Below are 57,671 nucleotides of genomic sequence, written 5' to 3' on the forward strand. Positions count from 1 at the left end.
CAACAACATAAACGCGATGGGTAAGTAGAGTGCCTGTAAGATAATCGAATGTGCAGTAGGAAATGCGATTAATGCAAGACCAACAGCCAGTACCAGCCAGGTTTCATTGGCATCCCAGAAAGGGCCAATAGAAGCTATCATAGTATCTGCTGCAGACTTATTGTTACCTGGCAGCAAAATACCGACCCCCAAGTCATAGCCGTCCAGTACAGCATAAACGATAATCGCCAGAGCCATCAGGGCGCTGTAGAGCAAAGCAAGATATTCAGCGCTAAACATATTGGCCTCCCTGAACCTGTGTTGTCTGATACTCTTCAACTTGAACGGCATTGCGCGCGGTGTAGAACAGCGTTTTTATGTAAGCTGCCAGCAAAACTGCATATAAAGTCAGGTAACCAATCAAGGTCAGCAAGACGTGTTCACTGGGTACATTCGTAACCAGCTCCTCAATTTTTACCAGACCACTGACCATAAACGGCTGGCGACCAATTTCTGTGACATACCAGCCAGCCAGCGTGGCTATCCAACCTGAAAATGTCATGGCGACTAAAGCTTTCAGCTGCCAGGTCGGTAGGGTCGAGCGTTTCCATAAGGTATAACGGGTCACTAAGGCGACGAGTATCATTAAAACGCCTATCCCAACCATGATTCTAAAACCAAAAAATACAGGTTTAACCGGCGGGTGTTCCCCTTTAAATTCATTAAGTCCCTTAATTTCGCCTTCGGCCTCGTGCGTCAGGATCAGACTAGCCAGCTTGGGAATAGCGATTTCAAAGTGATTGGTTCTGGTTTGCTCATCCGGTATGGCAAAGAGCAACAACGGCGCACCTCGTTCGGTTTCCCATACACCTTCCATCGCGGCTACTTTTTGTGGTTGGTGCTCAAAGGTGTTCAGACCGTGCAAATCACCGACAAACATTTGCATCGGGGCGAGCAGGGCTGCGACCGTCAGCGATATTTTTAAGGTAAGTTTAGGGGCGTGCTTGTGATCCTCTTTAAGCAGTCGATACGCGCTTATTCCAGCCATCAGAAAAGATGCGGTGAGCCCGCTTGCCAGCAACATATGAAAAAAGCGATAACCAAATGACGGATTAAAGATGATCTCAAACCAGTCTTTGGGATAGAACACCCCATCTACAAGCGTGTAGCCAGTCGGAGTTTGCAACCAGCTGTTCAAGGATAATATCCAAAAAGCCGACAGGGTAGTGCCTATAGCGACTATGAGTGTTGCAAAGGTATGCAGTCGCGGACTGACACGCTTCATGCCAAACAGCATAATGCCCAAAAAGGTGGCTTCCATAAAAAAGGCGGTGAGCACTTCGTAACCAAGTAAGGGTCCTGCGATATTGCCAATACGCTCCATAAATCCGGGCCAATTGGTGCCAAATTGAAAAGACATGGTGATACCACTAACGACGCCGAGCGCAAAAGTGAGGGCAAATATTTTTACCCAAAATCGATAGGCTCTGAGCCATACCGCCTCGCCGGTTCGGTCGTAACGGAACTTGAAGAACACCAGAAACCAGGCCAGAGCAATGGTGATGGTAGGAAAAAGAATATGAAAGCTTATATTTGCCGCAAATTGAATACGCGACAACATTAGGGTATCAAGCATGACGCACCTCGCATATTATATCAGCCTGGCCGAGTCCAGATCAGGTAAAACGGTTTCGCTGATACGACTGTAGCGCGCGGGCACGAACCGCGCACAATGAAGAAGTCCTTTTCATCAGCCACTCGTTTAGGACTTTCTGAGTAGCTTGTCCTTTAAATCGATGACCTTGCTTACTGAAGAGCCCAGTTTCATCAAGGATTGCAACTGCTCGGGTGTGAGCCGTTGCAGTTCAGCAGACCATTTAGTGACTGTTTCCAGTAAGTCGTGGATGGATTGCATTTGTTCTTGCGCGTACTTTTCTTCTGGAGAATTCGCGCTGTCTAGAATTTGGTCTCTTAACAGGGTCAGGGTTGGGTCAATTTCGCGTTTACGACGCTCTTCAAAAACACGGTTTGCCAGATCCCAGATACTGCCATTTGGCGAGTAGTATTCTTTTCTGTCGCCGGGAATATGATGAACCTTAACCAGTTGCCATGATTGCAGCTCTTTGATGCCCATGCTGACATTGCCTCTTGAGATTTTGAGAGCTTCAGCAATCTCGTTGGCCGTTAGAGGCTTCTCATTGATGACAAGCAGGCCAACCATTTGACCAATGGTGCGGTTGAAGCCCCAGCGGCTTCCCATCTCTCCGCAGTGGAGAACGAAGTTTTCGATTTTTGGTGATAGCTGCATTTTGAAAGTTTCAGTAATTATTGAAACTTTAATATATAGTGCTGATTGATTTGGATCAAGCCATAAATCAAACTAATTTAATGAGTAAGAGAAGATAAAAATGGGAAAGCATGGATGTCTACTTTCCCATCGGTTGAAGGATGTTCTTATCTTGGGGTTTAAGCATTTACTAAGCGTGTTTGCCTGTTTCCCAGCGTTCATTCAGCAAAGTCTCGCCTGCGTCTATGGCGCCCGGCTCCAAAGTGGTTGCCATAGAGTCATTCCAGCGGTTCAAATAGCCAAATAAGGCGATGACGCCAAGGATCTCTACAATTTCGCCATCATCCCAGTGTGCCTGCATAGCGGTTTCAATGTGTGCATCCACTGCATTGGGTACACTTGATGCCGCAAGAGCAAATTCAAAAGCTGCTTTTTCTGCGTCGGTGTAAACTTCACTGTCACGGAACTGCCAGATTTGCTCCAATCTTTCGTCAGTACCGCCATAACGCTGTGCTGCAAGTATAGTATGTGCTTCACAGTAACGGCATCCAGTGTTTGCACTGGTTATGTAACCTATCAGTCTTTTAAGCTCTGAAGTGACACGACCATGGTTTTCCATAACTGCTTTGTTCAGGTTTATGAAAGCGCGAGCTATGGCTGGTCGAATTTGCATGGTGAGTACACTGTTAGGGCAAAAACCAAGTGTCTCATTAAAAAACTTTGCTAATTCTGCGACTTCCTGATCATGTTCTTGTGACAATGGGTTAACTAAGGGCATACTGTTTTCCTGTTAATGTTTATATGTTGCATATGCAACAACTATATGTGTAGAGGTACAAATTGTCCAGTGACAATGAAATGAAAATTGCTATTGCCAACAGAAAACATGCTTTGGCGGTAACAAACCCAAAAAAAGATGCACTCGATCTGGCTGCCCACGTGCCTTTTCAGGTTGCTGTTGTAAGTAACCTTTTATCACTTGACCGTGATCCGGTTATTCGCTCTTTGACTGAGCTTAATACCCGGGAATTGAGGGTGTTGCTCAACGTGGGGTCATACGGGCCAATTACAGCTGCTGAAGTAAGTTATCAATCGCGGCTTGACCCCTATTCAGTTACACGGGCTGTAAATGCTTTACTTAAGCTTGGACTGGTCCAGTCAACAGAGATTACAGGCAAAAGTAAGCCTGTTGTACTAACCGCGGAAGGCGAAAATGTTTACTACGAAGTCACAGCACACGTGCGTAAAAGAGAGCAGATGCTGACAGCGCATATGACTGAAGATGAAAAGGCCTTACTTGAGACCCTGTTGATCAAACTGGAGCTAACAGCAGAAGAAATATTGGCAAACGAAGTGACTGAGATGGAAGCACAAGGGCAAGTGGTGACCCGCGACCACAAAGAAATGCTACGTTGGCATAAACGTAGCAGACACGGTTAATTAGAGCACGTCCATGCGGTCGATAACAACCTCCCGGCTGTCGAACAAGCAGCGAGCTGAGTCATAGCTAAAGGTGTCAAGATAACGACCGTTGATGATTTTTGTTGTAGCTGGTTGAGTCTTGTTCTTTAGTAGCAGGATGAAATGTGATTCTGCTTCAAGTTGGTCTTTATTAGGATAGAACCGGGATGAAGTCATCATATGAACGGTATTCGTGTTGTTACGTGCTTTATTAAAGCGCTCGACGATTTGAGCCTTACCATTGAGTGTTATATTGAGTTTCTCAACGTTAAAACGCGCGTTGTCAGTAAACAGTTCAGCGTACTGTTCGGATGTGCCATTGTCACGTATTTGCGGGTACGCATAGACAAGTGCTTTGCAACTGCTTTCTTCGGCTGGGCGGTCGAGCGATGCACAACCACTCATAAAGAGTAGTGGCAGGAGTAGACGATACATATGTACAGCCTCTGTTAATTATGTGTGTGCGGATGATCGCACAAAACTAATCAGGGTCCAAGGCTGGAATGTGAGTCACTTCAGTGCTTTTTATGCGCTTGTTTGCTCTCATTTCTGAAAGCTTCTCGAGCGGCAATCATACGGTATCCAAGGGCGCAAGCAATGTACACTAACACTAATGCGCTGCCTGCGAGTAAGGTCTCTTTATCCTGAACGAACATCCATAACATTGCCAACGCAATACTCGCGAAAGTAAAGTGTGTAACGAGTGGGTTCATTCTGGCTTTCTTTTTCATTTTGGTAAAACTGACTTGGCTAAATATCGAACATATTATAAATCACATTATTCAAATGTGATAGTAATTTCTGTTTTTTATTATTTTGGGTGGTTCTAAAGTACTGCCTATTTAGTTCTTCCTCATCCTTTTCTTAATGTCATTTGTATTTTTACGAAAGTTGGATTCCAAGATAGAATTGGAAAAGAATTAGGCACAGAGAATTTGACCCAGAATAAGTTCTTTATCCTGCAATATTTTACAATACTATAGGTCGCAACGACCGTGCTTGAGATAGGGAGGATATAGTGAAAGTAACAGTACGCAGAAAGCTAGACCTTAAGCAGCTTATCTTATTGTTGGTAAGTGCCGGAATTGTGTTGTCCGTTTTTAGTGCACTTATGGCAAGCTATCGTGTACACGAGCGTGCTTTTATTAAAGACACTTTGGCATCGAATCAGGCTTATGCTGAAAAGCTTGCAGAAGTTACAGAGCTGTTCTTAGAATCCTTGAATAGTCAGTTGCGAGTCAGTGCAGGTCATATTGCAAATCACTTTGAGGACCGCGATGCGATAGATGCAGAGTTAGCACGTCTACTGGCTCAAACCAATAGCTTTGACTCTTTGGTTGTCATAAATGCACAACGCAAAGTGATCTCAGCTCAGCCTTCTAGCCTGGAGCTAACGGGACATACCCTAGACTCGTCTTTGGCAATACCCATTGAATTAAAAGCGCCCTATATCCTCGATCCATTCGTATCACCGGCGGGCAATCTTATGGTGAGTCCGACATTTCCAATTTTCGCCAGCGACGGCGCCTATCTTGGGTTTATTGCGGGAGGAATTTACCTGCAGGGCGACACCATCCTGAACCAGCTTCTGGGTACGCATCATGTATCTGAACATTCATATGTGTATGTAATAGATAAGGATAAGCGACTTATCTACCACAAAGATAATCAGCGAGTAGGCGAACGAATAGTCGGAAACCTTGCGGTGAATAAGGTACTTAAAGGCGAGTCAGGTGCGGCAGAAGCCTTAAACAGTCAAGATGTAAATATGCTCGCTGGGTTTGCCCCAGTATCCAGTACAGGCTGGGGAATTGTGAGTCAACGTTCGCTGAGTAGTATCGTTGCTGAACTGGACGTGACACATAAAAATGTTCTCTATTCGACCTTGCCATTCGCGCTGGCCATCTTATGCGTCACTTTAATTGCAGGGTTTGTCATTGCCAGACCTCTTGCTCAGTTAGCGCAAAACGTTAGCTCTCTCAGCCCCGGCAACCTGCGTTGTATTGATCAGACGCCGGCCTGGTTTTTTGAGGCTGAAAACTTAAAATCGGCGATCCTCAATAGTTCTGAGCTGCTAGGTCAGGAGATAAAGGAACTTGAGCAAGACAGAAAAATGGATCCATTGACTAAACTCAATAACCGCTTCGCCATGCAACTTTGGCTCGATAATGTGAAAACAATGCAATATCAGTTTTCAGTGCTTGCTTTAGATGTGGATCACTTTAAATCCATTAATGACGAGTTTGGTCATGCGGTAGGCGACGATGTGTTATGTGCACTTGCAGGTGTTATGAAGAAAAATGCGAGATGCCATGACTTTGTCTGTCGCAGCGGAGGTGAAGAGTTTCTGGTTTTTATGCCGTTTGTTGACGAAAAGCGAGCTTATAGTATTGCTGAGCGTTTACGTATTGCAATAAGTGAACAGCCGATGTCGATTCCGAGGCAAGTCACGGTTTCAATTGGCATAGCCAGTTGGGTGGTAAATCGCCAAAGTATTAAAGAAACGCTTGAGATGGCTGACAGGGCTCTCTATCAGGCCAAGCGCAGCGGCCGTAACAGAACATGCCGTGCACAAGTCCACTGTGACGCCGCTAATAATGATGTTGCGCAACATGCTGTTTAAAGGAAGTATGTAAAAAACATTGTACTGTTTTATAAAGGAGTGTTTGAACCTGATACTGTGTTGTGATATGAATAATATCATATTACTGGTCAGACGTTATAATTAACGCACTAATCTGATCACAACATGCACAGGGATTGACGATGCTAAGAAAAAAGTTCGATTTATTGATCTGTATCGAGAATAAGACTTGCTTTTAATTCTATCATTGCAATTTATTAAAATACCTGTTGATATTGAAAACAATAAAATATAAGAACTTAGCCGAAAAATGACTTTTTCATTCAGTACTTTTTACAATTTGTGCAGCAGCGAGGCGCGCTATGAACTGGCGCTCGATTTGATCTATGAGAAATTCAAACCGGCGCATTGCTTGATTGGCAAATTTATTGATGCCGACACTCGAGTTAAAACGGTTGCTTATTCTGTAGATGGGAAAAGGTCAAATGATATCATCTATGATCTCGAGGGAACGCCCTGTAATGATGCTAAAACCAGCCAAGGCGTGTGCTCTATTAGCTGTAATCTTCAGCAGATGTATGCGGAAGATGAAATCCTAAAAATATTTGATATCGATGGTTATCTTGGCGTCACGTTACGTGCGCTTGATCATAAGCCCATCGGTATTATGGTCTGTCTATTTGATGAAAAAGTAGAGGTAAGTGATGAGGACCGTCATTGGTTTAGGGAGTTAAGTTTACTCGTCGGGGCAGAGCTGAATCATAATCTAGAAATTGCAGCACAGCAGATACTGGTTAAACAATTAGCCAAAGGCGAACGAATTGCAAAGCTGAGCTCCTGGACCTGGAATATCAGCCGAGACAAGCATGTGTTCAGTCACGAAATGCGCCGCTTGCTACAGCACAGAGAAGAAACCCTGACGTTAGACGACTTTACGGATTGTTTAACAGAAGCGGACCAAAAACGGCTCAGAGTGATTATCCAAAAGCTTCGAACAGGTCATTTAGATTATATTGATGTTAATGTCACGCATAAAAAGCGCACTAACTTAAGGGGCTTATACAGGATCATAGGTCGTGTAGAACAGTGTGAGGAACAGCGTGATGAACGGGTATTTAGTGCTACGGTGCAGGACGTTACCTACATCTATTCTTTGAATAAGCAGCTGGAACTAACCAATGTTGTGTTCGAGCATGCTACTGAAGCTATTATGATCACCGATGGTGACAACAAGATCATTATGGTGAACAGGGCCTTTGAGCGCCTTACGGGTTATACAGGTCACGAGTTGATGGGACGAGATCCCTCCGTACTGTCTTCCGGTCAGCATAGTAACGATTTTTATCATCAAATGTGGAACAGTTTGATGAGTGCAGGCTGCTGGAAAGGTGAAATATTTAACCGGCGGAAAAACGGTCAAATCTTTCCTGAAGAGTTAACACTTAGTCTGGTTAAAGATGAACAAGGCGAAATACTCAATTATGTTGCTATTTTCCGGGATATTACGGAGTGGAAGCGCAACGAGGCGCAGCTAACCTTTTACGCAAACCATGAACCTCTAACCGCATTGCTGAACCGGCGTTGTTTCATCGATATAGTCGAAGAAAAAATATCTGCCAGCCGCAGTCTGCATACACCCTGCTCTTTGTTGTTTATTGGCCTTGATCACTTCAAGGAAGTGAACGATATATACGGCCCCGAAATAGGTGACAAAGTCCTTGTTTCGGTTGCAAAAAGGCTTAGGAACGGGATCAGAGAGAACGATACGATATCCCGTTACGGTGGCGACGAATTTGCTATTTTGCTTGACAACACAGACGTGAAAAGTGCGTTGCAGGTTGCAAAAAAACTCAGTGATAAGATTAAACAGCCCTACGTTTTCAACGAATTGACCGTTGAACTCAGTGCAAGTACTGGGATCGCACAACTAGAAAATAGGGGCAGAATTACCGCTGCTAAATTTATACGCAATGCAGCGCATGCACTAGAAAGTGCGAAGAAAACTCATCGAGGACATGTTGCTCTACATAATGCAGCTATCCAAAATGCATATCTGAACAAGATCAAGCTTAAGGACAAGCTTAAAGCTGCATTGAAAGCAAATTTACTGACTGTTTACTATCAACCTATAGTTGATGTACAGCGCAGAAAAATAGTCAAATTTGAAGCGCTGGTAAGGTGGTTCGATGATGAACAGGGTATGGTGTCACCTGGTACCTTTATTCCCATCGCGGAGGAATTCGGCTTAATCCATATGATAGGCCAGTTCGTATTGGAAAAAGCCTGCCAGGACCTTAAAGTGTTACATCTTCACGGGTATGAGGATGTCAGTATTTCTATAAACCGCTCAGTTAATGAGTTTAAGACCAGCAATGATCAGTTCAAGCTGGTCACTGAGGCTATTTCCAACGCTGACGTCCCGTTTGAAAAAGTAACACTTGAAGTCACAGAGTCTATGGCGACAAATCGTTACACCTGGGAGCTACTTTCCAAATTAAGAGAGCAGGGTGTGAAAATTGCGCTTGATGACTTTTGTACTGGTTATTCTTCTCTCAGCCATCTGATAGAAAATCAGGTCGATTACTTAAAGATAGATAAATCGTTTGTGGATAGCCTGATGGCAGACAGAAACAAAAAGGTGATGATCAGCTGTTTGCTTAATCTTGCCGAAGAGCTGGGTATTAAAGTTATCGCTGAAGGTGTTGAGTCTCAGAGTCAGTTGACTATGCTTGAACAACTGGGTTGTCATCATATACAGGGTTTTTATTATAGCCCTGCACAGCCGTTATCTGCTTGCCTGAGGTTGTTACAAGAGTTTAATTCTGGGCAAGTGTTTAACGATGAACTTATGTATATCAGTAAGTCGTCACAGCAACATTAACGAGCAGGGGCCAAAGACGGCCCCTTTTCTTTACCTTAAATAAGGCTTTAGGATGTCTAACAGTGCATTGAGATGATCATCTCTGTCGTTTAATGCCGGGATATAATGATAAGTTTCACCACCGGCTTCCATGAAGTATTCGCGGTTTTCCTCTTCCAGCTCTTCGAGTGTTTCAAGACAGTCTGCACTAAAAGCCGGACTTAAGATAGCGACTTCTTTAACGCCTTTCGCTGCCAGTTCTTTTAGCGTGACGTCGGTATAGGGTTGTAGCCATTCTTCACGTCCGAATCGGCTTTGGAAAGTCGTCATGACTCTGTCTTTATCTAGCTTTAGATGCTCACAGACCAGACGCGTGGTCTGGTGACAAAAACAATGATACGGATCACCGCTATCTAAAAATCGTTTCGGTGTACCATGATAAGAAAAAAGCAGCTTCTCAGGTAAACCATGCTTATCAATGTGTTCCTGCACCGAATTAGCCAAAGCTGTAATATAACTCGGCTGTTTGTGATATCCGTTTATAAAACTGAGGCTTGGAACCCAACGCCATGTTTTGAGCACATTGGCAATTGCATCAAATGTTGAACCCGTCGTCGCACTTGAGTATTGCGGATAAAGGGGGAATACAACGATATTAGTGATCCCTTTTTCTCGAAGTGCTTCAAGACCACTTTTAATTGATGGATTGCCATAGCGCATTGCCATCACGATTTCGACATGCTTATAGTCTTGTTCTTTCAATAAGGCTTGAAGCTTATCACACTGATCTTGTGTTATCTGAACGAGCGGTGATCCGTTCTCTGTCCAAATACTGGAGTAGGCTTTCGCGGAACGACTTGGTCTGATCCTCAAAATGATGCCATGTAGTATCAACCACCAAAGCACTCTGGGAAGTTCAACAATACGCGGGTCTGACAAAAACTCTCTTAAGTAATTTCTTAATGCAGGGGCCGTTGGTGCGTCAGGGCTACCCAGGTTGGTTACCAGAACTCCGATTTTTTCATTAAATCTGTTCTCATGCGGGTTATCAGTTATTGCAGAAAGCTTTGGCACTCACGGCTCCTTTGGTGTGTTCTTCTAGCCCTGCTATTCTACATAAAAGGCTAGAGTGAAAAAACGATTTTTGTTTATACGTGTTTGGCATCACACTGGATCTAGTTATTTTGTCTTAAAAAATCGGCAAAATATAGATTTGTTGTTGCAAAAACAGCGCATTAGTCGTATTTTCTCGCTCCGCAACAGCAATTTACAGCAAAGAATTTGAGTTAACAATGCGATTAAACCACCCGGTCACGAATCAGGAAAAGCGCTTTTCCGCAGACACCCGACTTATTTCAGTGACAGATCTGAAAGGGACGATACTGGATTGTAACGAACATTTTGTTGAAGTCAGTGGCTACTCTAAAGATGAACTGATAGGACAACCACATAATCTCGTTCGCCACCCAGACATGCCAGAACTCGCATTTAAGACCATGTGGGACCAGCTCAAGGCCGGTAAACCATGGATGGGTTTAGTCAAGAACCGCTGTAAAAATGGTGACCATTATTGGGTAAATGCTTATGTCACTCCGATGACTCAGGATGGTAAAATTATCGGATATGAATCAGTTCGTAGTTGTCCTGATCGTGCGTCTGTTGAGCGAGCAGAAGTGTTGTACAAACGCGTTAAATCGGGACAGCGTGATGGAATTAAGTTACCAAAGCTACGCTCTATCTGGTCCTCGTTAGCTGTAGTTATTGCGATTTTACTCTATATGTCTGCTGGCGAAGCAATCGGGTTTACCTGGTTGGTTGTTAATACACTCGCATTATTTGCGTACAACACCTATCGAGATAACGAGCAGCTAAGTCGAATTGATAAGGTGATGTCTCATAGTTTTTGTGATGATATAGCGACTCAGGTTTACTCTCCCTGGACAGGTAAGATGGCCCAGTTGCATGTTAAGTTATTGAGCGAGCGCGCTCACCTGGACACCATAATCACTCGCATCGAATTTGCTGCAAAAGGGGTTGCCAGTGGCGCCACGATTAGCAATTCAAAAAGTATTGAAACGACGGAGTGTTTGAGTAGACAGCAGCTTGAAACTGAACAAGTTGCGACAGCTATGAATGAAATGGCCACCACAATTAACGAAGTGTCTCATAGCGTTCAGGCTAGTTCTGAAGATGCTAAAGGGGTACTGATACTTGCACAGGAAAGTGCCCGAAGTTCTGAAGAAACCCGTGCTTCAATCGAGAACCTTGGTGCGACAGTGGTTGATATCAAAGACTCGGTGCTAGGTGTCGCTAAACAAACTTCTAAAATAGCGGAAGCTGCGCAGATAATTGAGCAAATCGCTGAGCAAACTAATTTACTTGCTTTGAACGCGGCAATAGAAGCTGCTCGGGCAGGGGAGCAGGGGCGGGGCTTTGCGGTTGTGGCCGATGAAGTACGCCATCTGGCGCAAAGAACACAAGAGTCTACGAAAGAGATCCATGCAATAATTGAACAGTTGACTCAAAGTACCCAAAACGCTGAGTTTATAGCGCAGCGAGGAGAGGATGAATCTCGTCAGGGGATAGAGCAACTTTCTCAGTCTTCCATGAAACTGGAAGGTATCTATCAGCTGATAGAGAAAATAAGTGCCAGTAGTATGCAAATTGCCACTTCTGTAGAAGAGCAGGCTGCTGTTTCTGAAGATATTAACCAGCAAGTTGTCAACATTGCCACGTTAGCAAATACCAGTGTTAGCAGCTCTAATGAAATGCACGTGATCAGCGAGGAGCTGACCACAGTTGCAAATGATATGTATGAGCTGGTGGTACGCTTTAAACGCTAAGCTTTAATCAGGATCCTAAAGGGGGTGGGTTTTTGTGTTTCTAACTGTTGCAGTTTGGCAACAGTTGCTTCTGTGAAAATGTGCCCCTTAGGTAACAGCATGATCCCTTTGTGGCTATGAATAGCCAGCCCAAGCTCCATACCCGGTTCAAGAGCTTGAGCACTAATGATGTTCATTGACCCAACCTGGCTTGTAGTTGACGTGTCGGCTTTTATCGCTTGTTCAAGTGCTAAGACTACTTTGGGGTGGTAGAACGACCCGCTATACATTTTAATAATTTCAAGTGCATGTACACGCTTGGTCTCAATATCTCCCTGATTTTTTGTAAGATTTTCTACATAATCTCTTGCAGCAGCGAGTATTTGTGCACCAATAGGAATTTGTTTGCCTTTAAGCCCTTTTGGGATCCCCTGACCGTTATATTTTTCAAATTGATGATATATTGCTTCGCCAACATCACTCAGGTGCTGAGCAGGCATCAGCATAAGCTGTGCGGTCGCCGGATGTGTAAAAAATAACTTTCGTTGCTCTGAGCTGAGCTGTTCAAGTGGCTTATCGTACAATACAGGGTCCATAGCCAGTAGCCCGACCTGTGCCAGATAACCAGCCATTTTTGTCAGCTGTACCACTTTGTCTCCCAGGCCCAGCTTTTGTGCGACTAATCCACTCAGGGTAGCAATTTGTTTAGCCATGTTCGCGTCTATGTAAGGGTTGGCATTGATGAAGTTATAAAGTAGTTCTACCGTTGCTCTGTGTTCATCCTGCTCGCGTTTGTTGGCTGTTTCTAATTGGCGCAGTACAGTGCGGATCTGAGCGGTTCGCTTTTCGACTAATTCTTCGAGATTGCCGTTTAATATTTTTAACTGTGCATTTTGATTGCTTATAGCAGTCTGAAGCTCGGCATTGTATTGTTTGAGGCGATACTTCTCTGCCGCATCTTTGATAACATGAATGAGCGCTTCATTTTGCCAGGGTTTTTGAAGAAAGTTATGGATTCCACCTTCATTGATGGCTGCAATCGTAGAGTCCATATCTGCATAGCCAGATAATAATATACGCTGTGATTGCGGAGAAGCTTGCCTGGCTTTTGTCAAAAACTCCACGCCATCCATTTCGGGCATACGCATGTCCGAAATAATGACCTCATAGTCATGCTCAGCTAGTGCCTGTAACGCTTGCTCGCCACACTCAAACAAAGACACTTCCATGCCTGCAAAGCCGAGTGTTCTTCTGAGCACTTTTAGAACGCTAGGCTCATCATCAAGGCACAATACTCGAATAGGGCCTGTGGGAGGAGCAATCGTAACTTGCTGTGGATCGTGTTCAACCATATATCAATTAGCTAAAGCAATAGATAATATAAAAATTAGTCTAAACTTTGTTTTATAACAATTGCTGCAGCGAGTTTGCTGTTAAATCACCCCTGCTAAGGAGCAAACAATGAAAGGCATTATATTTCGTAGTTTAGAGGAGTTGGTTGTCAAAAATCTGGGTATGGGTGAATGGAATACGTTATTGGACAAGCATAGCCCGGCCCACCGTAGCTATGTTTCAGCTGTATCCTACCCCGATGAAGAGCTGTTTGCGTTGGCAAATGGTGTAGCAGAAAAAATGGCTTTGCCATTACCGGATGTGCTGGGCGTATTTGGACGGTTTTTGTTTGGCTCGTTGGCTGCCAAGCACCATGCTGTGCTTGAACCGTTGAATACATTTGAGAAATTAATTCTTGCCATCGATAGCGTGATCCATGTTGAGGTTGCAAAACTCTACGATGAACCCAACTTACCCAAAATTGATGCCAGGGTCATCGATGAAGGACAAATTCTCGTAGATTATCGTTCTCCAAGAAAATTGTGCTTTTGCGCAGAAGGGCTCATTTACGGAGCTGCGGACCATTACAACAAAAAAATTGAAATATCCCACGCCAGTTGCATGCATGAAGGGGACGAGCACTGTCGTTTTGTGATCAATATATTGTCTTGAGCAGCATAAAGTGCGAAGAGCCAGAATAAGTGACTACGTAAAGCAACTGAGAAGCTGATAACTATTTGTATATTTGCCTATGTGGGATCTGGAGGGTTAGTATGTCAAACGAAAGCAACGAGTACTACAAAGCATATCTTAGAGAGAAGCAAGCTCGCGATGAGCTTGAAACCTTGCTGGAAGACAAAACCCGTTCTTTGTACCTCGCAAATCAAGAGTTGGAAGCAAATCTTGCCCAGCTAAAGCGTCAACACGCCGCAATTTTGCAAAGTGAAAAAATGGCAACCCTTGGCGTAATGTCTGCCGGCGTCGCCCATGAAATCAATAACCCGCTAGCTTACATAAACGGTAACATAGGCACACTTGGACAAGTTGCAAAAGGGGTTGCTGATTTAATCAAGGCCAGCGAGTCTTTCTCGATGAATGCTTCAGATCAGGACGAATTTAAAGAAACATTTACGCGACTGGAATCGCAGTATCAGCTGTGTTTTTTTGCCGAAGATGCACAAGATTTAATTGATGATTGTCGGGATGGTTGCCAGCGAATAGCAACTATCGTTGCCAGCTTGCTTGATTTTGCCAGACCTAAAAACAACGAATTTGTCATGGCTGATATGACTGAGGCCATCGACAGCGCTCTGGGTTTGCTTGCAAATCAGCTTAAACATATAGAGTTGAATGTAAAGAAATCCGATATTCCAATGAGCTACTGCAATTTGGCCGCGCTTAATCAGGTCTTCATTAACCTATTAATGAATGCCAAATATGCCTGTGAGCAGGCTAAATCAGATGGCGTGTGTGCTTCCCCTGCGATTGAGCTTCATATCAAAAAGGTTGGTAAGCAAATTGTTGTAGAAGTGAAGGACAACGGTGTCGGTATAGCCCAAGACACAATCGCGCATATTTTCGAACCATTCTTTACAACCAAACCTGTGGGGCAGGGAACGGGTATGGGGCTGGCCGTCGCCTATGGTATTGTTTCTGAACACAATGGCACGATCAAAGTTGAAAGCTCAGAGGGTAAGGGTACTACAGTGACCGTTGCTATCCCCGTAAACCATGTCAAATAATCAAATTCTTGTTCCCGCAATCTAAACGACGACTTTATTGGAACGTTAGTTTGTCCCTAAAAAGTGCATGCTTATTCGGCATCTTAAACTGTTAACCTTTACGTTAACTAGATGTATACATACTGATCTTGGTTGATTTGCATATAACTAATACATATAAGATATTCCTTTTACTTTTTCTGTTTCAGTCTTGTTTTGGATTAGATAAATTTATCCGAAACCATAAGTTTTTCTTTTCAATGTTTCTATTTTGCACTTAACTGATTGTTCTTATAGCAATAGAAGTAAGTATATGAACTGTCATATATGAATTTAACTCACTTAATAAAGAGAAGGGGCGAGTAACAAAAAGTCCATTCATTTGAATAATTGCTAGTTAAAAAGGATGGTTTTTATCTTTTTTCAGATTAAAAAGTAGTCATGCTTACGTTGACGTACTCAAATTCTATGTTAGCTTTACTTTAAAAATGTTAATCACTAAAACAGTAAAGGTTGAAGAAAGTATGAAAACGAGAAACAAATTCAAGATGGCAATGCAGCTCAGTGCAATCGCCATTGCGATCGGCTCAACACAGGCTAACGCATATGATTGTACCGGGCTAAACCCTTGGGAATCAGGTAAAGCATATACAGGCGGTCAGCAAGTTGAGCAGAATAACAACGCCTATGAAGCTAACTGGTGGACTCGCTCCGAACCTGCGGCTAATTCAGGTGACTGGCAGGAATGGACTTGGTTGGGCCAGTGTGACAGCGTTGTCGAAAATAACCCACCTGTGGCCAGTAACTTACAGCCAGTTTCGGGTTCTGAGTTCGTAGAAAATGACAGCGTTGCCATAAGCGTAAAAGCAGTCGACTCTGATGGCACTGTGAGCAAAGTTGAGTTCTTTGTCGATGGCGCTTTGATTGCCACTGACGTAAACGGCACCGCAGATATGTTTGATGCACAGTGGAGTGCCAGTGTCGGTACCCACGACATTAGCGCAACGGCATATGATGACAAAGGAGCAGCGTCTAATGTATTGACTAGTCAAATCCTTGTGAAGCCAGTTGATACAGGTAACAAGGCTCCAGAAGCACAGTTACTTATAAAGAGCCAGCCTGCTGAACTCGTTGTAGGTTCACAAGTTGTTTTTGGTCTGTCCGGAAGCGATGTAGACGGTCAGGTGACTAAGTTGACGTTTACGGTAGATGGTGTCGATGTTGTTACTACAAATGGTACCGCGACCGATCACACATGGACCGCACAACAACTGGGTCCGGTCAGCTTTACGTTAACTGTTACAGATGACAAAGGGGCAACTTCTAGTGTGTCTCAGACATTGACTGTTGTAGAGCAGGGGCAAGGTGGACGTGATGACTGTAAACCTGAAGGCTTGTTCCAGACTCCCGGAGTGAATACGCCTTACTGTACTATTTACGACGTAAACGGACGAGAAAAAATGGGCAATGACCATCCTCGTCGCGTGATCGGCTACTTTACCAGTTGGAGAAATGGCGCAAATGGCCAACCATCCTATTTGGTTAATGACATTCCATGGGACAAAATAACGCATATTAACTACGCCTTTGCGCACGTTGACGCAAACAACAAGGTATCCATTGGCGACCCAACGGCTGCTGGTAATCCGGCAACGAATATGGAATGGCCTGGAGAGGCTGGCGCAGAAATGGATCCTGCACTGCCATACAAAGGTCACTTTAACCTGCTGAACAAGTACAAAAAACAACATCCTGACGTAAAAACACTGATCTCTGTTGGCGGCTGGGCTGAAACGGGTGGCTACTTCGGCAGCGACGGTAAGCGAGTCAACAGCGGTGGCTTTTACACTATGACCACTAATGCCGATGGCAGCGTGAATCAGGCTGGCATAGATGCATTTGCGGCCAGTGCTGTGGAGTTTATTCGTACTTATGGTTTTGATGGTGTTGATATTGACTATGAATATCCAACCTCAATGAACGACGCAGGTCACCCGGATGACTTCCCAATCTCAAACGCATTACGTGCCGGGTTGAATGCCTCTTATCAGGTGCTGATGAAACGTTTACGTGAAGAGCTTGATAAAGCGGGTCAACAGGATGGTAAGCACTACATGCTAACTATTGCGTCACCTTCTTCTGGCTACTTGCTACGTGGTATGGAGACATTCCAGGTCACTAAATATCTGGATTACGTCAATATCATGTCTTACGACTTACATGGGGCGTGGAACCAGCATGTAGGCCACAATGCTTCTTTGTTTGACACAGGTGAAGATTCTGAACTCAAAGCATGGAATGTCTATGGTACCGCTGAATTTGAAGGTATTGGTTATCTGAACACGGACTGGGCAGTTAAATATTTCCGTGGCGCTTTGTCCGGTGGTCGTATCAATATCGGTATTCCTTACTACACCCGTGGTTTCCAGAATGTACAAGGCGGTACAAACGGGCTTTGGGGCCAGGCGGCATTCCCGGACCAAGCGAACTGTCCACCAGGTACCGGAAAAGGTGAAAAGAATAAATGTGGTAACGGTGCCGTAGGTATTGACAACCTTTGGCATGACAAAAATGACGTGGGCCTTGAAGTACCAGCGGGTTCTAACCCATTGTGGCATGTGAAAAACCTGCAATCAGGCATCGTTGCCAGTTACCTGGCGGATTACGGCTTGACGCCGGACACAGATCCCGCAGACAGATTGACCGGAACATACGCTCGTCATTATGACTCTGTGGCTGTTGCCCCCTGGCTGTGGAATGCTGAGAAGAAAGTATTCTTGTCGATTGAAGATGAAGAGTCGATGGGTACCAAGGTTGATTATGTTATTAACAATGGACTTGGCGGCATCATGTTCTGGGAGCTGGCCGGAGATTTCGATTACGACGCTACAAAGGGCGAGTACTTTATGGGCTCAAGCCTGACCACGTTAGCTTATAACAAGTTTAACCAGTCCGGCGCGCCATACGATATCCATCCTGGTGATGTGAGCTTCCAGGTACCTGCGGAATCAGTAGACGTCAGCTTTACAGCAAAAGACTTCCCGTTAGGCGATGATAACTATCCAATCGCGCCAACGTTCTCATTTACCAATAACTCAGCCATTGACTTGTCAGGGGCTAAGATAACCTTCGATGTGCCAGTAGCGACTTCTGCGATTTTCAAGTCTAACTGGAACGCCCAGGAAAAACTCGGTATGGCGGTTGAAGTGAATCGCTCTAACGCTGCCGGCAACAATATCGGTGGATTTGAGAACGAATTCCATCGCTTTTCAATCACTCTGGTCGATGAGTGGGGAAATATTCCTAAGTCTTTCGCACCAGGAGAAACTGTTAACGCCCAGGTGATGTACTACATGCCAATTACAGGTCCGGTTAACTTCGTCGCAGAAAAAGATGGCAAACGTTACGCGTTTAAGTTTGAGTACCCGAAACTGCCGGATGCGAAACCGGGTGATGGTAATGGGGGACCTATCACAAGTTGTGAAGGCGTGCCTATATCACAAATCAGTGTTTATCCTGAGTTTCCAAAGGGAAGCCACGCAGCCCAGGGAGATCTCATCATCGACGGCAACGGTGTATATAAAGCGAAGTGGTGGAGCAATAAGCAACCATCAGTGAGCTCTGATTATACCAAGGTTTGTAGTTTGTAACCGATTAACTAACTAGGTTCAGGGGCTTCGGCCCCTATGAAAGAGGCAAGTTATGAAGACATATACATCTTTTTCGAAACAGACTGCGATGGGTGCACTTGTGTTTAGCGCTTTGAGTTACAGTGAACTAGCTGTAAGTCATGGCTATATGGATTTTCCTATGGCAAGACAGGCTATCTGTGAAGACCAGGGGGGTATTGGTGGCCAGAAGATGGTTCCAATATTCCCAATGCAGCATGTCGCGCAGCTTACCTGGAGTCTGGTTATGTCCAGTTTATTCAGGAGCATGAGTTTGCGGTTAATACACCCGATTATAACAACCAACAAGCGGTTGAAAAAAACATTCCAGATGGCACCTTGTGTGCAGCAGGTTCGCACGAAAAACGCGGTATGAACTTACCTTCTGCAGATTGGCAGACAACTCAAGTCAGACCAAACGCTGCAGGAGAGTTAGCAATACGATTCCATGCTACAACCCCACACAACCCTAGCTTCTGGAAATTTTATCTGACCAAGCCAGAATTCAACCCTGCAACAGATGTGATGACCTGGGGTAGCCTGGATCTTATCACAGAAGTCGGCAACGTTGATTTTGTTAAAGACCCTGATGGAAAACGCATATATGAAATGACCATTCAGATCCCGCAGGGCCGAAGTGGTGATGCGATTCTCTATACTCGCTGGCAGAGAAATGACGTCGTTGGTGAGGGGTTCTATAACTGTAGTGACATTAATATCGTGACTGATACTCAGCCAAATGACTGGTTCTCAGCTGGCTATTTTATCACCAGAGGCCAGACAGCTAATGTTGGTGACCTGATCTGGGCAAGAGTATTCGACCAAAATGGTCAGGAGATAGTGAAACATTCTTTAGCTGTAACCGCACAAAACCAGTCGAGTTGGACAAGTGTTTTGGCAGGCCAACTCAATACCACTTATGCCAGTGATGTCCAGGTTGGTGTAAAACAATCAAACGGTGATGTGGTATTTGATGAAGCTAACTTGCTAAGTAACGAAGTATTCGTAACGGATGCCGCCTTTACCTATAACCTGACAATCGTACCCAAAGCTCCGAATACGCCGCCGACAGTCCATCAACCGGACCCGGTTGTAATGGATGAAAATAGCCAAGTCCAGGTTCATGTGCACGCGTTTGACGACGAGCAAACTGAACTGACCTACAACTGGTCACTGCCATCCGGGCTTACGATGACAGGAAGCGGGGCTACCGTCACACTGCAAAGCGCTGAGATATCGGCAGACACTCAGTACACGGTTTCAATCGCCGTATCAGATGGCGAGCTAACCACATCCAGAGACCTAAGCGTAACGGTTAAAGATATTCCTGTGTCTACGCATCCAAAGTGGCAGGCTTCTGACACGTATGTCGGTGGAGATAAAGTCTCTCACAATGGCAAAAACTATGAAGCTAAGTGGTGGACCCGCGGCGAAGAGCCAGGTAAAGCCCAGGTATGGAAAGCACTTTAGCCTGGCAAATCAGTTTTAAGCAGTACCAATAAATCACCCCTTGGGGTTTGGATATAACATGTAAATAAGGTTGAGAAAGTAATGAAGATTAAACAGATCAGTACGGCAATAGGCCTTGCGCTAATGAGCGGCTCAGTTCTAGCGGCGCCTTCAACACCTAGCTTGAGCTGGGAACCTCAGGTCTATTCTTTTGTAGATGTTCTACTCGATGGCAATGGGTCATATAAAGACCTGGTAACCGCTAAAGACAAGGTAGATATACAGATTAAGTGGAATGCATGGAGTGGCACAGGTGGTGACAGCTATAAAGTGTATTTCGACAATCAGCTCGTCAACGAAGGCACACTAACGGCAGGTACCAAAAGCGGCACTATCACTTTCCCTTACATGCAATCTGGCCGCCATACGCTATATGTAGAGCTGTGTGATAGCACTGGCTGTGCGAGAAGTGCTGGTAAAGAGATTGTCATAGCAGATACAGACGGTGGTCACTTAGAGCCATTACCTATGGATGTCAATCCTAACAACCGTAATAACGGTACTATCCCGGGCAAGGTAACTGGTGCGTATTTTGTAGAGTGGGGTATTTATGGCCGTGACTTTGACGTGACTAACATCCCGGCACAGAATCTAAGCCACCTGTTATATGGCTTTATACCGATTTGTGGTGCCAATGAATCACTGAAAGAAATTGAGAATGGCAACAGCTGGCGTGCATTGCAAAAAGCATGTGCCGGAACACCTGATTATGAAGTGGTGATCCATGACCCCTGGGCTGCTATTCAGAAAACATTGCCTGGCGTAAGCCAAAACGACCCGATCCGTGGTACTTACGCGCAGCTAATGGCACTTAAACAGCGTTATCCTGACCTGAAAATCTTACCGTCAGTGGGTGGCTGGACGCTCTCTGACCCATTCCATGGGTTTACTAACAAAGCAAATCGTGATGTGTTTGTCGCATCGATGAAAAAGTTCCTGAAAACCTGGAAGTTTTATGACGGGGTAGATATCGACTGGGAATTCCCGGGTGGTGACGGCCCGAACCCAGACTTGGGCGACCCTGTCAATGACGGTCCGGCTTATATCGCCCTGATGGCTGAGCTACGTGCCATGTTAGACGAGCTAGAAGCCGAAACGGGTCGTACATATGAGCTGACGTCTGCTATTGGCTCTGGTTACGATAAAATTGAAGACGTAGATTACCAGGCTGCGCAGCAGTACATGGACTACATCTTCGCAATGACTTATGACTTTTACGGCGGCTGGAACAATGTAACAGGTCACCAGACAGGTTTATATTGTGGCTCTCACTTAAGTCAGGATGAGTGTAACGGCACCGGTGTTGATGACAATGGGGAACCACGTAAAGGCCCGGCTTACACGGCGCATAACGCGGTCCAGTTGTTATTACAGCAAGGCGTAAACTCGAAGAAAATCGTCATGGGCGCAGCTATGTATGGTCGTGGCTGGGAAGGTGTGATGGATCAGAACACCACGATTCCGGGCAATCCAATGACAGCGCCAGGTAATGGTAAATACTCAGGCTCTACCTCGGAAGGCGTATGGGAGCCGGGTATCATGGATTACAAGGCCATCGCTGCTAATTTGGTGGGACCAAATGGCACAGGCCTCAATGGGTTTGAGGTTGGCTACGACGAGCAGGCTGAAGCAGCATACGTCTGGAACCGCAGCAATGGTAAGTTGTTGACGTTCGATAGTGCACGCTCTGTTGAAGCAAAAGGGCGTTACGTAAACTTGCACGATCTGGGTGGCTTGTTTGCCTGGGAAATCGATGCTGATAACGGCGATATTCTGAATGCCATGTACGATGGTTTGACTGGCGGTGTTCCAGTTAACAAACCGCCAGTTGTATCCGTTGAGAGCAATGTGACCGTTCAGTCGGGTGGCTCTGTCAATGTAACTGCAACAGCGTCAGATCCCGACAATCAACCACTGACGTTCGCCTGGAGTGCGTCAAATGCACTTACCCTGACGAACATAAGCAGTGCGACAGTGGGTGTAGCCGCGCCTGTAGTAACACAAGACACAGAGTACACATTAACCATTGCCGTATCAGATGGTGAAGCGACAACAACGCGAAATGTGAAGGTGTTGGTTAAAGCACCGTCGACTGGTAACGATGCGCCAATAGTAACGCCTATCTCAGCGGTTACACTTGTCGAAAACACCAGCACATCGGTGCAGGTTAATGCCACAGACCCTAATGGTGATGCATTAACTTACAGCTGGTCAGCAAGCAACGGTTTGAGCGTTAGTGGACAAGGGGCTACTGCGACGATTACAGCACCAGAAGTTACTCAGAACACCACTTATCAGGTAACAGTTGCTGTGTCTGACGGTATTGCTACTACGACAGTGTCATTTGATGTTAACGTCACGGATTCTGCGGTAGGCGCTGATCCTTGGGACCGCAGTAAAGTGTATGTCGGAGGTGACCGCGTTAGCTATCAAGGCAAGTTATACGAAGCTAAGTGGTGGACACGCGGCGAAGAGCCTGGAAAAGCGATGGTGTGGAAGGCACTTTAAGGTATGTTGATATCAGAAGCGGGAGTTTTTGCTTCTGATTGACCAAGGGATTGGCCAACAATAACGAACAAAGGCGCTAGCGCGCCTTTGTTTTCTTGCCGATATACTTCATAATCTAGCTAATACCAATGATTGCTAGACGCTGTGCATTTAATATTTCTGTTACTTCTCCTACCTGTTTCGGTGTTTGCGAACACCCAATGTGATACACGCTACAAAGTTGGCGTGGGTACAAGCTGGCCACCTTATGTGATGTACCGAGAGACGGTTCCCTATGGTCTTGATATTGAAATAACCCGAAGGGTTTTCAGTAAGGCAAAGTTGTGTATAGATTTTGTTCAGCTACCTTCTTCGGCAAGAGGTATCACTGAGCTTTCTAAAGGCTTTATTGATATTCTTCCTTCAGCTAGTTTTAACACACAAAGAGCCAAACTGGCCTATTTCAGCCATGCTTATCGGCGGGAAAGAATGCGCTTATTTACAAGAAGTAAAGACCTAAACAATGTCAGAAGCCTGACTGAGCTATTTGCTGCAGAGCGCACATTTGTTGCTAATCCAGGCGCTTATTATGGTAAAGAGCTGGAGCAGATCCTCAAGATTGCCTGGTACAGAGAGCGCTTGCTTGAAGTGCCCAGCATCAGCCAGCGTATGCAGCTTGTGAATCGCGGACGAGTCGATTTTTTAATTGAAGACGAATTCTCCGGTTATCATTATATAGAGAAGCTTGGATTTAGGGAGATGAAAATACATCCCTATGTTGTCAATGACAACGCCATTCATTTTATGTTAAGTCGTAAATCCTTTAATAAACAAGAAATAGAAGAAATTAACTCAGCCATTAATTCGTTACGGGACGAGATAGCTGAGCTGGTGAGTCAATATGGCATTGAAACCAGTAGAGGCTAAAACTTTTGGTCTTGTGGTCTTTTTACGGAGTTTAAATTATGCGAAAAATGAGGTTAGCGATAGTTGCCTTGGTCATTGTTTCGGCATGTACAATAGCAAAGGAACAGAAGCCATATCGTTTTGACACCATGCAGATGACGTTGGATACATTTTTATTCGACCGAAACGATAGAGTAAGACCCGCAAAAAGCGACTTTAAAATTAATCGCAGTGTGGCGATGTCGAATGACGATGGTTACAGGGCGGTGCTACTAAGCCTTGAGAACCTTTCATCAGGTCGGCGAATATTGGAGCCTGAGCAACTTATGGTCATCTACGCCGATGGCACAGCACATCAAGTCAGCGCGTTACCTCATAAGATAATGTTAGAGGGCAATGAAAAGCGCAACTTCACATTAGAGCTTGGCGCGAATGACTACCCCGTTGTCGCAGTTGTAACTGCCAATAGCTCTGGGTATTAGGTAATGGGTATTAAGCAAATAAATCAGCTGAGTTCCATTGCGAACAAGCCCTCTCGTATAATTTTGGGATTGATGAGTGGCACCTCATTAGACGGTCTAGATATTGCCTTGTGTCAGGTGAGCGGGGCAGGTAAAACGACACGCTGTAAACTACTTAAGTTCACAACGGCTGCTTACGATAATGAGTTTAAAGAAAAGGTTCGTAAGGTCTTTGCTAAAGGTTACGTAGACTTTGAGTATTTAACGCTATTGCATCCCTGGGTCGGTTACTATCATGCGAAAATCATTAATCAAACGCTGACGCAATGGCAGCTAGAGCCTCAGGATATTGACCTGATAGCCAGCCACGGGCAGACTGTTTACCATTGCCCGCAGCATCAGCATTCATACACTGACTTTGGAAACGGCACGCTACAGCTAGGTGACGGCGATCACGTTGCGACTCACACTCAGATCATTACCATTTCGGATTTCAGACAAAAACACATAGCCAAAGGTGGTGAGGGTGCGCCGCTTGCACAATATGGTGACTATTTATTGTATCAAAACTCAGATATTCACCGTATTTTGCTGAATTTAGGCGGTATAGCAAATTTTACTGTTCTAAAAGCGGGTGGAGAAATAGAAGATATTCAATGCACCGATATTGGCCCCGGCAACACCCTAATGGATGCGTACTGCCAGCAGTATTTTAATATACCTTATGACGAGTCAGGGGCGATTGCTGCTCAGGGGAAAGTGTCGGAAGAACTCCTGGATTTGCTTAAGTCTGTTCCATTTTTTCATTACACCGTCCCGAAAACAACTGGGCCAGAAGTGTTTAGTTTGGCGATGCTGGAAGACAAGATAATGTGTCTTGGTTCCGTTTTGTCTCATTACGATGTGCTGGCTACACTGAATGAGTTAACGGCCTGGTGTGTTCTCGAGCAGATCAACTGTTTGGGGTTGCGCGGTCCTACAGAGTTGTTGCTAAGTGGCGGAGGTGCCCACAATACTCTGCTGCTATCTAAGTTAAAGTCCCGTTTATCTGAGGAGTTTGACGTATCCAAACTATCGAGTGACGGCGTCGGGGTAGATTCCAAAGAAGCTGCACTATTTGCGGTCCTGGCAAATGAGTGCGTAGCGGGGGATGGGTTATTTTCTTTCGGTAAGATAAGCCTGCCGGGATGATCCAAACAAGGTGTTGAATTCGCAGCGAATGTATTTCGCAATCGTGTGTAAAACACCTGCTGTAGAACCTGATGGCGCAACGTTTAACTTGCGCTGCATCTCGGTGCTGCTGATCTCACGAGGCAAATAAGCCATGTAGTCCATACTATTTTTAATGCGCTCTTTGTGGCCCAGTAAACTCAATTGTAAGTTGTACGAGCCGCATTGTCCTGCACCGCTCAGACGTAACTCTACTGAACCTTTGATAATGTCTTGTTCTTGCAATTGCAGCTGACCTATAAAGTCGACACTGCGATTATCTTGGTGGTTAGCTGTTGCTCGGATCTGATTTCCAGCTATAGCGTCCTTAGGGAGCTGACAAGAAACAATAAGCTCATCTTGTTCAATGTAAAATTCAAGCTGATCAAATGGTGAGCCATGCTCGAGAAAAAACAATTGCTGTGCCTGGTCCTTTATGTCAAAAGTCAAAGACCGTTTACGTGTATTCATGATTTTGCCGAAAAATTAAACTAGGCTAATTATGCAGGTTCAATATGTCAGAATTATTAAAAAGGGCTCTTAGCTGAGCCCTTTTTACCACATTCTGACGAGTTATAATGTCAGATTACTCTCATTACTTGATGGCTAGCATCAACAGTCCTGGCAGGACGAAGAAAGAGCCCAGCACGTAACCAAATGCCGCTGATTTATTACGTGTACCAATTTGAGCAAGCTTTTCAGCAAGTTGCAGAGGAATTTCGCGTAGCAGTGGTAGTCCGTATATCAGACCAACTGCAAATACGTTAAACATAACGTGCACTAATGCAATCGTCAGGGCAACTTCTGCGTTAGGGCCTGTGATTGAGGTAGCGGCAAGTAGTGCAGTGATAGTAGTACCAATGTTAGCGCCCAGTGTGAAAGGGTAAATCTGACGAGTGTTAAACACACCACTACCTGCAAGAGGGATCATCAAGCTGGTTGTGGTGGAAGAAGATTGAACCATGACAGTCACTACTGCACCTGAACTGATACCAGCGACAGGACCACGACCAATTGCACTGTGTAATAGTTCTTTCGCACGGCCAACTAGCGCTTTCTTAAGGAGTTTACCAAGAGTTGTAACTGCGAACAGGATCATGGCAATACCAACGATAACCATAGCGACACCCACAGCTTTGCCATCCAGGAAGCTCACCGCATCTTTTACCAATCCGACAGCTGGTTTTACAAGTGGCTTGATGAAGTTATAGCTCTTAAGAGAAAGGTCAGCGTCACCAACAAACAGGTGAGACAGCGCTGCTGAGAATTTTTCCAGCAGGCCAAACATAATCTCTAACGGCAGGAAAATTGCCACCGCAAGCAGGTTAAAGAAATCATGAACCGTTGACGCGGCAAAAGCGCGCTGGAATTCTTCTTTATTGCGGATGTGGCCAATCGATACCAAGGTATTAGTAATAGTAGTACCGATGTTTGCACCCATAATCATGGGAATCGCGATACCCAAGGGCAGGCCACCAGCGACAAGGCCGACAATAACTGAAGTAACTGTAGATGAAGATTGAACGAGAGCGGTTGCAAATGCACCAAGCATTAATGCGACGAATGGGTTAGTTGCAAATGCGAAAATTTCTTTTGCGCCTTCCGTGCCGCCTGAAGCCAGCTTAAAACCGCCGCTGACTGTACCAACAGCAACTAATACAAGGTAGACCAGTAAAGCAATTGCGGTCCAGTTTAAGATCTTTGCAAAAAGAGAGGTTTGATTTTGTTCACTCATGATTTTACTCAGTTATGTCTTGCCATGTTATGTGGCATTTTAATGACGTTTTTATTTCAGGGCGGATTAAAACAAAGTTATATGACAGAAATATTTCAAAGCGATTGTCATTTAACCAGGTACTCAAAGTTTAAGAGGTAAGTTTGGCATTTTGGCTATGAAGGAATTGTGGAAGTTTTTTTAAGTTTCTAATAAATAGTGCTATTTTGAAATTTGCAACAGTGTTACATTGGTTTACATTCTTGAGGCGCGAGAAAGTTATCTCGTCTGTAATCCACATTTCCTACACGATTTAGACCTATGATAGTTACAAATGGTTACCGAGTCTTGTTCATGCGTTTTATCTTATTGCTTTTAATGGGGTATTTTTTGTTCGCTGGTAAAGTTGTCAGCGCAAATCAACAGCAAAGTATTCTGCTTGGAGACAGCACAACGCAGCGCTCGCTGAACGATGCCGTTTTTTTCTTTGACTACGATAATCAAATTAACAAAGCTGACGATGTGCACAGACATTCAGAACAGTTTGTGTCTTTAGATGAGATAGAGAAACGTCCCCAGCATGCACTCTATTCAAAATGGGTAAGGTTGACGTTCGATAATAGAAGTAGCAACACAGACTGGGTATTATCTTTTGGCTTTGCAAGACTGCCTAAGCTCGCAGTTTATCAGCTGGAAGATGGTGTTCTTAGGCTGGTACACAGGCAGGGTGCACATTCGAGTTTTAACCAACGTCCTATTCAGGACCCTCAAATGTACCTGCCCCTGAACATTGAATCCGGCAAAAGTGAATTCCTGATTGAGTACCAGACGTTTGCAAATGCGCCCGCCAACTTACGCTTGCATTCGCACGCACATTATTTATCGACTTCGCAACTTAGTATTTTAACTAACGCCAGCCTGGCTGGGGTGGTTGCAGCCATTTTGCTCATTGTCATCGTGAACCTGGCTTTTAACCGCAATACTACCAATGTCTTCTACGCGTTATGGACCCTACTTTTCTTACTTATCGTAATCGACATGGCCGGTTTTTCTTTTCAGTACTTCTGGCCCAATCACGGCTTCTTTAGCGGTCAGTTCTCAATTGGCCTGATGGCAACGGTACCGATATTTCATTTGCTATTTGTTCGAGGCTTTTTGCAGCTCAAGCACTATCATCCGACGCTTAACTCTGTCTATATTGCAGCAACCTGGCTTTATATTAGCCTGGTCCCTACCGCTTTGTATCTCGAAAGTGTTTATTACAACTTGCTTGCCAGTACGTTTGTGATCCCGCTGTTTGTATACACTTGCGTGTGGAGTTTCAGACAACGGGGGCCGGGTATGAGAACGTTTACTTACAGCCTTATCAACCACCTTGTATTTCTAAATCTGTTCACCATAGTTGGTGCGAGTTATGGCAACCTGATAGATGTCTTTGATATTACATCATTTATCAAAGTCGGATACCTCATTGAAGTACTGTTGTTTACTGTCGCGCTGGCACTACAGCATAAGTCACTTCAAGGCCAGCTGGTGAAACACCTGGAACAGCAGGTAAATGCACTCAATCGCACTGTAGATAGCGAGCGTCAAGTTGTAAGTGAGCAGGTAAATCAGCTTAAAGCAAAAGAAGAGCAGCTATTTACTGATCTGTCCCACGAATTACGTACTCCGCTTACCGTGATGAAGATTCAGGTAGAGTCGTTGCAGTACAATATCGTTGAAAACGTCGAAGATTCCTATGCTAAGTTGATGGCTAAAATTGATGAGTTACACAAGTTCATCGATCAGTTGATGTTAGTTACTGGCGATAAAGAGGTTGCTAATATTCTGAAAAAAGAAGACGTTAAAGTCGCACATTTTATGAATGAAACATTTCAGACGTGCATGACTTATGTCGACCCTAAGAAGGCTAGGCTCGAAATCATCAATCGACTGGATCCACATTTTACCATGCAGTTTGACAAACGTTCTATTGGCAATGCTATTTTGGAAGTGGTGAAAAATGCGCTCAAATATGGTGGTGACGGCGTCGATATCAAAATGAGTGCGTTGGTGAGTGAGCGGCACTTAGTGTTGCGAATAGAAGATTCTGGTATGCCGCTGTCATACGATGCCCATCGACAATTGTTTCAACCGCTGTTTAGGGAGGAAGCTTCGCGCAGTTCACTCAGCGGCGGTAAAGGCATGGGACTGGCCGTGTGCAAGAAAATTATAGAATGTCATGGTGGGAAAATCGATTCACACAATAGTCTGTTGGGTGGACTGTGTATTGAAATTATTCTGCCTACATCTGAAGTCGATTTGGCATTGGCATAGAAAATAGTTGTAATCTGTTTGATGTCTGTCAGACTGCGCTCGAATTATTAAAGAGTAAGGTTACAGACATGATAAGAAAAACACTGGTCGCGCTCGTAGTCGGTTTAACATTGAGCGGATGCGAAATGACTGCCCAACAAGTCGACTCCCATCAGGTCAGCGCCGCAAAGGTGGATGCAAACGCACAAATGATGGAGCTTGCAGAGGCATACTTCAATGAGAGCGTTACATTGAGCCCTCTGTCAGCCACCTTCTTTGGCATGTCTGAGTACAACGATAAATTCGAATCGCCACTTGGGCCAGAAAGCCTGAAAAAACAACAAGCATTTACCGCCAAATACCTTGGTATGCTCGAAAAGATAGACAGGGAAGGGCTTTATGGTCAGGCTAAATTGTCTTTTGACATACTTCACTACGAATTAACACAACAGCAATCGGCTGAACAATTTGACGGCCACTTTCTGCCAATCGATCAAATGTATGGGTCTCACCATGTATTTGCCTCACTTGGCTCCGGAGAAAGTGCTCAGCCTTTTGAAACAGTAGAAGATTACGGAAACTTTCTTAAACGTGCCGATGGCTTTGTAGCTTGGTTAAGTTCAGCTCAGGAGATGATGTCTCAAGGTATCGCGCATCAGGTGGTGTTGCCAAAGGCAATTACGGTTAAAGTTATCCCTCAGTTTAAAACACACATCGTCGAACGTGCAGAGGACTCCATTTTCTGGGGACCTGTAAAGAATTTACCAGGGTCATTTTCTGCACAAGAAAAGCACCAGATAACTCAGTCCTACAAAAATTACATAGAACGTACCTTGATCCCCGCTTATCGTGACATGGTACAGTTTCTTGAAACTAAGTATTTACCTGCATCAAGAGAGACTGTGGGGTACAGTGCGTTACCAAATGGACAAGCCTGGTACCAATATTACATTAAAGAAAACACCACGCTGGATATGAGCGCAGAAGAGATCCATGCGCTTGGCCTGAGTGAAGTAAAGCGAATCCGCGATGAGATGGATAGAGTTAAGGAAACCGTCGGGTTTGAAGGTGACCTGCAGCAATTCTTCCAACACTTGCGCGATAGTGACGAATTTTATTTTGCATCAGAAGCTGAATTGATTAAAGCTTACGAAGAAGTGAAAAAGAAAATTGACGCGCGAGTGCCCTTGTTATTTGATATTCAGCCAAAGGCCGATTACGTTGTAAAACCCGTCGAGGCATTTCGAGCAGCATCAGCAGCTGGCGCATCATACGAGAGTCCTGCACCAGATGGCTCTCGTCCTGGTGTGTTCTATATCAACAGTCATAACCTGAAGGCACAGCCCAAGTTTATTGTTGAAACCTTGTCGATACATGAAGCTGCGCCCGGTCACCATTTTCAACTGGCATTGCAACAAGAAATAGAAGACTTACCAAAATTCAGAAAGTTTGGCGGTTCAACGGTGTTCGTTGAAGGTTGGGCCCTGTACGCTGAGAGTCTGGGTAAAGAACTGGGTTTGTTCACTGACCCTTATCAATGGTATGGCCGCCTGGCGGATGAACAATTAAGAGCGATGCGTCTGGTTGTTGATACTGGGCTACATGCTAAAGGCTGGAGCCGAGAGCAGGCCATAGAGTTTATGTTGAATAACTCCTCTATGGCGAAAAGTGATGTAGAAGCGGAAGTCGAGCGTTATATTGCATGGCCGGGTCAGGCTGTATCATATAAAGTTGGCCAGTTTAAAATTCGCCAGCTGCGCGAATATGCCGAGCAGGCGCTGGGTGAGCGGTTTGATATTCGTGCCTTTCACAACCAAGTGTTAATTGATGGCGCCGTCCCTATGCCGGTGTTACAAGATAAAATCGAGCATTGGGTTAAATCTCAGTTGTAGTCGCAAATTTTAAGGCCAGCTTTGCGCTGGTCTTGTTCTTTTAGTACAATCTGCGCCCCGTTAGTTTGTGGCAAGTGCGAAGTTATGAGTACAACTCCTTTTTGGATTGAGAAATCGTTGGAACAAATGAACCAGCAGGAGTGGGAAGCCATTTGTGATGGCTGCGGGAAATGCTGTTTGCATTCCTTTATTGACTCTGACGAAGAAGAGGGTGAACAATTTAGTAGTACAGATGTGCTTCGTGAAGGTGAAGAGCTACTATATACCGATGTCGTGTGTCAATACAGTGATCAACAGACTTGTGCATGTACTCGCTACACTGAAAGGCAAACATTAGTCCCCTCATGCGTCCAATTGACGAAGGACAATCTGAAAGATATTTTCTTTATGCCTCAGTCGTGTAGTTATCGCAGGCTCCATGAGGGTCGTGGCCTTGCCAGTTGGCATCCGCTGCACCATGATGGTTCGAAACAGGCCATGCATGATGCAGGGATCAGTATTTTGGGCAAAGCGATTAGCGAAAACGAGGTGGACCTGGAGCATGACTTTGAGGACCACATCGTCACTTGGCCTGAGCTGGATATCGGCTAGTCAACTTCACATCTAAAAGGTGACACTTTCTCCTTCATTGAGAATATAAACTGGGCGTTGTGGTGCAATCTCTTGCTTCACATGCAAGAGTCTGAACAAGGCTGAATGTGACGTCAGATCGCCCATCTTCCAGCTCATGTTACCGTACCCCCAAGGGATCACCTGCTTACAGTTGAGGTCGTTAGCTGCTGCAAGCATATCTTCAGGCGTTAAATGTACATTTCGGTACCACCTAGCATATTCTTCATGGTGATAAGACGCGATTGGTAACAGGCAAACATCAATGTCGCCGTAACGTTGCTGTATATCACCGAAGTGGGGTGAGTATCCGGTATCACCGGCATAGAATAGCGTTTTTCCCTCAAATTCAAAGAGCCAGCCTCCCCAAAGTGTCGCGTCGTTGTCTTCTGTAATGTAGGGGACAATGATCCTGTTGCTAAAGTGGTGTGCCGGCACGAAATTTACAGTAAGCCCCTGGCTTCGCGCACTCGCATACCAGGCCATTTCCTGAATTTTGTATCCGCCATCTGAGAAATAGTCTGCAAACCCCAGCGGGGTGTAATAAGTTGGTCCGGTTCCCAAAATGTCTATGTCTGATTTATTGAAATGATCATAATGTATGTGGGAGTATACAACCGCGCTTAATTGGTCCAGCTCAGGTTTTGAAGGCCAGTCTGGTTCAGTGCGATAAAAGCCTCCGGTCAGCTTGAATCCAACGTCTATGGGCCAGTCAAATTGTTTGCTTACTGGATCAACCAATACTTGCTGGCCATCGGGCATGGTAAGCAAAAAGCTCGCATGACCCAGCCATTTTACGTTAAAACCGAGTTCAGGTGCTACGTCAGGACGCTCGCCTATGTACTGACATTGCTCCATGTCGTCCTGACACTGAATAAGCGGCGTATCCGGATAACACCCTTCTTCACAGGTATAGGGATATGTTTCTGGTTGCTTGTAGAGGTTAGCAAATCGGTCAGTATAGCCCTCGGATGTCTTATATTTAACCACAGTTTGCTCTGACTGTTCTACAGCAACCTGATTGGCAGTACATGCACCAAGAAAAAGAGTAAAAGGAAAGAGTAAGTAGGCTTTGCTCATATAATAGGTCTTTTTTAGTTCTTCTAATATGTTAGGCTTGGGTTGCATAGTACAAGTGATGGGCATAATATCAAACACTCAGATGTAAACAGGTATGTATTTGGCTGAGTGTTGTTGTCAGAGGTAATGTGTGGATAGAGTAGCGCCTGAAACTTGGTATGCAGTAGGCTTTTTTTTCTCTCTTATTTTAGGGCCATTTATCATTGGCCTGTGCCTGATGAAGCTTTATCGGTTTTACCGCCCCAAGGATATTCCTGAGTCTGAAGAGAGTTCAGTGTCGGTGGTATCCCAGATAAGTGCCCAGCGAGATGGTTTTTTTAAGATTTACTTGCTTGGGTTGGCGGTGTGTTCACCCGGCTTTTACTACGTTTATATGCATTTTCTGGTGCACATTTAACCCTCAGGTATGTAATACCAATTTTACTTAATACCTGTTCAATTTGAAGGAGCAAATATGCCGCTAACGGTGTTAAAAATTTCTCATTTAGAGCAACTAAATAGCGAAGTTTTTGCCTAGTTATCGACGATATTTTCTCGCCTCAAAATAGAACACTTAATTAAGCAATTTGGTATAAAGGGACATCCTTGTACCTTCTCTCACAAAATATTATTTAACATCTTCGAAACCGGGTAAGGAATCAAATGCACCATAGCGTGTTACGGCAAACGCACCGCAGCGGCTGGCATAGGCAATGGCATTGCTCACTGCTGACTGGTTTGTCAAAAACGCGTCAATGCTTTGCTCATTCTGAGCTCGAATAATTGCAGCCAATAATCCGCCAACGAATGCATCTCCCGCAGCAGTGGTATCAACAGCATTTACGTCTGGGACGTTTATCGAGCTTTGATAAGACTGGCCATAAAAATGAATGGGGTTTTTCCCGTCTGTGACGATTAGTAACTTTACATTGGCAGCTATGATGGCTTCAATGGTATGGGACAGTGGTTGTTCAGGGTGGCTTTGTGCATTCAGAAATACCAGCTCTTCATGGGAGAGTTTAACGATATCTGAGAGCGAAATTACATGCCAGATGCGTTTGGTACAGTGGGTCAGAGATGTCCACAGATTTTCTCTCAGGTTCATATCGAAACTGGTGTGCATGCCGTGCTCTCGAGCCTGAGTTAACGCATAAATTGTCGTTTTATAGATGCTGTTTTCAGTCAGGCTGTTACTACAGACATGCAACAGCGAATGGGTGTTAAACATTGTCTCGACAAAATCGTCAGCCCGAAATAACAGATCGGCTGCGGGCGGACGGTAGAAACTAAAACTTCGCTCTCCCGTGTCGTCCAGTGAAACAAACGCCAATGCCGTTTTTGCTTTGTCTGTCACTTTTACGTAATCACAATTGACATTGTATCGCGCTAAAGCACTTTTGATAAAGTGGCCAAACATGTCATCGCCAACCATACCACAAAAGCTTGCATTGACGCCTTGACGTGCAGCTGCTACTGCCACGTTTGCAGGTGCGCCACCTGCATATTTTGTAAAAGATTCAGGCTCTTTGCCATCTGAAAGAAAGTCTATCAGGGCTTCGCCAAAACACACCAGGCTCATAGTGCCTCCTGCTTAAGTTGTTGGGCTCTTAGTACTTCGTAGCAGGCGCCCATTGTATGATAATCGGTTTTGCCGGCCGGGCTTTTTTCATTGCTGTAAGCTTGGTTATTACAATCCAGGATCCGATACCAGGCGCCGTGTTCATGATCAATCATGTGCTCCCAGCAATACTGCCATATTTTGTCATACCACTGCCAGTAGCGGGGTTCGCCTGTTGCATCGGCAAGTAGGGCCGCAGCTGCGAAGCTTTCAGCTTGCACCCAGAAATACTTGTCAGAATCACAAATGTCGCCATCAGGCGCAAAGCCATAAAATATCCCGCCGTTCTTTGCATCCCAGGCTACGTCTAACGCTTTGTCAAATAAGGCTCTTGCACGCTCCAGCATCCAATCTTGTGGACTATGGCGATACAGGATCAGGAGTAACTTACTCCATTCGGTTTGGTGCCCGGGCTGAAAGCCCCACGGACGGAAAAGGTGTTTAGGGTTATCCAGATTATATTGCCAATCAATTTGCCATGCGTTTGTGTAATGTTCCCAGATAAGTCCGTCAGCAAGCTCTGCTTGCTGTACCGTCATCGTAAAGGCAAGTGATTGAGCACGCTCTAAAAACTTACTATCTGTTGTTGCTTCAAAGCACATTAATAATGCTTCGCACATATGCATATTGGCATTTTGACCCCGATATGGCGCAGCGCTGCTAAAATCGCCGTTGTATTCATCTAAATACAGCTGAAATTCTGGTTGATAGTATTTTTCTTCCAGCAAAGTCCAGACGGACTCTATGGTCGCCGCAGCCGATGTTATACCCGCCTTGAACGCCACAGCATTAGCCAACAAAACAAATGCAAGTCCATAGCAATGGTTCGTGTCGTCTTCCACCTGATTTTTATTTAATACCCAAGCGTAACCGCCGCCAGGTTGCTTGTGCGATTGCTCCAGAAAGTCCAGACCGTGCTTTACTTGTGCCAAATAGTCCGGATCAGGTGTTTGTAAGTAAGCCATGGCATAGTTAAAAACAAAACGCGTACTCGAAACTAAATGGCGTACATGTGCGTTGTAAACCGTACCGTCATCGAGAAAGTGGTGAAAGAATCCGCCCTCGGGGTCTATACATCTTGGGTGGTAGAACGCCATTGTCCGTTCAATATGTTTAAGTAAAAAGTGATCGTTTCTGAAGTTTATTGACATAACCTTTCCAGTCAGTGGTTATTCCGCCAGGGCAAATTGTCCCAGCATTGCTTACTTTTAAATTCACTTTAGCATTATCAAAAATAAATTGGAACGGTCCAATAAAACATTTGTGATTTTTCTGTAACAGTGTGTAGAATCTCTAAATCCTTTAACACGGAGTATTCCAAGTGAGTGAAATCAACACTAATCAAAGTTATGTTGCCAGTGGAGATGCAAAAAACAACAACTATTTGTTGCCATTGACAGCAATGACGACCCTGTTTTTCTTGTGGGGATTTATTACTGTATTAAACGACGTACTTATCCCGCGTCTTAAAGCGGTGTTTGACCTGAGCTATACCGAAGCAATGCTGGTTCAGTTTTGTTTCTTCAGTGCTTATTTTATCGTGTCTTTACCTGCCGGTGCGTTTTTGAAGCGATTTGGCTATAAAAATGGTGTATTGACGGGTCTTGTGGTCGCAGCTGGCGGCTGTTTATTGTTTTACCCGGCCGTGGTGGTTCATGAATACTGGCTTTTCTTAACCGCATTGTTTGTGCTGGCGTCGGGCATTACTGTATTGCAGGTATCTGCAAACCCGTACGTGGCAGCCCTGGGGCCGGAAAAAACGGCCTCAAGTCGACTCAATCTCGCACAGGCGCTTAATTCACTGGGCACTACAGTAGGCCCGGCAGTGGGCGGCATGTTATTGTTTGGCGCAGGTGCCAGCATTGCAACCGATGCAGCCAGTGCTGACTCAGTGAAAGTACCTTATCTGATGCTCGCTGGTGCTTTGTTACTTATCGCAGCAGTGTTTGCATTTCTAAAACTACCGACCATTGAAGCACATACTGAAGAGGGTGACTGTAAGGCTCGCGGCCACAAGCTGACAGAAGCACCACACTTAGTGATGGGGGTTGCTGCCATTTTTTGCTATGTCGGTGCTGAAGTGGCAATTGGCAGCTTTTTAGTAAATTATTTCGCAGAGCCCTCAATTGCAGGGATGGAAGAGCACACTGCAGCAAAATACATCTCCTACTACTGGGGGGCGCTATGGTAGGACGCTTTATTGGTTCGGCTGCGCTTCAGAAGATATCCCCTTCGAAAGCCTTGATGTTTAATGCAATTGCAATTATTGCATTGTTACTGCTTACCATGTCAACCGATGGCAAGCTGGCTATGTTTGCTGTGCTGGCAGTGGGCCTGTTTAACTCCATTATGTTCCCGACTATTTTCTCCATCGCAATCGAAGGTCTTGGCTCTTTGACCAGCAAAGGATCAGGCTGGCTATGTCTGGCAATTGTAGGAGGCGCTTTGATCCCGTTAGTACAAGGCCTGGTTGCTGATAACGCCGGGATCCAGATCAGCTTCATAGTACCTATGGTGTGTTACGTCTTTATCGCCTGGTATGGCCTGAATGTTGTGTCGCTTTATAAGCAATGGCAACAAAAGGTCGAAAGTTAAAATTTATCACGTCAAGCCGGCGCCATAGCCGGCTTTTGTTATTCAGTCGTTAGCCATTGTCTTTTTCCTCCTGCTATACCTACGTAATTCGCTTTTATTTCTTATCTTGTTTCTATTGAATACGTATTCATTTGCAGTGTAAGATAGTGCGAGTTGGAACGGTCCAAATAATAACAAATTATAGATAGGAGAGGTGCATGCTTCGCATCATATCAGTAGCCAGCGCGGCTGCTTTGATATCTGTCTCATCGTTAGGGGTGGCGCAGGAGTCTAATACGCAGTGGGTAGATCCATTTATAGGTACTGGTGGGGACGGGCACACGTTTCCCGGGGCGGTTGTGCCTTTTGGCATGGTACAACTTAGTCCGGATACGGACAATCCAATGCGGGGTGTGTCACCGCAGCCTGAAATATACAAGCGCTGCGCCGGATATCATTACGATGACACTACGATAGTTGGTTTCTCTCATACCCACTTTTCAGGTACAGGTCACTCAGATCTTGGAGATCTGTTGGTAATGCCGATCAGTGGCGAGGTAAAAACTAATCCCGGTACGGCGGAAGATCCAGATTCAGGGTATCGTTCACGTTTTTCTCATCAGCAGGAATGGGCAGAAGCTGGTTACTATGGAGTTGAGTTGCAAGATTACAATATAAAGGCTGAGCTCACTGCGAGTCCCAGAGTAGGTATGCATCAGTATACCTTCAAAAATGGCGGTCAGGGCCATGTTTTGTTTGATCTCACCAGCGCTATATACAACTTCGAGAACAAGGTTATCTGGAGCGATATTCGTAAAATCAATGATACAACACTGGTCGCTTATCGAGCCACGAATGGCTGGGCCCGTAATCGTCAGATGTATTTTGCGATAGAGTTCTCTCAACCTATAGATAACTACCGTTTCATCAACGAAGACAACATGCGTTATCGCTGTATGGGATGTCTGGGAAAAGAGAAACATTCCACTATCGAAAATAAAGCGGTAAAAATGACCGCCGGTAAAGCTGTTAAGTTCGTTGCAAGCTTCGACGACGTCGAAAACAAGCCATTGAAGATTAAAGTAGCGCTTTCAGCGGTTAGCCGTAGTAATGCACTCGAAAACCTTAAAGCAGAGATCCCACACTGGGATTTTAATAAGGTTCGTGAGGACGCAAGTGCGCAGTGGGCTACCTATCTGGATAAGGTAGACGTAAAGGGTACAAGTTCGGAAAAGCGTCAGTTTTATACTGCCCTATACCATGCATTACAGGCACCAAGCCTATATCAGGACGTCAATGGTCAATATCGCGGCGTAGATGGCGAAATCCATGATGGCAAAGGTTTTGAGCATTACACCTTGTATTCGCTTTGGGATACTTACCGCGCATTGCACCCGCTGTTGACTTATATTGACCCGGACAGAGTGTCAGGCATGATACAGTCCATGCTGGTTCACTATCAGCAAAGCTATGAAAAGATGCTGCCTATCTGGTCATTCCATGCTCATGAAACCTGGACCATGATTGGCTATCATGCGGTGTCGGTCATCGCCGACGCCTATCTTAAGGGGATCCGGGATTACGATGTAGATTTAGCCGTTGAAGCTATTATCAATACGGCCAATAACCCGGTTTACGATGCAATTCCTGAATATAAGAAGTTTGGTTACGTGCCAATGGATGTATTGCCAGAATCCGTGTCCATTACACTGGAATATGCCTATGACGATTTTGCGATTGCCAGAATGTTTGAGGCGATGGGTAAAAGCGAGCTGGCGAAGCAATATTATGCACGTGCCATGAGCTACAAAAACGTATTCGACCCTCAAAGTGGTTTTATGCGCGGGCGTGACAGCCAGGGTCGTTGGGATCCTGAGTTTAATCCATTTAAAGCTAAGTATATGGGGCCCTTTACAGAAGGAAACGCCATGCAGTACAGCTTTTATGTACCCCAGGATGTTGCAGGTCTGATCGATTTGATGGGAGGAGATGACGCCTTTACTCAGCGTCTCGATGATTTGTTTGATACGCCGTTGTCTCAAGAGATGATAAAGGAACATGAAGACATTGCCGGTCTGATTGGTAACTACGCCCACGGTAACGAACCAAGCCATCATATTGCCTATTTATATAATTACGCCGGCAAACCCTGGAAAACCCAGGAACGAATTCGCCAGATCATGGACACGCTGAGTTCTGATAAGCCTGATGGTCTTGCCGGTAATGATGACGTTGGTCAGATGTCTGCATGGTATATTTTTTCCGCAATGGGCTTTTATCCTGTAGCGCCTGGCGATCTGGCTTACGCAATCGGTGCACCTCAAACACCGAAGGTAACGCTTAAACTGGCAAACGGTAAGCAGTTTACGACTATTGCCGTTGGGTTGAGTGAAACACATAAATACATCCAGTCGGTAACTTTAAATGGTAAAGCTCTGGAGCGTAGTTATTTAACTCATGATGACATTATGGCTGGTGGCGAACTTAAATATGTGATGAGCGATAAACCAAACAAGAATTGGGGTAGAAGCTTTACAGCAAGACCGCCAGCACTCTCTGATTATCAGTAGGCTTTATGTCGGACAATGATCAAAAAAGCCAAACTGAGTTACATCGCAGCAAAAATTATGCTGGGCCAGATACAGACAAGCTGGTCCTGGTCATTGTAAGTAATAAATAAGGTGGGATTTGTCCCACCTTTTTTCATTTCGTGCACAGAGACCTGAACAATTACTAATCAGTTGAAAAATAAATCGTGAAAACAAGTGTATAATTAGCTTTAGGCAACAAAAGTTTCGCCGATAAGGTAAGACAAACTCGTTAAGATTTGGTAAAACAAATTTGTATTAGTAGAATTAAGACAGGGCTTCCCATGTTCAGTGCGCTCAAATTTACAACTAAAATAACACTGGCCGCTTCATTGGTGCTGGTGATCGTACTTTCCCTTTTTACCGTGAACAACTTTATCCTGATGCGCTCACAAACGCAGGCCCAGTTAACCCTGGTGTTACAGGAGATCTCTGAGTCGGTTTCGCAAAATATTGCTAACTGGCTGAATGACAGGCTGGACATAGTCAGCGCTGTCGCCAGTGGGCACCGTAGTAACGATGTACACTCAGACATATTAAGGCGTGTTCAGACAGCACATGAGGCTGGTCACTTTAAGAATACTTTTATAGGCACACCTGATGGTCAGTTTGTATTAAATGATACAACAGTGGTATTGCCGAGCGATTTTGATGCCACGCAAAGGCCCTGGTACAAATTGGCGGAGCGCAAAAGAGATACTGCATTCACGACACCTTATATAGATGTGACGAGCAACGAGCTGACCATAACCGCGGTTGTGCCTATCATGAACAACGGACGATTCTCTGGTGTAGCTGGCGGCGATATTGATATGGCAACTATCACAGACATAGTTAATGAAATCGATTTTCTCGGCTACGGGTATGGTTTCTTATTAGATTCTGAAGGGCGGATCCTAAGCCATCCAGATACCCAACTTAACGATAAGCCAATGACAGATCTGTTCGGCACTAAGCTGCCATTATCGGAGGCGTTTGCTGATTTGACCATTGATGGAAAAGAAAAGCTGGTGTCATTTGTTAAAATGCGCGGTATTAAAAATGTCGACTGGTACCTGGGTGTGGTGATTGATAAAGAAATCGCCTACAGCTCAGTGGCGTCTTTTCGTAATATGGCGCTGATTTATATGCTGGTGGGGGTTGTGGTCATAGTTGTTATGCTGCAGCTGCTGCTTAAATATCTGATGAGACCTATGGTCCACTTAAATGAAGCCATCAAAGATATTGCGCAGGGAGAAGGTGACCTTACCCGCAGGCTTGATGTGGAAAACAACGACGAATTCGGAGAGTTGTCCAATTACTTCAACCTGTTTGTGGACAAAATCCACGAGAGTATCTCTAAAGTAAAAGAAACAACACTGGCACTTGAGCAAGTGATGGCGGGCCTGCAATCGCAAACACAAGGCGCACTTGATATCTACACAGAGCAAACCAAGCGCACTGATAGTGTCGCTACAGCCATCAATGAATTGTCATCCAGCGCGGTTGAGATTTCAAATAATGCTAAGCATGCCTCGGAGTTGGCAACGGAGGCAAACAGCCTATCCAGTCAGGGTCAGGTTGCATTGAATGCCAACATCGAAGAGATCGGCTCTTTGAGTGCTAAGATGCAGGAAGCCCAGTCGACAATAGATGGTCTGGATAAGCTGACCTCAAGTATAGGGCAGGTACTTGAGGTAATTAAAGGTGTCAGTGAGCAGACCAACTTGCTGGCGCTTAACGCGGCAATTGAAGCGGCGCGCGCCGGTGAGGCCGGGCGCGGATTCGCCGTGGTGGCCGATGAGGTCAGGCAGCTTGCTCAGCGTACACAGGAATCGACCCAGGAGATTGAAAACACCATTGGAGAATTGCAGCAGGGGTCTGCATCGGCTGTTGCAGTGATGAAGTCAAGTATCGATGACTCCAGTAACAGCGCCCAGCAGGCTCAGTCCGCCGGTACTAAAATGCAGGAAGTGACGCATGCAATCGACTCTATCGACGGTGTAAACCATGCCGTTGCCAGTGCAACGCAGGAACAAAATGCGGTGATCCAGTCGCTAGATAGCGATATCCATGGGATCAGTGATTTGTGTGTTGAGGGTAGTCACAGCTTGACGAAAACCCTGGAAGAATGCCAGACACTAAAATTGCAATTTGATGAACTAGAGCAGATGCTCGCAAAGTTCAAGGTCTAACCCTCTCTAAGGCTGCGTTCATGCAGCCTTTTTTATTTATTGCGCAAGATTAAATAAACTCCTTTCATGAATCATATATGACAGCTGTAACCTAAATGTATTTTTAGCGCAACATGGATGTCATTTAGGCACATTAGACTGCACGCAATTCCAATATAGCAACAAGCAAATATTAAAAGGTGTATGCGATGAAGTGCGTTAACCACTTGCTATTAGCAGGTATGGTCGCCGTTGCGGCTAATGCTCAGGCAAATGATCTGAACAAGGTCATTGAATCAAGTTCGGCTATTAACCAGTCAGCCCTCCAGTCTCAAAATAAAATCAATTCTATTGCAGATGACATGCAGTCAAGACTGCAAAAGTTCAGAACACTGAATAAAGAAATAGATGGCCTGGTTGTTTATAACAGCCAGTTAGACAAGCAGATCAAAAATCAATTAGAAGAAATGGCTGCGATTAACGAGTCTATGGATCAGGTATCCGTGATTGAACGTCAGATCACGCCACTGATGATGCGTATGATTACAGGTCTCGAGCAGTTCGTCGCGCTGGACGTTCCTTTTCTAAAAGAAGAGCGCGCAGAGCGCATTGCGAAGTTACAAGCAATGATGGACCGTGCTGATGTTTCTTCAAGTGAAAAGTTCCGTCGCGTACTCGAAGCTTATCAGGTGGAAGTTGAGTACGGCCGCACCATCGAAGCTTACTCTACTTTGCTAACGGTGGATGGTCAGGAACGTGAAGTTGATATGTTACGCATTGGTCGCCTTGAGCTGCTTTATGTGACTAAAGATGGCAGCAAAGCGGGTAGCTGGAATAAAGACAGCAAGTCATTTACTGCACTGCCAGACACCAATATCAGTCAAATAAACAAAGGTATCCGCATCGCGCGTAAGCAACTTGCACCGGATATGTTAACTCTGCCAATTCAGGCTGCAGAATAAGAGGTATATGATGAACTTTTTTAAATCTTTCAGCCTTAAAACAGTAATGGCAGCAACGCTTGCATTGTCTAGCTCAGCGTTTGCAGCAGAACAAGCAATGGATCTGGATACGCTGTTAAAGCAACTTGAACAGGGACAGAGCGCGCAAAATGCACAAAATGCACAGCGTGAAGCCCAGTTTAAAGCGCAGCAGAGCGAGCAGGTTAGAATGTTGCGCGAATTGACTGCTAATCGCGATGGCGAACTCAATCGCTCAGAGCGTCTCGAAACTCAGTTTGAAGAAAACGAAATCAAGCTAGGTAATTTGGGCGACACTCTATCAAAGCGTATGGGGTCATTGAAGGAGCTGTTCGGTGTACTTCAGCAAGTAGCTGGCGATTCAAGCAACAAGTTCCGTACCTCAGTTGTATCTGCAGAGATACCAAATCGTAGCGCGTTCATGGACGACATGGCTAAGCGCATGGGCTCAAGTACTAAACTGGCGTCTATCGAAGACATCGAAAAAGTATGGGTTGAGCTGCAACGTGAAATGACAGAGCAGGGTAAAGTATCTCGCTATACCACCGATGTGATTGTTGCAGGCGGTGCCAAGGAGCAAAAAGAAGTTTTGCGTGTTGGTGCGTTTAACCTGATTGCCGATGGTAAATACCTGTCTTACAACCCTGAAACCAATACACTGTCTGAGCTGACCCGTCAGCCGACAGCACGTTTCATGGAGAGTGCGGCTGAGCTTCAATCTGCACAATCTGGTACCGTTGACTTTGCACTAGACCCGACAGGCGGTTCAATCCTGGGTCTGTTGGTTCAGGCGCCAAATACCAAAGAACAAGTTGAGCAGGGCGGAGCCGTTGGTTACGTTATTCTTGGTGTGGGTCTGATTGCATTATTAATTGCCCTTGAGCGCTTTATCTCTTTGATGATTATGGGTGCTAAAATCAACCGTCAGCTTAAAGATTCTGTTGCACGCGAAGACAACCCGCTTGGCCGCGTAATGAAAGTCAAAGAGCAATATCCGGATGTTGCGTATGACACATTAGAGCTTAAGCTAAGTGAAGCTATTTTGCGTGAAATGCCGAAGATTACCCGTAACCTCACTCTGATTAAGATTATCTCTGTAGTAGCACCCCTATTGGGTCTGCTCGGTACTGTAACCGGTATGATTAATACCTTCCAGGCCATCACCCTGTTTGGTACAGGTGATCCGAAACTGATGGCCGGTGGTATCTCAACAGCGCTTGTTACAACCGTACTGGGTCTGGTTGTCGCGATTCCTACCGTATTCCTTTACACCTTACTTAACACGCGCTCTCGTAATTTGCTGCTTATCCTTCAGGAGCAAAGTGCAGGCATCATCGCCGAGCGTAGCGAGAAAGGAGCGTAATTGTGGTTCTTTTAGTAGATGCAATCAATGCGCTACGTGAGTTCCTAGACACAGGTGGCCAGGTTCTCCTGGTCATCGGTATGGTCACATTTGTGATGTGGTTGTTGATCCTCGAACGTTTTATGTTTGTGTTTGGCAAGTTCAGATCCTATCGCAAAGATCTGTTGAACAGCTGGACAAGTCGAAAGGAAAGAAACAGCTGGAATGCAGAGCAGATCCGTCAGGCCATGATCTCACGAGCCGGAATACAGCTTAACTCTAACTTACCATATATCAATGTCATGGTAGCCCTGTGTCCACTACTTGGGCTACTAGGTACAGTAACCGGCATGATTGAAGTATTTAATGTGATGGCAATCACAGGATCGGGAAGTGCCCGCTCTATGGCTGCCGGTGTTTCTAAAGCAACGATCCCAACCATGGCTGGTATGGTTGGCGCGCTGTCAGGGGTTTTTGCCTCTACCTTCTTACAACGTAAGGCAAAGCGCGAAGTAGAACTGTTAGAAGACAAGCTGTTGCTTGACCACTAGAAAAGAATTTGAGGAAACGTAATGAGAGCTCCATTAGCAAAGGTTTTTCAGGAAGAAGAAGCCGAAGAAATTAACATGACACCCATGCTGGATGTTGTATTCATCATGCTTATTTTCTTCATCGTAACTGCATCATTCGTCAAAGAAGCAGGTATCGATGTAAACCGTCCAGAAGCGGCGACCGCTGTTAAAAAGCAGCGTGCGAATATACTTGTTGCCATATCAGACAAAGGTGAAATCTGGATTAACAAACGTCAGGTCGATATCCGCGCTGTACAGGCAAATATCGAGCGTCTGAAAGCGGAAAACCCACAGGGTAGCGTGGTTATACAAGCGGATAAGAAAGCAACAACCGATACCTTAATCAAGGTAATGGATGCTTCTCGCGCTGCAGGCGCATTCGATGTATCAATTGCGGCCCAGGAATCATAGGAATAGAAAAGATGCGTTACTTACTAGCACTCGTTATTGCAGGTATTGTGACTTTTTTCTTGTTTCTTGGTATGCAGGCACTGATCACAGGTGGAGAAGGCAAGATGGACGAGCCTGTTAAGGGCAACGTGCTTGATTTTGTCCGCCTGAAAAAAGAAGAAACTGTTGAGAAAAAAGAACGCAAACCACAAAAACCACCTACACCCAAAGAGCCGCCTCCGCCAATGGATGCGCCTCAAATGCAAAGCAACAACCTGGATGCTGCTGGAGCCGATTTTAACTTCAGTGCAGACGTAGCAGCTGACGTTGATCTGGCTGGTGGTTTGGCTTTGGAATCCAGTGACGGTGAATATTTGCCTATTGTCAAAGTGGCGCCTGTCTATCCCAGACGCGCTCTTTCAAGGGGAATCGAAGGGTATGTCATCGTAGAGTTTGTCGTAACAAAGCAAGGCACAGTTAGAAACCCGGTTGTAGTGAAAGCCGAACCAGAGAATATCTTTGACCGGGCAGCAATGGACGCAGCATTGAAGTTCAAATACAAGCCGAGAGTTGTGAATGGTGAGGCCGTTGAGGTCGCTGGTGTTCAAAACAAGATCTCATTTCAGATTAACGGCTAGAGTAAAAAGGTGCGATTATGAAAACGTTTAAGAAGCTACTACTTGTCAGTGCATTGAGTTGTACTGGTCTGGTAGCCCCAAGTCTGTTGTCTATTTTGCCTGGCGTTGACCTTGCTGTTGCAAACGCTGAGACTAAAACTAAGCGAGTGCCGGCTTTGCGTGAAAAGGTATACAGTCAGCTTGCGAGAGCGCAAAAGCTTGCCGATGAAGGGGATGTTAAAGGCGGCCTCGAGGTACTTGATACCATCAAAAAACGCGCTGGCAGCATGAACTCTTATGAAGTGGCAATGATGTATAACTTTTATGGTTTCATCTATTACAACGAAAACCAGCTGGACAAAGCCATTGCCTCTTTTGAGCAGGTGGTTGCTGAAGAGGCCATACCGGAGTCATTACGATTATCTACTACATTTAGTCTTGCGCAGCTTGCAATGGCTAATGGTGATTATAAAGCAACTGTAGAATATCTGGATAGCTGGAAGAAGATAAATACACAGCCTGTTAAAAGTAATTATTATGTATTGAAGGCGCAAGCACTTTATCAGGATAAAAAATATCAGGAAGCTGTAGAAAATATTAATTTGGCAATATCGCTAACTGAAAGTGAGAATAAAGTTCCAAAAGAAAACTGGTTGGTTTTGCAAAGGGCTTTATACTACTCACTTAATCAGCCTGAAAAAGTTGCAGAAGTCCTTGAGAAAATGATAAAGCTGTTTGATAAACCAGAGTACTGGGTTCAACTAGCGGGTATGTTTGGAGAGCTTGGAGCTGAGAAAAAGCAACTTGCTATTCTTGAAACAGCTCAGCAGCGTGGTTTCATAAAAAAACGTAGCGATATAATCCAGCTAGCTCAGGTTTATCTTTTTAACGGTTTACCTTATAAGGCCGCTATTGCACTAGACGAAGGCATTAAAAGCGGAGTGGTTAAGGGTAATGCAAAAAACTATGCATTCATCGCAGAAGCTTATGTCCAGTCTAAAGACGAAGATAAGTCTATCGACTTTTTCGCTAAGGCTGATAAAGAAGTCGAGCATGGTAATTACCTGCAACGTATTGCCGAAGTCTATATCAATCTGGAGAAGTTTGATGAAGCCGCAGATGCTGCCAGGGCCGCATTGGACAAAGGCGCTTTAACGTTCGAGTCTAATGCGTATGTCGCACTCGGTATGGCTCAATATAACCTCAAAAACTTCGACGCTTCTATACTGGCGTTTGAACAGGCGGAAAAGCACAAAAAATCGGCTAATCTTGCGAAGCAATGGATTAAGTACGTAAAGCGAGAGAAAATTCACGCTGAAACATTAAAGCAAGCATTGTTATGATTTTATAATCGCAACACCAAAGCCGCCTTCGGGCGGTTTTTTTATTTTTAAAAGTCAGATGTCATCTTTATTTACCAAAACTGTAACCTTATCGTAATGAGGTGAATCTATTCTGTACCCAAGCTTTTTATTGCGCTTATAACTATTACTTTTTCGGAGATATAAAATGAAACTTGCTGGGTTATTTAAAGTAAGCCTTATCACTTCTGCTTTGGTTCTTGCTGGCTGTGGCGGTGATGTCAATATAACACCAACTACAAATGACAATCGCGTAGATAACTCTCAGGATGTCGTATCACCAGGTACGGGTGACAAAGTTGATAACGGCGACAAAGATTCGCCTACTGCAATCACTTGTGCTAGTTATACAATGGATGGCACCGAATATAAAGGTGAACCAGATTCAGATAATAAAAACTGTGTCTATACTCAAGCATTTGCTAGCTACGCAAAAGACATTACATCTTCATTCCTAATTAACGCACTTCCTAATGGCGGCGCGCACATCTTCGAAGGTGCTCTTTTCATCGGTAAGGACGTTGATACTTCTAAAGGTGAGACTGTTAATACTGACGGACCAACTCTGACAATCGAAGCCGGTGCAACCATCGCTTTCACAAAAGCGCAGAACTTTGTTCGTATTGCTCGTGGTGCGAAAATCAATGCCATCGGTGAGGTTGATAAGCCAATCACCTTTACATCAATTAATGAAGTTGACGGTGACGACACTACTGTGCCTGCGATGCAGGACTGGGGTGGTATTCAGGTAAACGGTATGGCTCAGACTGTTGAATGTTCTAAAACTGAGGCAGAGCAAGGTCAGTGTAACGTAGACGCAGAAGGCGTTGTTTCTTACTACGGCGGCAATAACAATGAAGACAGCAGTGGTGTGCTGCAACACGTTGTCGTTAAATATGCTGGTTTCGGCGTTGAAGGTGACGAACTAAACTCAATTACCCTAAATGCTGTCGGCTCAGGCACGACTGTTGACTACGTACACATCCATAATGGTTACGATGATGGTATCGAGCTATTCGGCGGTACAGTTAATATCAAACATATTGTCGTTACTGAAACCGCAGATGACGGTATTGACTGGGATACAGGCTGGAAAGGTAACGGTCAGTTCATTCTGGTACAAACCTTAACTCAGGGTAACCACGGTTTTGAAACTGACGGTGGTAAAAAAGACCCATCAACTGCAGATGGTCAGGATCGCGCAACAACCGTTTCTTACCCAACTATCGCTAACGCAACCGTTGTTAGTAATGGTGTGAAAGGTCCTCGTGGTTACGGCGCAGGTATGGAAATGAAAGAGTGGGGTAAAGCTCAGCTTCATAACATGTTGTTCGTTAATGCGGGTACAGAAGCCGGTGCTGGGTGTTTTGACCTGTACAATGAAAAAGATAAGTCTACTCCGATGGGTGTTCATGCTAATGCAAAAGCTGGCGATATCGCGTTCAAAAACTCTGTATTTGCATGTGGCCTGAACTTCGAAGCGGTTAAAGAAACCCTTACTGGTGACCTGGCTGATTTCAACATCGAAGCTTGGTTCACTGCGGCTGACAGCGGCAATAAACTAATCGGCTTTAAAGATTTCGCAAGCGTGCTAGGCGAGAACGGTGTTGCAACTAAAGGTTCAATTCTTGATAAAGATGGCAACACAGTGGCAGTCGAAAGCAGCAAGCTGAGTGAAGACAACTCATTCTTCGAAGATGTTACCTACATTGGTGCAATCGGCGAAAGTGAAACAGACACTACTTGGGCAAAATTCGTTTCTATGTCTTTAGAGCGCACGAAGTAATCTAATCCATTTCTAGCTTTTAACAGGGCGCATTCATGCGCCCTTTGTGAATCCGGTTTTGGTTTAGAGGAACGACAAATGAAACCAATCAAAAAGTTTAAAACCAATTTGATCACGCTTTCTTTGCTTTCTCTTACTTCCCCTTTGGCTGTACATTCGGTTTCAGCAGAAGAGACAGCGCAAGAGATTGAAGAAGTAGTTGCGGTAGGCAGTCGCCTTAAAGGTAGTGCCAGTGCAGTAATTGAAGAAAGGAAAAATCAAGCTTTCGTAGCTGATATCATGGGTGCAGAGCAAATCTCACGTACCGGTGATAGTGATGCTGCGTCTGCACTTCGCCGTGTAACAGGTCTGAGCCTGGTAAACGATAAGTTTATCTATGTGCGTGGTCTGGGTGAGCGATACTCAAGTGTACGATTAAATGGCGCTCAGGTTCCAAGTCCTGACTTAACGCGTAATGTAATTCCGCTAGATATCTTTCCATCGAGTATCATTGAATCACTCGCTGTACAAAAAGCATACTCACCAAATATGCCAGCGGCGTTTGGTGGCGGTGACGTAAATATCCGTACCAAAAGTATTCCAAGTGATCGCGTCCTTAAGTTAGAGGTTGGTGTCGCTCATAAAGACACTAACAGCAGAGGATTTGTTTACAATGGAAGCGATGATGACTGGTTAGGGGAAGATGACGGTTTGCGGTCCATGCCGGTTGCGGTAACTAACGCCCTGAGCAAATATGTAAACGGCATATCGGATATCTCACGTTTAAACATTCGTGCTGTAGAAGCTCAAGACAGAGGTGAAGCTGTATCACAGCAGCAGGCAATCGAGCTTAATAAAGACATTGCCAAAGCACTACATCGTGATTTTGGGATGGTTGAGAAAGACCTTGACCCTGATGTTGGCGGTAAATTGGTCTATGGCGACCGTTTTGATGACCTATTCGGTTTGGGTGGTCAGTTTGGCTTTTTAGCGTCTTTGGCGTACGACCATGAATGGTCACACAGTAAAGGCTATACTGCTGTTCTGGCGTCGGTAGACAATGCCGATTCTAACTGTGGTGAAAGCCCATTAGCCTGTTATTCCGCTCGTGATGACAAAGAGTCTACTAAGAAAAATGTCAAGTTAAACAGTTCACTGAGTCTTGGCTATAAAATCGATGACCATGATCTGACCGCAAGCTTTATGAAGCTTCGCGACACCGAAGATGAAGCGTCAGTGTCCATTTACCAGGAGCCTTCTAAGTCTCTGAGTAAAGAAGACGGTGAAGTACAGCGTAAGCATTTGACCTCTTTCGAACAACGCGAACTGGAAATAGTTCAGCTACGCGGTACACATAATTTAAATTATGATTTCCTTAAGAGCGTGAACCTGGACGGCCTCGGTTTTGACTGGCATTACACGGATTCTACGGCAACAACTAATATCCCGAGCGAGCTGGAAATTACGGCAAGAGATCGTTATGAGGGTGGCGCATATGTCGAAACCTATACCAGCGGGGCGTTAGGTGGTGATCCCTTCTTGTATCGCTTTGTCGACATGGAAGATAAAGTTGAAAACTACGGGTGGAACTTATCAAAAGCCTTTTATTTCGATAATTCAGAGCTTGAAGTCAAAGGTGGCGGCTATTTCGTAGAAAAAACACGTGACTATCGTACTGATTTCTTTAAATATCGCTTTGGCCCAAGTGAAGTGGTCAGCCTTGCTGACACTAGCAGTCAGGCACTGGGTATGGGCAGCTACTTTAAAGACGATGCAGTAGTAGACAGTACTGATGTAGAATTGTTGTTCCAAGAACCAACAGCAGATGATTATCTTGCTGCACAAAAAATTGATGCTTACTTTGGTGCATTCGACTACGTATTTAAAAACGACTGGCGACTCTCAGGTGGTTTGAGATACGAAGATTTCAGACAAGTCGCACTGGCATTTTCTCGCTCAGCTTATGACTCAGCATTATTGCAAGATCAGTTAAGCGAAGAAGCGATTAAAGACGCTACTGTAATGGAAGATGAAACATTCGGCTCATTGTCCATGACATACAGCCAGGAAGGCTATCAGGTCCGTTTTGGCTGGGGTGAAACCATAGTTCGTCCAGACTTACGTGAGCTGACACCGGTTCAGTATCAAGACCCGCTAACTGATTACAGAACTTTGGGTAATCCAACGTTACAGTCAAGCTATCTTGATAACTTCGACGCACGAGTCGAGTTCTATTTCGACGGTGGTGACAACTTCTCAGTGGGTGCTTTCTATAAGGATATCGATAAGCCAATTGAAGCTCAGCTTACTGAACGCGATGGTCGATTCACTCTTGAGTTCGAAAATGCGGATAGTGCCTATGTATATGGCCTGGAAGCTGAATGGCTGGTCGAGTTGTCTGCGGATATGCTAGGTGGCGCATTCTTTACGTCTGGTAACCTGACAGTCAGTGATTCTGAAGTTGAAATTTTAGAAAGTGCACGTGGTGATTTAACCAATATTAAGCGCCGGATGAGTGGCCACTCTAAATACGTGGCAAACTTTCAGCTGAACTACGATTCGCACAATGGTAACCACCAGGGTTCATTAATATACAACGTATTTGGTGACCGCATCCTGGCGGCAGGTGTAAATGGGTTTGACGACGCTTACGAGCAGCCAATTAATTCTTTGGACCTGGTGTACAGCTATTATCCAACGTTTAACACAACGATTACTGTAAAAGCAAAAAACCTGCTCGGTCAGGATTTTGAAGTTCAGCAAAACGATGTGGTTATCCGTTCTCGTGAGAATGCGCAGCAAATCAGCCTTGATGTGTCTGTTGAATTCTAAAGATTCACGGTTTGTGTGACAAAAGCCTGACCTTCGGTCAGGCTTTTTTAATTCGGACGGCAATTTACCCTAATATCTGATAGTCCGCTTTGAAATCACTTGCTAAATCTGCATCTCTTTGACACATATCTAAGGTGCACAATTTCACTTTCTTTGATAGCCATTCTTTGCAAATTGTCCGGAGCAAAAATCAGTATGAAAGATAAAGTTGCGTGTTAATGGTGTCTTTGTATTAGGTATGGCTTTCGCTATCCAAGGAACAGTTATTTGGCAGTGTAATGTAAATGAGACTTAAGTCAGTTTTAAGTTACAAATTATTTTCTTAAATTTCAGCTTGTTGTAATCAAAATTACTTGAATACTCGCTAAACTTAAGCCATACTTTGTTCTAATTTAGTACTGCATTTTTATGATAGTTTGACCTGAGTACAAATTATCAACAACCTGGTTCTAAACTGTTGCTTTCGCGACAGTGTGGGACACAACCTTTACATGTTGTATCCAAACCCCGCTTTCGCGGGGTTTTTTATGATTAATGTTCAATTTTGACGCTAAAAGTATAGTTTCTTATCACAATCTTTGCTATTTTTAGACGTCTAGACATACCTCTCACGCAATATACTCAATGATTCAAAAAAAGGTAATACCATGAAAAAAGTAGGACTAATTGGTTGGCGTGGAATGGTCGGCTCTGTTTTGATGCAACGTATGCACGAAGAAAATGACTTTTCTGATATTGAACCTTATTTCTTTACAACATCCCAAGCCGGTCAACCGGGGCCAGAAGTAAAGTCTCAGTCCACGGCGTTGTTAGATGCATATGACCTCGACAGTCTCTCTGGGATGGACATAATTTTGTCATGTCAGGGTGGCGATTACACAAAAGCAGTGTACAGCAAATTGAAAGAAACTGGCTGGAATGGCTACTGGATTGATGCGGCCTCAGCTTTGCGAATGTCGTCGGATAGCATTATTGTGCTGGATCCGGTAAACAGAGATGTAATAGAGCAGGGTCTTGAACAGGGCGTGAAGACCTTTGTTGGTGGTAACTGTACTGTGTCGCTGATGTTACTGGCCCTGGGTGGGTTGTTTGAACAGGATCTGATTGAATGGGTCAGTCCGATGACATATCAGGCAGCATCCGGAGCTGGTGCCCGAAATATGAAAGAACTGATCACCCAGATGGGCGAAATACATGGTTCTGTAAAAACACAACTGACTGACCCCAGTGCGGCAATACTAGAAATTGATAAACTTGTAGCTGAAAAACTCAAGTCACAAAGCTTGCCGACAGATCAATTTGGTGTGCCTCTGGCCGGTAGCTTGATCCCATGGATAGATGTACCTATGGAAAGTGGTCAGAGTAAGGAAGAGTGGAAGGCACAGGTCGAAGCAAATAAGATCCTGGGTTCGAGTAAACAACCTATCCCTGTTGATGGGATCTGTGTACGTATCGGTGCAATGCGCTGCCACGCACAGGCTTTAACCATCAAGCTTAGAGAAGACATTGCGATTGAAAAAATAGAAGAGATTTTAGAAGCGCACAACGAATGGGTTACGGTCATTCCCAATGAAAGAAAAGTAACCGAGCAAGAGCTGACACCCGTAAAAGTGACCGGTACGCTGAATATCCCAGTGGGAAGAATACGCAAACTTACCATGGGTCCAGAATATATTAGCGCATTTACTGTAGGTGATCAGTTACTATGGGGAGCTGCTGAACCTTTACGTCGTATGCTGCGGATTATTGTAGAGCAATAAAGCTCAAACACGATACGTTCAGATAAAAGCACTAAGCCTTGCTTGATGCTTTTATCTTTTATTAATTTTAAGCAGAAAATTGATTGGCAATTTGGGCATGATATATGTCGCATATAGCAATATGGAGCAAACCAGCTAATTTGCTGAACCCGAAACGAGTAGTTGTTACATATATCGTATATCCTATAATTTGTATTATGTTAAATAATGTATTTTCTAAAATTAGCTTCTCCATGGCCCTACCTATCTTGTATTACTAGCTTGAGACATGCTTAACTGGGGATACTAGGCAACGCGGGAATTATTAGTTGAATTGTTCCCTATTCAGCAAAAGCAAAAAATAATAACCGTCTGTCGATGTTATTTATCATGAGTGAATGCGGCATTTAGGCTTAGCTTATTCTCACTCTGTTCTCTGAAAATTATGAACAAGATCTTCACTCGACGTTCCAGGATGACAGACACTTTCGTCAGATCTCAAACTAAGGGATATCTGCTCAACACTAAAGACCGATACTAACCAGTATCGGTCTTTATGAAGGCTAGCCTTGTTGTTGGTTTAGATAGCCGCTATTTTTTTATTTAGCATTCGCCTGAATCACATAAGCCCCGTGGATAAAAATTAAATTATTGATTTACCGTAAGCCATAGGCTTAACTACTTATTGTTAGCAATGCAGGCATTTTTAGAGATTTATCTTTGCAATAATAGAAGGAACTTCTAATGAAAATACTGGTGATAGTCGTTACTTTAGCCATTCTGTTTGGTTGTACTACTACTTCTAAAAACGTCACGCTGGTTGACTGTGACCATCCTTCTGGGTGGTGTGAGCAAATTAGGAATACGGCTCAAGAAGCGTTCGTTTTTGCACAAATGTCGCACAACGTATACCAGGATGATTTCCAATTTAGCCTACCAACTAAGTATTCCGCTGTTGAGCACAGTGACAATGATGCAATTGGTTTTGCGTACTCTATCTATGAAGATACTGATACAAATACCGTGATTTTAGTTTTTCGGGGTACAGAAGATATAACCGATTGGTGGTATGGAAATTTCTTGGGATGGCAAAACGAATCTGCCCTTGAGCTATTCGATCAGCAAAAAAGTCAGTATCCTGAAGGCACTAAATTTATAGTTACTGGACACTCACTGGGTGGCGCTATTGCCTTAGAAATATCTCTGAAAAGAGAACATGTTGACACCTATGTCTTTAATACATCGCCACGGTTTCGTTTTGGAGAACAAGTTTATGAAAATAAGCGTGTTTCGATCGTAGAAAATGGTGAAATTCTAAAATTATTTCGAGCCCCTGCACCTGAAGCCACGCAAACGTATACATCATTGGGTTGTTCGAGCGGTGGGCCATTATCTCAACACGAGCAGTCCAAACTGGCAGTTTGCCTTACAAAAATAGCGGCCTCTCAATCGGCAATGGCTATTGAATCTCTAAATTCCAATAATATTGAATTACCAGAATACTTATTAAACTGATACAGTCTGACATGAGGTTATGAAGGATTGTTCTGGGAGTTAAATTGGGAGGCTTTATGCTCCATACCCATTGACCGCTGAAAGGCTCTATGGAGCATGTTTATTTTATGGCATAAAGAGCCTCGATTAATTCTCAACTTCTCAAGCCATCGAGCATATGAATGAAGGAAAAGATATTCATACACAATAAATGGTCAAAACGACAATCCCCCGCTGATGATTGGCTTTGATGTAACCCAAACTGCTAACGCGCCCCCTCCATATTAGCACTAAAAACAATTCATTAACCTACTTCCAGCCGTGCCCGCCCTGCTTCACCAAAATAACAATTATGCAAAATGTTAAGTTATACTGTATACAATATAATCTCATTGATGTAAGTTACACAAAGCTGTCGTAACGTACAAAAATCCACCGAACCTCTATGGTTGGAGGTTAGGTTACTAATATAAAAGAATATTTATGCAGTTCCAGGGAAATAACAAAGTACCAATAACGGTACTTATAACAACACTACAAGTTAACTTAGATGAAAAGAAAGCACGTTCTTAACATCCATATGTTAACAAATAAAAACAACAGGAGAACACTATGCCTTTTTCTCAACGTGTGTTGGCAAAAACACCGACCAGAAAAACACTCTGCCAGGCTACGGCTATTTTGCTGACTACGCTGTCCCCCAACACTGTATTTGCAGGCGAGCCTGTCAAAGTCAGTCAAACTGAACTTGATAGTAGGATACAATCCGTATTTGCGAATTCCACCAGCCATAAACATGGAGGACTGATCTGTGGTACTGACCATAATTCGCAGGATTGGTCTGCTATCCAGAAAGAGAATCTCAGACAACGGTCTTTGAGTTCTAGTTTTGCATCGCACATTATGTCTGAGCTTGCGAGTCAGGACGATATTGCAGCAGAGAATGGCAATGGTGTTCCCGGGCGTTACTATATTCCAGTGGTTGTGCATATTTATGGCGACAGATACAACTGTGAAACAGGCACCTACTGCTTAACCGAGCAAAAAGTCATAGACGGACTGAACAAGTCTAACCAGGATTTCCTGGGTTTAATCACAGATGATGGACCCATTGCGCCCGAGTTTCAGGCGATCAGGCAAAATCTCAACATTGAATTTGTATTGGCAAAAAAAGATCCAAGCGGCCAACCAACAAATGGTATTGTCCGCCACCCAGAAAAAGCAGGATATGGTAAAGGCAGTGGCGTTGACGATCAAATTTCAGCCGATGCCTGGGACAACTTTAAGTATATGAATATCTATATTCAGCAAGACTTATATGATGATGGCTCAACGAATAATTCCGGTGTAGCCTGGTACCCTCAGTTGAGCATGTCGCAAAATGGCTTGTCACGGGTTGTTTATAATGGTGATTATGTTGGTGCTAACACCAATGAAAACTTCCGCTCTGTTTTGACCCATGAGTTTGGCCACTGGCTAAACCTGCCCCATACCTTTGATGGTGATGTCTGTACTATTCATTCTGAGGCTTTTTGTAATGCGACTGGTGATGGCTCGTGCGATACGCCGCAAATGAGTAGCAGCATATTACAGAACAACGCAAAAAACTGTTTGGGTCAGCCGACAAACACAGAAAACTTTATGCACTACTCCGACAACTATGCCATGTTCACCAGTGATCAGGTAGACAGAATGACCGCTGCCCTTCATGGGCCTGCAAGGGCAACGCTTTGGTCTAATGCAAACCTGATAGCAACTGGCCTTGATGAGTATACCAGCAATGCTGATCATCCATGGGATGGCACGTCCGGCGCGGTTACGCCGCCAAAGGGCGATGTTATTCAGTCGTTTACAGATCTGTCAGGTCAAAAAGGCGATGTGGATAACTACGAGATCTCGGTGCCGGCTGGTACGCAGGCTGTTGCATTTTATTTGGATGGTTACGATGAAGACCCTGATATGTATGTCTCTAAGGGCCAAGCACCGGTGAAAAATGGCGATAACTGGGACGCCGATTTTATCTCATTCAGAAGCGCGGGTTCTCCGGAGCTGGTGACTATTTCTGCTCCATCCAGTACAGTGCCCTATCATACTACAATTGACGCCTTTAGTGCCTATTCAAATGCGACGCTCAGTGTCATTTCTGGCACTGACAATACACTGTGCAATGGCTGTGAGCGCGTATTCTTAGCTGAAATTAATAACCTGGAATCTGCTAAAGGTGCCGATCCAAAAACCTATCAGTTTGAAATCCCATCTGATGCTGTACGCACGGTTGCGGTAATGCCTGGCGGGTATCAGGGTGATCCAGATGCCTATGTTAGTATGAACTCAGTGCCAACGGCTGATAAACATGACTGCGGGCCATTCAGTGCACCAAGACACAGCGAGTACTGCGAATTTGCAGCTGGCGGTGGCCAGTTAAATATCATGGTTGACCCTTTCCTAGAGTATAGCGGCGCTTCGTTAGTTGTTTATTATGAACGAGCTGGTGACTCTGGCTTACCCATCGCACAAGCCAATGGCCCTTATAGTACCACTATTGGCGAGTCTATTCAGTTTAGCAGTGCGGGCTCAAACGATGCTAACGGAAGTATTGTTAGTTATTACTGGGAATTTGGTGATGGTAACACGTCCACCGCTGTAAGCCCTGTACATACCTACCAAAACGCAGAAGCATATACTGTGAAACTGACCGTAACAGATAATGACGGTAACACGGCAACAGATACTGCAACTGCTGAGGTGAAATCAGAACTTGTGGCCCCTACTGCACTAGCCAATGGCC

General features: G+C 44.7%; 43 protein-coding genes and 1 pseudogene (2 of these 44 cut by a window edge). 31 read left to right on the forward strand and 13 right to left on the reverse strand.

Annotated elements, in window-relative coordinates; translation table 11 throughout:
- The 4 genes from ELR70_RS01860 to ELR70_RS01875 form a co-directional block, all read right to left on the reverse strand.
- Positions 1 to 279: the start of a cytochrome d ubiquinol oxidase subunit II gene (locus ELR70_RS01860; protein ID WP_054016618.1), read on the reverse strand. It extends 720 nt beyond the left edge of the window; only the first 279 of its 999 coding nucleotides appear in the window; its start codon is at positions 277 to 279; its stop codon lies beyond the left edge, outside the window.
- Entirely contained in the window at positions 272 to 1,615 is a 1,344-nt protein-coding gene (locus ELR70_RS01865; RefSeq protein ID WP_054016617.1) for a cytochrome ubiquinol oxidase subunit I, read from the reverse strand. The genes ELR70_RS01860 and ELR70_RS01865 overlap by 8 nt, the downstream gene beginning before the upstream one ends.
- Positions 1,616 to 1,741: 126 nt before the next feature.
- Positions 1,742 to 2,287, reverse strand: a complete 546-nt coding sequence (locus ELR70_RS01870; protein ID WP_046005214.1) for a GbsR/MarR family transcriptional regulator — start codon at positions 2,285 to 2,287, stop codon at positions 1,742 to 1,744.
- A gap of 169 nt (positions 2,288 to 2,456) precedes the next feature.
- Positions 2,457 to 3,044 carry a carboxymuconolactone decarboxylase family protein gene (locus ELR70_RS01875; RefSeq protein ID WP_054016616.1) on the reverse strand — a complete coding sequence of 196 codons (588 nt, stop codon included), beginning with the start codon at positions 3,042 to 3,044 and terminating at the stop codon, positions 2,457 to 2,459.
- An 80-nt stretch (positions 3,045 to 3,124) separates the two neighbouring features.
- Between ELR70_RS01875 and ELR70_RS01880 the strand changes: the two genes are divergently transcribed.
- Positions 3,125 to 3,706, forward strand: a complete 582-nt coding sequence (locus ELR70_RS01880) for a MarR family transcriptional regulator (RefSeq protein WP_235577127.1) — start codon at positions 3,125 to 3,127, stop codon at positions 3,704 to 3,706.
- Here the strand turns inward: ELR70_RS01880 and ELR70_RS01885 are convergent, their stop codons facing one another.
- Both ELR70_RS01885 and ELR70_RS01890 read right to left on the reverse strand, forming a co-directional pair.
- Entirely contained in the window at positions 3,707 to 4,162 is a 456-nt protein-coding gene (locus tag ELR70_RS01885) for a nuclear transport factor 2 family protein (protein ID WP_054016614.1), read from the reverse strand.
- An 80-nt stretch (positions 4,163 to 4,242) separates the two neighbouring features.
- Complete coding sequence (locus ELR70_RS01890) at positions 4,243 to 4,440, reverse strand: hypothetical protein (protein WP_200908220.1); 198 nt, start codon at positions 4,438 to 4,440, stop codon at positions 4,243 to 4,245.
- A gap of 305 nt (positions 4,441 to 4,745) precedes the next feature.
- On the opposite strand from ELR70_RS01890, the gene ELR70_RS01895 reads away from it, so the two are divergent.
- Positions 4,746 to 6,350: a sensor domain-containing diguanylate cyclase gene (locus ELR70_RS01895; protein ID WP_054016612.1), complete on the forward strand. Its 1,605-nt coding sequence runs from the start codon at positions 4,746 to 4,748 to the stop codon at positions 6,348 to 6,350.
- Positions 6,351 to 6,621: 271 nt separating this feature from the next.
- Complete coding sequence (locus tag ELR70_RS01900) at positions 6,622 to 9,192, forward strand: GGDEF domain-containing phosphodiesterase (RefSeq protein ID WP_054016611.1); 2,571 nt, start codon at positions 6,622 to 6,624, stop codon at positions 9,190 to 9,192.
- A 30-nt stretch (positions 9,193 to 9,222) separates the two neighbouring features.
- On the opposite strand, the gene hemH is transcribed toward ELR70_RS01900, so the two are convergent.
- The gene (hemH, locus tag ELR70_RS01905) at positions 9,223 to 10,245 is read right to left on the reverse strand and encodes a ferrochelatase (protein ID WP_054016610.1); all 1,023 of its coding nucleotides are present in this window, start codon (positions 10,243 to 10,245) and stop codon (positions 9,223 to 9,225) included.
- 218 nt (positions 10,246 to 10,463) lie between these two features.
- Here hemH and ELR70_RS01910 point away from each other — a divergent pair, with 218 nt between their 5' ends.
- Positions 10,464 to 12,014 (forward strand): PAS domain-containing methyl-accepting chemotaxis protein, encoded by a 1,551-nt coding sequence (locus ELR70_RS01910; RefSeq protein ID WP_054016609.1) that lies wholly within the window; start codon positions 10,464 to 10,466, stop codon positions 12,012 to 12,014.
- Here the strand turns inward: ELR70_RS01910 and ELR70_RS01915 are convergent.
- Positions 12,011 to 13,345, reverse strand: coding sequence for an HD domain-containing phosphohydrolase (locus ELR70_RS01915; RefSeq protein ID WP_054016608.1), 1,335 nt, complete (start codon positions 13,343 to 13,345; stop codon positions 12,011 to 12,013). The two genes, ELR70_RS01910 and ELR70_RS01915, sit on opposite strands and share 4 nt — an antisense overlap.
- A 109-nt stretch (positions 13,346 to 13,454) precedes the next feature.
- Between ELR70_RS01915 and ELR70_RS01920 the strand changes: the two genes are divergently transcribed.
- From ELR70_RS01920 to ELR70_RS01955, 9 genes are all read left to right on the forward strand, one after another.
- On the forward strand, positions 13,455 to 13,997 hold the full coding sequence (locus ELR70_RS01920) for a heme NO-binding domain-containing protein (protein WP_054016607.1): 543 nt from the start codon (positions 13,455 to 13,457) through the stop codon (positions 13,995 to 13,997).
- Positions 13,998 to 14,098: 101 nt separating this feature from the next.
- Complete coding sequence (locus ELR70_RS01925) at positions 14,099 to 15,067, forward strand: ATP-binding protein (protein ID WP_054016606.1); 969 nt, start codon at positions 14,099 to 14,101, stop codon at positions 15,065 to 15,067.
- A 503-nt stretch (positions 15,068 to 15,570) separates the two neighbouring features.
- Entirely contained in the window at positions 15,571 to 18,696 is a 3,126-nt protein-coding gene (locus tag ELR70_RS01930; RefSeq protein ID WP_054016605.1) for a glycosyl hydrolase family 18 protein, read from the forward strand.
- Positions 18,697 to 18,748: 52 nt separating this feature from the next.
- Positions 18,749 to 19,090 carry a hypothetical protein gene (locus ELR70_RS25820; protein ID WP_347232120.1) on the forward strand — a complete coding sequence of 114 codons (342 nt, stop codon included), beginning with the start codon at positions 18,749 to 18,751 and terminating at the stop codon, positions 19,088 to 19,090.
- On the forward strand, positions 18,973 to 20,184 hold the full coding sequence (locus tag ELR70_RS01935; protein WP_347232121.1) for a lytic polysaccharide monooxygenase: 1,212 nt from the start codon (positions 18,973 to 18,975) through the stop codon (positions 20,182 to 20,184). The genes ELR70_RS25820 and ELR70_RS01935 overlap by 118 nt, the downstream gene beginning before the upstream one ends.
- An 81-nt stretch (positions 20,185 to 20,265) precedes the next feature.
- Entirely contained in the window at positions 20,266 to 22,731 is a 2,466-nt protein-coding gene (locus tag ELR70_RS01940) for a glycosyl hydrolase family 18 protein (protein WP_054016603.1), read from the forward strand.
- A gap of 144 nt (positions 22,732 to 22,875) precedes the next feature.
- The gene (locus ELR70_RS01945) at positions 22,876 to 23,637 is read left to right on the forward strand and encodes a transporter substrate-binding domain-containing protein (RefSeq protein ID WP_054016602.1); all 762 of its coding nucleotides are present in this window, start codon (positions 22,876 to 22,878) and stop codon (positions 23,635 to 23,637) included.
- A gap of 38 nt (positions 23,638 to 23,675) precedes the next feature.
- Positions 23,676 to 24,098: a hypothetical protein gene (locus tag ELR70_RS01950; RefSeq protein ID WP_054016601.1), complete on the forward strand. Its 423-nt coding sequence runs from the start codon at positions 23,676 to 23,678 to the stop codon at positions 24,096 to 24,098.
- A gap of 3 nt (positions 24,099 to 24,101) precedes the next feature.
- A complete protein-coding gene (locus tag ELR70_RS01955) occupies positions 24,102 to 25,268 on the forward strand; it encodes an anhydro-N-acetylmuramic acid kinase (protein WP_054016600.1) in 1,167 nt (388 codons plus the stop codon).
- Here ELR70_RS01955 and ELR70_RS01960 read toward each other — a convergent pair.
- Positions 25,233 to 25,757, reverse strand: coding sequence for a hypothetical protein (locus ELR70_RS01960; protein ID WP_054016599.1), 525 nt, complete (start codon positions 25,755 to 25,757; stop codon positions 25,233 to 25,235). The two genes, ELR70_RS01955 and ELR70_RS01960, sit on opposite strands and share 36 nt — an antisense overlap.
- Before the next feature lie 124 nt (positions 25,758 to 25,881).
- On the reverse strand, positions 25,882 to 27,021 hold the full coding sequence (locus ELR70_RS01965) for a Na/Pi symporter (protein WP_054016598.1): 1,140 nt from the start codon (positions 27,019 to 27,021) through the stop codon (positions 25,882 to 25,884).
- 333 nt (positions 27,022 to 27,354) lie between these two features.
- On the opposite strand from ELR70_RS01965, the gene ELR70_RS01970 reads away from it, so the two are divergent.
- The 3 genes from ELR70_RS01970 (at position 27,355) to ELR70_RS01980 (ending at position 31,781) form a co-directional block, all read left to right on the forward strand.
- A complete protein-coding gene (locus tag ELR70_RS01970) occupies positions 27,355 to 29,319 on the forward strand; it encodes a sensor histidine kinase (protein WP_054016597.1) in 1,965 nt (654 codons plus the stop codon).
- 68 nt (positions 29,320 to 29,387) lie between these two features.
- Positions 29,388 to 31,190, forward strand: coding sequence for a DUF885 domain-containing protein (locus ELR70_RS01975; RefSeq protein ID WP_054016596.1), 1,803 nt, complete (start codon positions 29,388 to 29,390; stop codon positions 31,188 to 31,190).
- A gap of 84 nt (positions 31,191 to 31,274) precedes the next feature.
- Complete coding sequence (locus ELR70_RS01980) at positions 31,275 to 31,781, forward strand: YcgN family cysteine cluster protein (protein ID WP_054016595.1); 507 nt, start codon at positions 31,275 to 31,277, stop codon at positions 31,779 to 31,781.
- 12 nt (positions 31,782 to 31,793) lie between these two features.
- Here ELR70_RS01980 and ELR70_RS01985 read toward each other — a convergent pair whose 3' ends face one another.
- Positions 31,794 to 32,879 carry an MBL fold metallo-hydrolase gene (locus tag ELR70_RS01985; RefSeq protein ID WP_054016594.1) on the reverse strand — a complete coding sequence of 362 codons (1,086 nt, stop codon included), beginning with the start codon at positions 32,877 to 32,879 and terminating at the stop codon, positions 31,794 to 31,796.
- 130 nt (positions 32,880 to 33,009) lie between these two features.
- Between ELR70_RS01985 and ELR70_RS01990 the strand changes: the two genes are divergently transcribed.
- Positions 33,010 to 33,276, forward strand: coding sequence for a hypothetical protein (locus tag ELR70_RS01990; protein WP_054016593.1), 267 nt, complete (start codon positions 33,010 to 33,012; stop codon positions 33,274 to 33,276).
- Between the two features lie 210 nt (positions 33,277 to 33,486).
- Here ELR70_RS01990 and ELR70_RS01995 read toward each other — a convergent pair whose 3' ends face one another.
- Complete coding sequence (locus ELR70_RS01995; RefSeq protein WP_054016592.1) at positions 33,487 to 34,437, reverse strand: carbohydrate kinase; 951 nt, start codon at positions 34,435 to 34,437, stop codon at positions 33,487 to 33,489.
- Positions 34,434 to 35,627 (reverse strand): AGE family epimerase/isomerase, encoded by a 1,194-nt coding sequence (locus tag ELR70_RS02000; RefSeq protein ID WP_054016591.1) that lies wholly within the window; start codon positions 35,625 to 35,627, stop codon positions 34,434 to 34,436. Before ELR70_RS02000 ends, ELR70_RS01995 begins: the two co-directional genes overlap by 4 nt.
- A gap of 170 nt (positions 35,628 to 35,797) precedes the next feature.
- On the opposite strand from ELR70_RS02000, the pseudogene ELR70_RS02005 reads away from it, so the two are divergent.
- The 14 genes and pseudogenes from ELR70_RS02005 to ELR70_RS02070 form a co-directional block, all read left to right on the forward strand.
- Positions 35,798 to 37,071: pseudogene (locus tag ELR70_RS02005) on the forward strand (sugar MFS transporter).
- A 197-nt stretch (positions 37,072 to 37,268) separates the two neighbouring features.
- A complete protein-coding gene (locus ELR70_RS02010; protein ID WP_054016589.1) occupies positions 37,269 to 39,620 on the forward strand; it encodes a GH92 family glycosyl hydrolase in 2,352 nt (783 codons plus the stop codon).
- Positions 39,621 to 39,922: 302 nt separating this feature from the next.
- On the forward strand, positions 39,923 to 41,812 hold the full coding sequence (locus ELR70_RS02015; protein ID WP_054016588.1) for a methyl-accepting chemotaxis protein: 1,890 nt from the start codon (positions 39,923 to 39,925) through the stop codon (positions 41,810 to 41,812).
- Positions 41,813 to 42,000: 188 nt separating this feature from the next.
- Positions 42,001 to 42,753: a DUF3450 domain-containing protein gene (locus tag ELR70_RS02020; RefSeq protein ID WP_054016587.1), complete on the forward strand. Its 753-nt coding sequence runs from the start codon at positions 42,001 to 42,003 to the stop codon at positions 42,751 to 42,753.
- A gap of 10 nt (positions 42,754 to 42,763) precedes the next feature.
- Positions 42,764 to 44,134 (forward strand): MotA/TolQ/ExbB proton channel family protein, encoded by a 1,371-nt coding sequence (locus tag ELR70_RS02025; protein ID WP_054016586.1) that lies wholly within the window; start codon positions 42,764 to 42,766, stop codon positions 44,132 to 44,134.
- 2 nt (positions 44,135 to 44,136) lie between these two features.
- On the forward strand, positions 44,137 to 44,664 hold the full coding sequence (locus tag ELR70_RS02030; protein WP_054016585.1) for a MotA/TolQ/ExbB proton channel family protein: 528 nt from the start codon (positions 44,137 to 44,139) through the stop codon (positions 44,662 to 44,664).
- Positions 44,665 to 44,685: 21 nt separating this feature from the next.
- Positions 44,686 to 45,096, forward strand: a complete 411-nt coding sequence (locus tag ELR70_RS02035; RefSeq protein WP_010381303.1) for a biopolymer transporter ExbD — start codon at positions 44,686 to 44,688, stop codon at positions 45,094 to 45,096.
- Between the two features lie 11 nt (positions 45,097 to 45,107).
- Positions 45,108 to 45,713: an energy transducer TonB gene (locus tag ELR70_RS02040; protein WP_054016584.1), complete on the forward strand. Its 606-nt coding sequence runs from the start codon at positions 45,108 to 45,110 to the stop codon at positions 45,711 to 45,713.
- Positions 45,714 to 45,730: 17 nt separating this feature from the next.
- Positions 45,731 to 47,035, forward strand: coding sequence for a CDC27 family protein (locus tag ELR70_RS02045; protein WP_054016583.1), 1,305 nt, complete (start codon positions 45,731 to 45,733; stop codon positions 47,033 to 47,035).
- Positions 47,036 to 47,201: 166 nt separating this feature from the next.
- Positions 47,202 to 48,839: a hypothetical protein gene (locus ELR70_RS02050; RefSeq protein WP_054016582.1), complete on the forward strand. Its 1,638-nt coding sequence runs from the start codon at positions 47,202 to 47,204 to the stop codon at positions 48,837 to 48,839.
- 78 nt (positions 48,840 to 48,917) lie between these two features.
- Positions 48,918 to 51,650, forward strand: a complete 2,733-nt coding sequence (locus ELR70_RS02055) for a TonB-dependent receptor plug domain-containing protein (protein WP_054016581.1) — start codon at positions 48,918 to 48,920, stop codon at positions 51,648 to 51,650.
- A 647-nt stretch (positions 51,651 to 52,297) separates the two neighbouring features.
- Positions 52,298 to 53,410, forward strand: coding sequence for an aspartate-semialdehyde dehydrogenase (gene asd, locus ELR70_RS02060; protein ID WP_054016580.1), 1,113 nt, complete (start codon positions 52,298 to 52,300; stop codon positions 53,408 to 53,410).
- 723 nt (positions 53,411 to 54,133) lie between these two features.
- Positions 54,134 to 54,904: a DUF2974 domain-containing protein gene (locus tag ELR70_RS02065; protein ID WP_054016579.1), complete on the forward strand. Its 771-nt coding sequence runs from the start codon at positions 54,134 to 54,136 to the stop codon at positions 54,902 to 54,904.
- Positions 54,905 to 55,495: 591 nt separating this feature from the next.
- Positions 55,496 to 57,671, forward strand: the 5' portion of a protein-coding gene (locus tag ELR70_RS02070) for a M43 family zinc metalloprotease (RefSeq protein ID WP_054016578.1). It continues 1,010 nt past the right edge of the window; the window shows 2,176 of its 3,186 coding nt (coding positions 1-2,176); its start codon is at positions 55,496 to 55,498; its stop codon lies beyond the right edge, outside the window.

It is taken from the genome of Pseudoalteromonas sp. R3, from assembly GCF_004014715.1.
In the GTDB taxonomy this organism is placed as follows: domain Bacteria; phylum Pseudomonadota; class Gammaproteobacteria; order Enterobacterales; family Alteromonadaceae; genus Pseudoalteromonas.

Bases quoted from the DNA above. Each gene is read 5' to 3' on its own strand.
- ELR70_RS01865 (WP_054016617.1), bottom strand. From the start codon at position 1,615: ATGCTTGATACCCTAATGTTGTCGCGTATTCAATTTGCGGCAAATATA.
- ELR70_RS01870 (WP_046005214.1), bottom strand. From the start codon at position 2,287: ATGCAGCTATCACCAAAAATCGAAAACTTCGTTCTCCACTGCGGAGAG.
- ELR70_RS01875 (WP_054016616.1), bottom strand. From the start codon at position 3,044: ATGCCCTTAGTTAACCCATTGTCACAAGAACATGATCAGGAAGTCGCA.
- ELR70_RS01880 (WP_235577127.1), top strand. From the start codon at position 3,125: ATGAAAATTGCTATTGCCAACAGAAAACATGCTTTGGCGGTAACAAAC.
- ELR70_RS01885 (WP_054016614.1), bottom strand. From the start codon at position 4,162: ATGTATCGTCTACTCCTGCCACTACTCTTTATGAGTGGTTGTGCATCG.
- ELR70_RS01890 (WP_200908220.1), bottom strand. From the start codon at position 4,440: ATGAACCCACTCGTTACACACTTTACTTTCGCGAGTATTGCGTTGGCA.
- ELR70_RS01900 (WP_054016611.1), top strand. From the start codon at position 6,622: ATGACTTTTTCATTCAGTACTTTTTACAATTTGTGCAGCAGCGAGGCG.
- ELR70_RS01910 (WP_054016609.1), top strand. From the start codon at position 10,464: ATGCGATTAAACCACCCGGTCACGAATCAGGAAAAGCGCTTTTCCGCA.
- ELR70_RS01915 (WP_054016608.1), bottom strand. From the start codon at position 13,345: ATGGTTGAACACGATCCACAGCAAGTTACGATTGCTCCTCCCACAGGC.
- ELR70_RS01920 (WP_054016607.1), top strand. From the start codon at position 13,455: ATGAAAGGCATTATATTTCGTAGTTTAGAGGAGTTGGTTGTCAAAAAT.
- ELR70_RS01925 (WP_054016606.1), top strand. From the start codon at position 14,099: ATGTCAAACGAAAGCAACGAGTACTACAAAGCATATCTTAGAGAGAAG.
- ELR70_RS01930 (WP_054016605.1), top strand. From the start codon at position 15,571: ATGAAAACGAGAAACAAATTCAAGATGGCAATGCAGCTCAGTGCAATC.
- ELR70_RS25820 (WP_347232120.1), top strand. From the start codon at position 18,749: ATGAAGACATATACATCTTTTTCGAAACAGACTGCGATGGGTGCACTT.
- ELR70_RS01940 (WP_054016603.1), top strand. From the start codon at position 20,266: ATGAAGATTAAACAGATCAGTACGGCAATAGGCCTTGCGCTAATGAGC.
- ELR70_RS01950 (WP_054016601.1), top strand. From the start codon at position 23,676: ATGCGAAAAATGAGGTTAGCGATAGTTGCCTTGGTCATTGTTTCGGCA.
- ELR70_RS01955 (WP_054016600.1), top strand. From the start codon at position 24,102: ATGGGTATTAAGCAAATAAATCAGCTGAGTTCCATTGCGAACAAGCCC.
- ELR70_RS01960 (WP_054016599.1), bottom strand. From the start codon at position 25,757: ATGAATACACGTAAACGGTCTTTGACTTTTGACATAAAGGACCAGGCA.
- ELR70_RS01965 (WP_054016598.1), bottom strand. From the start codon at position 27,021: ATGAGTGAACAAAATCAAACCTCTCTTTTTGCAAAGATCTTAAACTGG.
- ELR70_RS01970 (WP_054016597.1), top strand. From the start codon at position 27,355: ATGCGTTTTATCTTATTGCTTTTAATGGGGTATTTTTTGTTCGCTGGT.
- ELR70_RS01975 (WP_054016596.1), top strand. From the start codon at position 29,388: ATGATAAGAAAAACACTGGTCGCGCTCGTAGTCGGTTTAACATTGAGC.
- ELR70_RS01980 (WP_054016595.1), top strand. From the start codon at position 31,275: ATGAGTACAACTCCTTTTTGGATTGAGAAATCGTTGGAACAAATGAAC.
- ELR70_RS01985 (WP_054016594.1), bottom strand. From the start codon at position 32,879: ATGAGCAAAGCCTACTTACTCTTTCCTTTTACTCTTTTTCTTGGTGCA.
- ELR70_RS01995 (WP_054016592.1), bottom strand. From the start codon at position 34,437: ATGAGCCTGGTGTGTTTTGGCGAAGCCCTGATAGACTTTCTTTCAGAT.
- ELR70_RS02000 (WP_054016591.1), bottom strand. From the start codon at position 35,627: ATGTCAATAAACTTCAGAAACGATCACTTTTTACTTAAACATATTGAA.
- ELR70_RS02010 (WP_054016589.1), top strand. From the start codon at position 37,269: ATGCTTCGCATCATATCAGTAGCCAGCGCGGCTGCTTTGATATCTGTC.
- ELR70_RS02015 (WP_054016588.1), top strand. From the start codon at position 39,923: ATGTTCAGTGCGCTCAAATTTACAACTAAAATAACACTGGCCGCTTCA.
- ELR70_RS02020 (WP_054016587.1), top strand. From the start codon at position 42,001: ATGAAGTGCGTTAACCACTTGCTATTAGCAGGTATGGTCGCCGTTGCG.
- ELR70_RS02025 (WP_054016586.1), top strand. From the start codon at position 42,764: ATGAACTTTTTTAAATCTTTCAGCCTTAAAACAGTAATGGCAGCAACG.
- ELR70_RS02035 (WP_010381303.1), top strand. From the start codon at position 44,686: ATGAGAGCTCCATTAGCAAAGGTTTTTCAGGAAGAAGAAGCCGAAGAA.
- ELR70_RS02040 (WP_054016584.1), top strand. From the start codon at position 45,108: ATGCGTTACTTACTAGCACTCGTTATTGCAGGTATTGTGACTTTTTTC.
- ELR70_RS02045 (WP_054016583.1), top strand. From the start codon at position 45,731: ATGAAAACGTTTAAGAAGCTACTACTTGTCAGTGCATTGAGTTGTACT.
- ELR70_RS02050 (WP_054016582.1), top strand. From the start codon at position 47,202: ATGAAACTTGCTGGGTTATTTAAAGTAAGCCTTATCACTTCTGCTTTG.
- ELR70_RS02055 (WP_054016581.1), top strand. From the start codon at position 48,918: ATGAAACCAATCAAAAAGTTTAAAACCAATTTGATCACGCTTTCTTTG.
- asd (WP_054016580.1), top strand. From the start codon at position 52,298: ATGAAAAAAGTAGGACTAATTGGTTGGCGTGGAATGGTCGGCTCTGTT.
- ELR70_RS02065 (WP_054016579.1), top strand. From the start codon at position 54,134: ATGAAAATACTGGTGATAGTCGTTACTTTAGCCATTCTGTTTGGTTGT.